The sequence below is a fragment of the Paracoccus sulfuroxidans genome, from assembly GCF_007830335.1.
GTDB lineage: Bacteria > Pseudomonadota > Alphaproteobacteria > Rhodobacterales > Rhodobacteraceae > Paracoccus > Paracoccus sulfuroxidans.
Genome location: NZ_VLKU01000003.1, coordinates 54,371 through 112,041, shown reverse-complemented (window position 1 = coordinate 112,041; position 57,671 = coordinate 54,371). Strand labels below are relative to the sequence as shown.

Here is a 57,671-nt window from a genome sequence, read left to right as displayed (position 1 = left end):
ATCTCATCCTTCGGGCCGGTGGCCTTTTCGGGGTTGTCCGACAGCTTGACCGTGGGACGCCCGTCGGCCGCCACCGCCTTGCACACCAGCGAGAAGGGCGCGAGCCCATCACCCGGCACCAGACCGCGAAAATCATTCGTCAGCAGCGTGCCCCAGCCGAAGCTGACCTTCACCCGGCCGTGGAACTGCTGGAACAGCTCGGCCATCTTGGCGACGTCCAGCCCGTCCGAGAAGATGATGAGCTTTTCGCGCGGGTCCTCGCCCCGGCTTTGCCACCAGCGGATGGCCAGCTCGGCCCCCTCGGCCGGATCGCCGGAATCGATGCGAATGCCGGTCCAGCCAGCCAGCCAGCCGGGCGCGTGTTCCAGAAAATGCGCGCTGCCATAGGTGTCCGGCAGGATGATGCGCAGATTCCCGTCATGTTCCTCGTGCCAGTCGGCCAGAACGCGGTAGGGGGCCTGGCGCAGTTCATTTTCCGAGGTCGCAAGTGCTGCATAGACCATGGGCAGCTCATGGGCATTGGTGCCGATGGCCTCAATGTCGCGGCGCATGGCGATCAGGCAGTTCGAGGTGCCGATGAAGCGATCGCCCAGCCCCTCGATCATCGCCTGCACGCACCAGTCCTGCCACAGGAAGCTGTGCCGCCGCCGGGTGCCGAAATCGGCGATGCGCAGGTCGGAGCCCAGCTTGTCCAGCTCCTGGATCTTTTCCCACAGCCGGGCCATGGCGCGGGCGTAAAGCACCTGCAGCTCGAACTTGCCCATATCCTTCAGGACGGCGCGAGAGCGCAGCTCCATGATGATCGCGAGCGCGGGAATTTCCCACAGCATGACCTCGGGCCATTTGCCTTCGAAGGTCAGCTCATACTGGCCGTCACGCTTTTCCAGATGATAGGCGGGCAGGCGCAGGTTTTCGAGGAACTCCATGAAATCCGGGCGGAACATCTGGCGCTTGCCATAGAAGGTATTGCCGCGCAGCCAGGTGCTTTCGCCGCGCGTCAGCGACAGGCCGCGCACGTAATCCAGCTGCTCGCGCAGCTCGCCCTCATCGATCAGATCGGCCAGCCGGATGCTGGTCGAGCGGTTGATCAGGCTGAAGGTGACATTGGTGTCGGGCCGGTTGCGAAACACCGACTGGCACATCAGCAGCTTGTAGAAATCGGTGTCGATCAGCGAGCGGACGATCGGGTCGATCTTCCACTTGTGGTTATAGACGCGCGTGGCGATGTCGACGGTGGGTATCATCATGTCAGGGTGACTCCTGTCTCGCGCATGTCCTGCCGCGCCTTCGCCAATGAGCCGTCAAGGTCGATGGCCCGGCAGGCCGCCTCGGCCACGGTGGCATTGAAGCCCAGACGGGCCGCATCGATGGCCGACCAGGCGACGCAGAAATCGTGGGCCAGCCCGACGAAGGTCAGATCCGTGGCGCCCCGGTCGCGCAGATAGCCTGCAAGCCCCGTCGCGGTGCGGTGGTCATTGTCGAAGAATGCGGAATAGCTGTCGATGGCCGGATTGCTGCCCTTGCGGATCACCAGATCGGCGCGGTCCGTGCGGATGCCCGGGTGAAACCCGGCCCCGTCCGAGCCGATGACGCAATGGCGCGGCCACAGCACCTGCGGGCCATAAGGCATTTCCGTGACCGAAAAAGGCTCGGCGCCCGGATGGTTGTCGGCAAAGCTGGCGTGATCCGCAGGATGCCAGTCCTGCGTCAGGACCACGGTCTGGAAACCGTCCATCATCGCATTGATCGGCGCGACGATCTCATCCCCGCCCGCGACGGCAAGACGCCCGCCCGGACAGAAGTCCAGCTGCATATCGACGACGATCAGGGCTTTGGTCATGGTCCAATCTCCGTTTGCCAAAGTCGTAGGGGTCCGGGAAACGAGCGTCAATCGGTGAAACCATCCCTTTGTCGCAGGGATCACGCCCGAATCCCCGCCCCGCATCTTGATCCGAAACGCCTGCGGCGCTATGGGCCAGCCATGCTGACCGTCGCCGCGCTTTACCATTTCACCCGCTTTCCCGACCCCCAGGCGCTGAAGGCGCCGCTGGCGCGGATCGCCTGCACCAATGGCGTGCGCGGCACGCTGCTGCTGGCACGCGAAGGCATCAACGGCACCATCGCGGGTACCCGCGCGGGCATTGACGCCGTGCTGGACCACATCCGCGCCCTGCCCGGCTGCGCCACGCTGGAGTGGAAGGAAAGCACCGCGACCGAGATGCCCTTCGGTCGCATGAAGGTCCGCCTGAAGCGCGAGATCGTCACCATGGGACAGCCGGACGTCGACCCCACCGCCTCGGTAGGGAATTACGTCACGGCCAGCGAATGGAACGCGCTGATCAGCGCCCCCGATGTCGCCGTGATCGACACCCGCAACGATTACGAGGTCCGTATCGGCACCTTCGAAGGCGCGGTCGATCCGCAGACGAAAAGCTTCCGCGATTTCCCCGCCTGGTGGCGCGAGAACGCTCATCGCTTCCACAACAAGCGCATCGCGATGTTCTGCACCGGCGGCATCCGCTGCGAGAAATCGACGAATTTCCTGCTGTCCGAAGGCGTCGATCAGGTCTTTCACCTGAAAGGCGGGATCCTGAAATACCTCGAGGAGGTGCCGCAGGACGACAGCCTCTGGCAGGGCGAATGCTTCGTCTTCGACAAGCGCGTCAGCCTTGGCCACGGGCTGAAACAGGGCGAGTATGACCTCTGCCACGCCTGTCGCCGCCCGATTTCCGCCGCCGACAAGCTGCGCCCGGAATTCGAGGAAGGCGCCTCCTGCCACCAATGCCACGGCGAATACACCGACGCCGACCGTGCGCGCTTCCGTGAACGCCAGCGGCAGGCGGACCGGGGCGAGTGCTATACGCAGGACGCCGATTGACGGCAGGGTTAACGTTCTGTTAACCAATTATTTGATTTTATTGAATTTTATTTGATACACGCCTGCGCGCGGGCTAGGCTGGGGCTAACTTCGTTCTCAGGTACAGACATGCCCAGAATCATCAATGGTACAGCGCGAAACGATCGGCTGATCGCGCCCAATCTCTTCCCTTTCACCGACACCGTACAGATGAACGGTCTTGCCGGAGACGACTATTTGGAGGGCGCGTTTCTGCACTACAACCATCTGATCGGTGGGCTTGGGCATGACACGCTGAAGGGCGGGGCCTCGGGCAACCTGCTGGACGGCGGTGACGGCAATGACCTTCTGGATGCCTGGATCGGCGACGGCTACAACACCCTGCGCGGTGGGGCCGGAAATGACCGGCTGGTCGGCGGGAGTGGCGGTAACCTGCTGGATGGCGGCCTTGGAGCCGACACGATGGTCGGCGGCGACGGGGCGGACACCTATGTCGTGAACTCGCTTCTGGATCAGATCCAGGAAAGCTTCGTGCCCTTCTTCCAGAACGTCCCGAACCCGCGCGATCTGGTGCAAAGCTCGATCAGCTGGACGCTCGGATCGAATCTGGAAGATCTGACATTGATGGGTCAGGCCGCGCTCAACGGCACCGGCAATGGTCTGTCAAACGCGATCACCGGCAATGCGGGCAACAACATCTTGTTGGGCATGGCCGGGTCGGACACTCTTTCCGGTGGTGCCGGGGCGGATAAGTTGGACGGCGGCACCGGGAACGACGTACTGGATGGCGGGCTTGGCAACGACCTGATCGACGGCGGCTCGGGCATCGACACTCTGCGCTTCACCGGCACGGCAGCGATCAAGGTGAACCTTTTCCAGACCACGGCGCAGGTCACCGGACAAGGCACCGACATCATCCGCAACGTCGAGAATGTCATCTCGGGCGCGGGCAATGACGTGCTTTATGGAAGCGCCCTGGCCAATACGCTGGACGGTGGCGCGGGGCAGGATCTGCTGTGGGGTCTGGGCGGGAATGACCGGCTGCTGGGCGGTGCCGGGAATGACACCCTGCGCGGCGGTCTGGGTAACGACACGCTGACCGGCGGTCAGGGGCAGGACCGCTTTGTCTTCGCGCTTGGCGACGGCAATGACCGGATTACCGATTTCACCGACTTGCAGGACCGCATCACCATTCAGGGCGGCCCGAAATCCTTCAATCAGCTTACGATCACTGACCTTGGCGCGGATGCACGCATCAGCTTCGGCAATGTCTCGATCACGCTTACAAATTTCGACCACAGGCTTCTTGGTGCGGACGATTTCACCTTCGCCTGAAAAACCGCCCTGCCCCGGATTTTTCCGGGGCAGGCTCCAACGTCTGATTAACGAACCTGACCCAGCTTGCCCGCTGCAATCGCGGCCATGTTCAGGATGTCGTTCACCGTCGACACGGTCGAGCAGATCTGGATCGGCTGCGGCACGCCCGTCAGGATCGGCCCGATGACCGTCGCCCCGGCCATTTCCTGCAACAGCTTGACCGAGATCGAGGCCGAGTGCCGCGCCGGAACCACCATGACGTTTGCCGGACCCGTCAGACGCGAGAACGGGAATTTCGCCGCCTGCGCCGGGTTCAGCGCCACGTCGACAGTCATTTCGCCCTCATACTCGAAATCAACGCCGCGCCGGTCCAGAACCTCGGTGGCATTGGCCATCTTCACGGCGCGTTCGCTGACCGGATAGCCGAAGTTCGAGAAGGAGAGGAAAGCCACCCGCGGCTCCAGCCCCAGCCCACGGGCGACATGCGCGCCGCGCGTGGCGATATCGGCCAGATCCTCGGCCTCGGGCCATTCATGGACCAGCGTGTCGCCCATCAGGATCACCCGGCCATTGTGCAGCACGGCGGTGATGCCGACGGCGCCGTCAGCCGGCGTCACATCATAGACGCGTCCGATCTGCGACAGGACATGCGCGTTCTTGCGCGTAGCACCGGTCACCAGCCCGTCGCCATGGCCATGCATCAGCATCAGCGATGCAAAGACATGGCGGTCGCGGTTGACCAGCTTGTTCGAATCCTCGCGGTCGAAGCCCTTGCGCTGCAGCCGGGCATAAAGCGCGTCATGATACTGGTCCAGATGTCGGGAATTGCTGGCGTTCACGATGGTCAGTTCGCGCGCGGCATCGCCCATGCCTGCGGCTTCCAGCTTCTCTTTCACGTCATTCTCGCGCCCGACGACAAGGGAGGTGCCCATGCCGCCCCGCTGCCAGGCGACGGCGGCGCGCAGCACGCGCGGGTCGTCGCCCTCGGCGAAGATCATGCGAGCCTGCGCCTGACGCGCGCGCGCGTGGATGCCTTGCAGAATGGCCGCCGTCGGGTCCATCCGCGCCTTCAGCGACTGGACATAACCCTCCATGTCGATGATCGGGCGGCGGGCAACGCCGGTCTCCATCCCCGCCTGCGCGACGGCCGGAGGAATGACGTGGATCAGGCGCGGATCGAAGGGCGTCGGGATGATGTAATCGCGGCCGAACTGCAGCTTGCGGCCATAGGCGACGGCGACCTCATCGGGCACGTCCTCGCGCGCCAGCTGGGCCAGCGCGCGGGCGCAGGCAATCTTCATCTCATCGTTGATGGCGCGGGCGTGGATGTCCAGCGCGCCCCGGAACAGATAGGGGAAGCCCAGAACGTTGTTGACCTGGTTCGGATAATCGCTGCGGCCGGTCGCAACGATGGCGTCGGGACGGACGGCATGGGCCTCTTCCGGGGTAATCTCGGGATCGGGGTTCGCCATGGCGAAGATCACCGGATTGTCGGCCATCGACTGCACCATCGCAGGCGTGACCGCCCCCTTGGCCGAGACGCCCAGGAACACATCGGCCCCCCGCATCGCATCATCCAGCGTCCGCGCCTCGGTCACGACGGCATGAGCCGATTTCCACTGGTTCATGCCCTCGGTGCGTCCCTGATAGATCACGCCCTTGGTGTCGCACATGATGCAGTTTTCCTGGCGCGCGCCCATGGCCTTGACCAGTTCCAGACAGGCGATGCCCGCCGCGCCCGCGCCGTTCAGGACGATGCGCACGTCCTCGATCTTCTTGCCCGACATCTCCAGCGCGTTGATCAGCCCTGCGGCACAGATCACGGCGGTGCCGTGCTGGTCGTCGTGGAAGACGGGGATGTCGCAGAGCTCTTTCAGGCGCTGCTCGATGATGAAGCATTCGGGCGCCTTGATGTCTTCAAGATTGATGCCGCCGAAGGTGGGCGACATCAGGTGGACGGCCTTGATGATCTCATCGGCGTCCTCGGTGTCCAGCTCGATGTCGATGGCGTTCACGTCGGCGAAGCGCTTGAAGAGCACCGCCTTGCCCTCCATCACCGGTTTCGAGGCCAGCGCGCCCAGATTGCCCAGCCCCAGGATCGAGGTGCCGTTCGACACCACGGCGACCATGTTGCCCTTGACGGTATAGTCATAGGCGGTTTCGGGGTTGGCGGCGATCGCCTCGACCGGCACGGCCACGCCCGGCGAATAGGCCAGCGACAGGTCGCGCTGCGTCGCCATGGGGGTCGAGGCGACGACATCAAACTTCCCCGGCCGCGGCTCCATGTGATAGGCCAGCGCCTCTTCACGTGTGATGCGGGATTTGCGGGGGGTGTTGTCGTCGCTCATGTCGTCCTCCTGAAGCTGGGACTGCATACCGCCGCAGACAAATTTGCTCAAATGAGAAATACCTCACCGAGCGGGAAACTTCGTGATTTGACGGGCGTCAGTGGGACTCAGCCGCTGTTTCCGGGGCTTGGCGGCGCGGTTGAAGCGCGCAGCATCAGCTCGGGCGCGATGGTCACGCATTCGGGCGCGTCGCGCCCCTCGACCAGAGTCAGGATGGTGGTGGCGGCCAGCCGCCCGATCTCGCGCTTGGGCTGGCGGATCGTGGTCAGCGCCGGGGTCAGGTGCGAGACCAGCTCGATATCATCGAAGCCCACGACCGAGACGTCGCGCGGCACGACGAAACCGTGCCGCTGCAGGTCCGAGATGAAGGCGCAGGCCATCTCATCCGAGAAGGAGATCACCCCGGTCGGTCGCCGGTCGGGCGGCAATTCGCGCCACAGCCGCCCTGCCCTGTTGCCGCTCTCCAGCGTGAAATCCCCGGCGATCATCATGTAGCCCTCGGGCCCCAGCACGCGCTCGACCCCTTGCATGCGGGTGATGTGCAGGACGTTGCGGGTCGGGCCGCCGATGCAGGCGATGCGCCGATGGCCCAGCGATTTCAGATGTTCGGCGGCCATCGCGGCACCTGCGGCATTGTCCAGAACGACGCGCGGCAGGTCGCTGCCCTCGATCCATTCGCAGGCCATGACCAGAGGCGGGCCACGGTGCAGGTCCAGCAGTTCCTGCGCGCCGACCAGCCCGTCCAGCAGGATGACGCCATCCGCGCGTGAGGGGTCCAGAAAGCGCGCGAGCGCCCGGTGCCGTCCGCTTTCCGACTGGGTGTCGGCGACCAACAGGTCATAGCCCGCGACCTCAAGCGTGCGGCCCATGCCCGCAAGGATCTTGGCGAAAAACGGGTTCGCGAGGTTCGGCACCAGCGCCACGATGGCTCCGGTCCGCTGTTTGCGCAGGTTCCGCGCGGCATGATTGAGGCGGTAGCCCGAGGTGCGGATCGCCTCCATCACCGCATCGCGCGTCGCATCGGCGACCATGCCCGGGCGCGACAGCACGCGGCTGACCGTCGCCGGAGAGACCCCGGCAAGCCGCGCGACATCGGCCAGTCGCGTGGGTCCGGCCCGTGTCGTTCCCGTGGTTCTGCGTTCATCGCTCATATGATAATGATTAAGCAGGTCGGGTCAGTCACACAAGCGTCTTGCAATCGATTACATTGCGTGCATTCTTAGTGGGCCGACTGGGGGATTAACGATGAAGACGATGCAGGGTCCTGCGCTGTTTCTGGCGCAGTTCATCTCGGACAAGGCGCCGTTCAACAACTGGAATGACATCACGAAATGGGCGGCCGGGCTGGGCTATGCCGGAGTTCAGGTGCCGACCAACGTACCCTCGATCCTGGATCTGGACCTTGCCGTTGATTCGCCCGCCTACCGGGATGAGTTTCTGGGCATCGCCCGGCAGAACGGCGTCGCGGTCACCGAGCTTTCCTGCCATCTGCAGGGCCAGCTGGTCGCCGTGCACCCCGCCTATGATGCGGCCTTCGACGCCTTTGCCCCTGCGGCCGTTCACGGCAACCCGAAAGCGCGGCAGGCATGGGCCGAGGATCAGGTCGCCAAGACCATCCGCGCCAGCGCCGCCCTTGGCCTTAGCGCGATGGCCACGTTTTCCGGCGCGCTGGCCTGGCCCTATCTTTACCCCTGGCCGCAGCGCGCGCCGGGTCTGGTCGAGACTGCCTTCGACACGCTGGCCACCCGCTGGCGGCCGCTGCTGGATCTGGCCGAGACGCATGGCGTCGACATCTGCTATGAGATCCACCCGGGCGAGGATCTGCATGACGGCGTGACCTTCGAGATGTTCCTTGACCGTGTCGGTCAGCACAATCGCGCCAATATGCTGTACGATCCGTCGCATTACCTGTTGCAGCAGCTCGACTATCTTCAGAACATCGACATCTATCACCAGCGGATCCGCATGTTCCACGTCAAGGATGCCGAATTCAATCCGACCGGCCGTCAGGGTGTTTATGGCGGCTTCCAGTCATGGGTGGATCGCGCCGGGCGCTTCCGCAGCCTCGGCGACGGGCAAGTGGACTTCCGCTCGATCTTCTCGAAACTGGCGCAGTATGATTTCGAGGGCTGGGCCGTGGTCGAATGGGAATGCGCCCTGAAACACCCCGAGGACGGGGCCCGCGAAGGCGCGGCCTTCGTTCGCGACCACATCATCCGCGTCACCCCGCATGCATTCGACGATTTCGCCGCAGGCGCCGTCAATCAGCAGGCGATCAACAAGGCGCTTGGGCTATGACACCGATCCCCCTTGGCATGGTCGGCGGCGGCGCGGGGGCCTTCATCGGCGGCATCCACCGCATCGCCGCGCGGATGGACGGGCAATTCGCGCTGGTTGCGGGGGCGTTGTCCTCGGACCCAGCCCGCGCCCGCGCCTCGGCCGAGGAACTGGGGATCGCGCGCAGCTATGTCAGTTATGAGGACATGGCCGTGGCCGAGGCCGCCCGCCCCGACGGCATCCGCGCCGTCAGCATCGTCACCCCCAATCATCTGCACGCAGGTCCGGCCATCGCATTCCTGAATGCGGGCATTCATGTCATCTGCGACAAACCGCTGGCCGCCACGCAGGAACAGGCGCAGGCCATCGCGCAGGCGGCAGAGGCCTCGGGCGCGCGGTTCTTCCTGACCCATAACTATTGCGCCCTGCCCTTGGTGCGCGAGGCGCGCGCGCTGGTGGCCGAAGGGGCCATCGGCAGGCTGCGGCTGGTGCAGGTCGAATATCTGCAGGGCTGGCTGGCCGATCCCGCCGACGGCAAGCAGGCCGAATGGCGCACCGACCCCGCCCGCGCGGGCGCCGGAGCCATTGGCGACATCGGCACCCACGCCTGGCAACTCGCGCAATTCGTGACCGGAGAGACGCCCGAGGCGCTGTCGGCCGAACTTTCCAGCATAGTGCCGGGCCGTCCCATCGATGACGATGCCCGCATTGCGCTGCGCTATGCCAGCGGCGCGCGCGGCGGCATCTGGGCCAGTCAGGTCGCGGTCGGCTGCGAAAACCGGCTGACGCTGCGGCTGTTCGGCTCGGACGGGGCGCTGGAATGGGCGCAGGAGACGCCCGAGCGCCTGATCCACACGCCCAAGAACCAGCCGCCGCGCATTTTGACGCGGGCGCAGGACCGCTCGCAATCCTTCCGCACGCCGCCGGGCCACCCCGAGGGATATCTGGAGGGATTCGCCAATCTTTACAGCGATATCGCCGCCGTCATCCGGGGCGACGACCGGCACGCTGAGCGCATTCCGGGACTGCAGGACGGGCTGTCCGGCATGGCCTTCCTGCGGGCGGCGCAGGTCTCCTCGCGCCATGACGGCCAATGGACGAAGGTGACGCCATGACCCCGGTCCTTGCCCTTGACGGCGTTACCAAAAGCTTCGGACCCATCGAGGTTCTGCACGGCATCGACCTGGCCCTTTACGCGGGCGAGGTGCACGCGCTAATCGGCGAAAACGGCGCGGGCAAATCCACCATCATGAAGACGCTGGGCGGGTTTCTGGCCCCGACCGGCGGGCAGATCCTGCTGGACGGCCAGCCCGTCACCTTCGCCAGCAGCACCGAGGCCGAGGCGGCCGGGATCATCGTGATCCATCAGGAATTCAACCTGGCGCAGGACCTTTCGGTCGCCGCCAACGTCTTTCTGGGGCGCGAACTGGGCCATTGGCGGCTGGACCACCGCGCCATGCGCGAGGCGACGGCGGCCCTGCTGGAGCGGCTGCACAGCAAGATCTCGCCCGATGCGCTGATCCGCGACCTTTCGGTGCCGGACCGCCAGATGGTCGAGATCGCCAAGGCGCTGTCGCGCGACGCCCGCGTGCTGATCATGGATGAGCCCAGTGCCGTCCTGACCCATCGCGAGGTCGGTGCGCTTTACGATCAGGTCGAGCGGCTGCGCAATGCAGGCGTGGCGCTGATGTTCTGCTCGCACCGTCTGGATGAGGTCACGCATCTGGCCGACCGCGTCACCGTGCTGCGCGACGGCTCGGTCGTGCGCAAGGCGATGCGGGGTGAGCTGACCGAGGACGGCATGGCCACCGCCATGGTGGGCCGCGAGCTGACCGATTTCTTCCCGCCCAAGGGCGATCCCGCCGATCAGCCTGCGCTGGAGGTGCGGGGGCTGAATGTTCCCGGCAAGGTCCATGACGCGAGCTTCACCCTGCGCCGGGGCGAGGTTCTGGGCATCGCGGGTCTGGTCGGCGCAGGCCGCACCGAACTGGCCGAGGGGCTGGCCGGGCTGCGCCGCGCCTCGGGCGAGATCCGGATTGACGGCAAGCCCATCTCGATCCGCACCCCGCGCGATGCGGCGCGGGCGGGGCTGGCCTATCTGACCGAGGACCGCAAGGAAGCGGGCCTTTTGCTGACGAAATCGCTGCGCGAGAACCTGACCTTGGCCGCGCTGGAGAAATTCGGCCGCATCCACATCGATCAGCGCGCCGAACAGGCGGCGCTTGACCGCGCCATTCAGGAATTCGACATCCGTGCGCCCTCGCGCGATCTGCCGGTCGGCAATCTTTCGGGCGGCAACCAGCAGAAACTTCTGCTGGCCAAGACCATGCTGACCCAGCCGCGCATCATCGTCATCGACGAGCCGACGCGCGGCATCGACGTCGGCACCAAGCAGCAGATCTATGCCTTCATCCGGACGCTGGTCGCGCAGGGGCACAGCGTCATCGTCATCTCGTCCGAACTCAGCGAGGTGATGGGGCTGGCCGACCGCGTGCTGGTCATGCGTCAGGGCCGGATCGCAGGCGAGGTCACGGGCGACGAGATCAACGAGGACAATATCGTGCGGCTGGCCATGGGCGTCGGCAGCAGCGAGACGACAGGGGCAGGTGCCGCATGAAGATCAATTTCCATACCCTCGGCCCGCTGATCGCCCTGATCGTGCTGATCGCGCTTGGGGCGATGAAAAACCCCGCGCTGCTGGCCGAGGCGAACCTCATCAACGTGCTGGCGCGCTCGGCCTTCATCGGGCTGATCGCGGTGGGGATGACCTTCGTCATCACCTCGGGCGGGCTTGACCTCTCGGTCGGCTCGATGGCGGCCTTTCTGGCGGGCATCACCATTCTGGCGATGAACACGCTGGCGCCGATCACCGGCACCAACTGGGGCACGATCCTGCTGGGCATGGGGGTCGCGCTGCTGGGCGGTCTGGCCGCCGGGCTGATCAACGGGCTTCTGGTCACCAAGGCCCGGATCGAGCCCTTCATCGTCACCCTTGGCACCATGGGCATCTATCGCTCACTGGTGACATGGATCGCCGATGGCGGCACGCTGAGCCTCGCCTCGGACATGCGCACGCTCTATCGGCCGGTCTATTACTCGGGCATTCTGGGGATCACCTGGCCGATCATCGTCTTCGCGCTGGTCGCGATCCTCGGCCAATATGCCATGCGCAACACGCGCTTTGGCCGCCATGTCGAGGCCATCGGCTCGAACGACCGGGTGGCGCATTACTCGGCCGTGGACGTGAACCGCGTCAAGCTGATGACCTATGTGCTGCTGGGCGGTCTGGTGGGGCTTGCGACCATTCTTTACGTGCCGCGCCTTGGATCGGCCTCGGGCTCGACCGGCATGCTGTGGGAGCTTGAGGCCATCGCCTCGGTCATCATCGGCGGCACGGCGCTGAAGGGCGGCACGGGCCGCGTCTGGGGCACCGTGGTGGGCGTCCTGATCCTGTCCTTCATCGATAATATCCTGAACCTGACATCCATCGTCAGCCCCTATCTGAACGGGGCGATCCAGGGTGTCATCATCGTGCTTGCTGTCGTCTTGCAGCGAGGGAATTCGGCCGCCAACGCGCGGTAACTCATGGGAGGTAATGACCGAATGATCCGCAGAAACCTGTTGAAACTGCCGCTGGTTGCGGCCCTTCTGGCGGGAACCGCCGGCCTTGCCATGGCGCAGGACGGCGAAAAGAAGGTGATCGGCGTCTCGATCCCTTCGGCCACGCATGGCTTCATGGGCGGCCTGAACTGGCACGCGCAGGAAACCATCAAGCGGCTGGGCACGACCTATCCGAACCTTGAATTCGTGCTGACCACGGCGGGCGATGCCTCCAAGCAGGTCAATGACATCGAAGACATGGTCGCCGCGCGCAACATCGACGCGCTGGTCGTGCTGCCCTTCGAATCCGAGCCGCTGACCGCCCCGGTCAAATCGGTCAAGGATGCGGGTAAGTTCGTCACCGTCGTCGACCGTGGCCTGTCGGAAGAAGGCATCGAGGACCTCTATGTCGCGGGCGACAACACCGCCTTCGGTCGTGTCGCGGGTGAATATTTCCGCAACCATCTGGAATCCGGCAAGAAGATCGTGATCCTGCGCGGCATCCCGACGACGCTGGACAATGAGCGCGTCGAGGCCTTCGAGAAGGCGCTGGACGGCTCGGGGATCGAGATCCTCGACAAGCAGCACGGCAACTGGAACCGCGACGACGCTTTCACCGTGATGCAGGACTACCTGTCGAAATACCCGGAAATCGACGCGGTCTGGGCGGCGGATGACGACATGGCTCTGGGCGTACTGGAAGCCATCTCGGCGGCGGGCCGTCAGGACAAGATGTGGGTGATCGGCGGCGCCGGGATGAAGGACATCGTCAAGCGCATCATGGAGAAGGACCCGCAACTGCCGGTGAACGTGACCTATCCGCCGGCGCTGATCTCCTCCGCGATCGAGATGACGGCGCTGCACTTCACCTCGAACGCGCCGATGACCGGCCGGTTCATCATCGGGTCCGAGCTGATCACGCCCGAGAACGCGCAGCGCTTCTACTTCCCCGACAGCCCGTTCTGATCGGCTGACAAACTCTGCGGCGCGATCACAGCGCCGCAGAGACGATCCCGTGGTGAAGCCACATGGCCAGTGCAATGACCGCCAGCGCATAGGCCAATGCGATCCCGTCATGCAGCGGGTCCCAGGCCTTGTGCCGCCGCGCCAGCCAGACCTGCACCGGATAGCAGGCAAAGAGCGACAGCGCCTGCCCCAGAAGCAGCCCCGGCAGCCCGGCAAACCAGACCCCGATCAGCACAAAGACCGCATAGATCGCGGCCCGCGTCGATTGCATGATGAAGAAGGCGCGCGAGTCCCCTGCCGCCAGCGCCGAATAGTCGTAGCTGATGGGAATGACCTGCAACAACTGGATGCAGGCAATCGCGACCAGAATGCCCCCCGCCAGCGCGTAGCGCGCGTCATACAGGAAATCGACGATCCACGGCCCGGTCAGCGCCAGAATCGTCGCGCCGAACAGCAGGACCAGCGACAGCAGGCTGCGCGCCTTCGACAGGAAGCGGAAGTTCCCGGCGCTTTCACCCGGGGGGTGGTCGCGGTACATGGGAACGAAGATGCGCCCGCCAATGGCCGCGCCCAGCACCGCCGGAACCGTCGCAAGGAACTGGCCGATGTTGTAGATCCCCAGCTGCTCCATCGTCAGCACGCGGCCCAGGATCACCCGGTCGCCCTGAAACAGCATGAAGCCGCAGATCGTGCTGAGAAATATCCACTTGCCGAAATGGATCAGCTCGCCCCGCGCGGCGGGCTCCATGCGCAGGCGGTTGACGTGACCCGGCAGGAACAGGTGATAGGTGATCAGCTGGACGATCGTGCCCAGCACATTGCCCCAAACGAGTGCCCAGACGGATTGCAGGATCAGCGCGGCGGCAATGGTGATCAGCATACCGATCAGCTGGTTGGTCAGCTCCAGAACCGTCAGCCGCCCGATCTGCATATGCCGCGCCGCGCTGTCCATGCGCGTCGGCAGAAAGCCCCCGAGGAGCAGCGACAGCGCCGTGACCGGGAACACATAGGCAAACATCGGCGCGTCATAGAACTGCGCCAGCGGCCAGGAGATCACCACCGCCGTCAGGAACAGCATCACACCGCGAATGATCTTCAGCGTCCAGGCGGTGTCCAGAAAATCCGGGTCATCGCCGCGCTTGCTTTGCATGATCGAGGTGGCAAAGCCCACGTCGCTGAACATCGTGAGCCCGATCATGAAGCTGGTGACCAGCGCCATCAGGCCGAAATCATCGGGCATCAGCAGGCGTGTCAGGATCAGGTTCGAGGCCAGCCGCAGCACCTGCCCCGTCCCGAAGTTCAGGACCGACCAGGCCCCGCTGCCCAAGGCGCGCGAGGCCACGCTGCGTTTGGCGGCCGAGGGCGCGTCACCCTCGCCCGGCGAGGACGCCTGATCGCTCATCAGCCCAGACCGTCCGTGGGTGTGCTGACGACGCCCGGTGACGGCAGACCCGGAATCTTTCCAGCCAGCCACAGCGCCCCGAAAAAGCCGAAGACCAGCAGTACCGCCATATAGATGCGACGCCGGGTGCGACGCCTGTAATCACGCTCGCTCATCCGATAGGGCAGCGAGACGATGGGCCGCGTGCCCACGGCTTTCTCGAACTGCTTGCTGCGGCGCAGGACCGGGTTCAGGAATTCAAGGATGAAGGCCGCGCCCAGTGCCAGCGCGATGCTGGCGAACATGCCGAAGGCAGCACTTTTCTTGCGGTTCGAGGAGGCGGGATATTCCGGCGCAATCGCCCGCTCCAGCAGGACGAACTGCTCGGCCTGATCGTTCTTCATCAGCAGCTGCTGGGCCTCGACCTGCGCCAGCTGGCGCGAGATTTCGGCGTAACGGTCCTGCAGGCGCTGCTGTTCGCGGGCAAGCCCGTCCAGTTCACGCCCGACCTGCGGGGCGCGGGCGCGGGCGCGCTCGATCTCGATGCGGCGGGTCTCCAGCGTCAGCTTCTGACCGGCAAGCTGCTTCAGCTGCGAATCGATCAGCTCGGTCTGGCGCAGCACCGCGACAGCGCCGGTGTTCGCGCCGCCCGCCTGCAGCAGCTGCAGATTGGCCTCAAGCCGCGCGATCTCGGGATGCTCGGGCGCCAGCGTGCGACGGGCCTGCGCCAGTTCGACCTCGGCCGAGCGGATCTGCTGCACCAGCGAGGCGGCGGGGCGCGTATCCTCGCCCGTGCTGGTGGCCTCCAGCGCCAGACGGTCGCGTTGCAGCGCCATGATATCGCGCTCAAGCGTGGTTTCGGTTTCGGCAATCTGGGTCAGCTCGGCCTGCAGATATTCCTGCGAGGCGGGCAGCGAATCCTCGTTCTGAGAGCTGAACTCGACCACCTTGCGGTCATGCGCCGCAATCGCGTCGTTCAGGCGTGTCTCCTCGGAGGTCAGATAGTTCTGCGCCTCGACAATGCGGCCCTCGCGGTTCTCGCGGTCGCGGTTGACGACGCTGTCGGCAAAATCATTGGCCAGCGCCGCCGCCGTGGCCGAGGTTTCCGCCTGCGAGGTGATGACGATAGCCGCCAGCGACATGCGCGAATCCGCCGTCACGCCGGGGGCCGAGATGCTTTCGATCCGGGTCGAGCTGCGCAGCGCCGCGATCCGCTGGCTTTCGCTCAGCTGCGGGGCATCGGCGAAGAGGCCGTGACGCTCGATCACCTGCAACAGGTTTTCCCGCACCATCAGGCGCTGCTCGATCAGCTGCACGCGCCGCGAGGCGGGCAGCGAGGCATCGCTGCTGGTGTCGGCAATCGCGGGCGTGTCGATCTGGATGACCGCCGCCGCCTCATAGACGCGGGGCGAGGACACCGCGAGATAGATCGAGATCAGGCCGCCGACCACCAGCAGGGTCAGGATCAGCGGCAGCCTCCGCCGCACCAGGGAAATAAGGTCTTCTAACGATTGAATCGGTCCCACAGCGCGCGGCCCTTAATCTTCTGACTTGTTCAGGATGACGCCCATGACGGGGGGCAGCCCGGCCAGCAAACGTTCACATTCCTGCATATGCGCCGCGGTCGTGCGGCGGCCATCGGCGACCAGCAGGATCGCATCGGCCAGCGGCAGGGCCGCCAGCGCCGTGTCATCACCCAGAAGCGGCGCGAAATCCAGAATCGCCAGCTCGGCCGGGTGGCTTTTCGTCAGGCGCTCAAGCTCCGAGACGAAACTGTAATCCTGCAGCAGTTCGGCCGCCCCCGGCTCGGGCGCGCCCGGCGCCAGAACGGCAAGGTTCTTGGTCTCGGTCAGGCGGCTGACCATCTGCTCAAGCGGCTGGCCCTTCAGCAGCGTCGCGCCGATCAGGCCGCGCCCCGGCACGCCCAGCTGGTCGGCCACGCCCGGATTGCCCAGATCCAGATCGATCAGAATCACCTGCGTCTGCGATTGCCGCGCCAGCGCCAGCGCCAGATTCACGCTGGTAAAGGTGCCCCCCGCGCCCCGCGTGATCGGCACCACCGCCAGACGACGCCAGCCCCGGTTGCGCATTTCACGCAGCATCCGGGTTCTGAGCAATGAGAATTGCTTCGCGATTTCCTTGGTGTGCTGCGCATCGGCAGCGGCGCTGGCTGCCTCGCGGCGCAAATCCCTGGCAGAGACCTGTGGTCGGGTGTCCTCGGGCGTATCGGCAGCCTTCGCCGGGGCGGTCTTACTCGCGGCCTTCAAGTTCACGGCCCTTCTCGTTCCAAACAATTAGATGCATGCGCCAGCCATCCGCGAAGCATGCCGGATGGCGTCCGTATTTGCGCCATGCTAGCTTCCGCGCCATGACGGGGACAACCAGAAATACGCCAGATCACAACAATCTGCAGCACATTGGCACCTCCGGGACCGCCGAGGTGACGGCGATTGCCATCGGCCGGAACGAGGGCGAGCGGCTGATGCGCTGCCTGCGCTCACTGCTGCCGCAGGTGCGCCGGGTGATCTATGTGGATTCGGGCTCAACCGACGGTAGCGCCGAGGCGGCGGAACGGCTGGGGGCCAAGGTCGTCTCGTTGGACATGTCGATCCCCTTCACCGCCGCGCGGGCCCGCAATGCAGGCATGGCCGAGGCGGAGGAGACCGCCTTCGTCCAGTTCGTTGATGGCGATTGCGAGGTCGAGCAGGGCTGGATCACCACCGCCCTGCAGGCGCTGCAGTCGGACCCCGCGCTGGGCATCGTCGCCGGACGACGCCGGGAACTGCATCCCGAGGCGTCGATCTATAACCTCATCTGCGACGCCGAATGGAACACGCCGGTCGGACCGGCGCGCGCGGTCGGCGGCGATATGCTGGCCCGACGCATGGCGCTGGAGGCGGTCTCGGGCTTCGACCCCTCGCTGATCGCCGGGGAAGAGCCAGAGATGTGCCTGCGCGTCGCCCGCGCCGGTTGGGGGATCGCGCGGCTGGATACGCCGATGACCATTCACGACGCGGCCATGACCCGGTTTTCGCAGTGGTGGCGCAGATCGCGCCGCGCAGGCCACGCCTTCGCCGAGGTCTCATGGCGTCACCGGCGCGGCCCCGAGCAATTCTGGAAAACCGAAACCCGCCGGTCGATCTTCTGGAGCGGGCTGTTGCTGGCCATCCTTCTGGCGGGCCTCATCGTCTCGCCGCTTTGCCTCGCCGCACTGGCGATCTTTCCGCTGCAGATCGCCCGAATCGCGTTGCGCGACCCTGAGCCGCAGCACCGTTGGGCGCGGGCGAGCTTCACCTTGCTCGGCAAACTGCCCGAAGCGGTCGGCGTGTTGGAGTTTCACCTGCGCCGGATGTCGGGCAAGCGCGCGGGGCTGATCGAGTACAAATGACCACCCCGACCGTCATCATCCCGGCCCATGATGAGGGCGAATATATCCAGGACTGCCTGCGATCCCTGCTGGCGCAGGACTACGCAGAGCCCTTGCAGGTGATCGTGGTCGCGAACGGCTGTCAGGACGACACGGTCGCAAAGGCGCGTGCCCTGACCCCGGATTTCGCGGCCCGTCATTGGGCCCTTCGGGTCGAGGATCTGCCGCAGGGCGGCAAGCCCGGCGCGCTGAACCACGCCGACCGGCTGGCCGGGGACGGCATCCGCATCTATCTCGACGCCGATGTCCGCCCATCGCCGGGGGTGATCTCTGGCCTGATCCGGGTGCTTGAACCGCCTCAGCCGCTTTACGCGGGGGCAAGGCTAGTGGTCGCCGCGTCGAAAAGCCCGGTGTCTCGCGCTTATGCGCGTTTCTGGCAGAAGCTGCCCTTTGTGGCGCAGGGCGTGACCGGGGCCGGCGTCTTCGCGGTGAATGCCGCTGGCCGCCGCCGATGGGGTGAGTTTCCGGCGATCATCTCGGATGACACCTTCGTCCGCCTGCAATTCACCGAGGCAGAGCGCATTTTGGTCAATCAGCCCTATGAGTGGCCACTGGTCGAAGGCTTCGGCACGCTGGTCCGGGTGCGGCGGCGTCAGGATCTGGGCGTGGCCGAGATCGCCCGTCTTTACCCCGAACTGCTGGCGAATCAGGGCCATGTGCGGCCGGGCAAGGGGCAGTTGCTGCGGCTGGCCACGCGCGATCCTCTGGGCTTTGCCACCTATACCGCCGTGGCGCTGGCCGTCCGGGCGCGCCGCAGCCAGCAGGGCTGGGCGCGCGGACGCTAGGGCCGCTCACCCGCCTGGAATTTCTGCACCGTTTCCCAGGCAATCTCCTGCAGAACCGGAGCCTGTTCGCGAGGAATTGCGGGATAGGGCCCGTATTTCCCCATCAGCACCCGCGACAGGCCCACCGGGCTTTCGCCGGTCAGCACCGCGTAATGCACCATGGTAACGAAATAGAATCCGCTGTCCGTCGGGTGAATATCGTCGCGGAAAAAGTCGGTGATTGAGGTCGCGCCGGGCACGCGCCCCGCCTCGATCGCCTCCTGCAGACGGATCATGCCCTGCCCGGCAGGGATGATCTGCACCGGCGCCACGCCCTCGGGGTTCGTTCGCGTCGCCTCATCCGCGATGCCCTGCCAGACCGGCAGATCGTCGCGGATCTGCTGCAACCACGGCTCGATGGACACGCCCTCGCCCTGCGGCATAGCCTGCCATGTTTCATAAAGATAGGGCTTCACCTTGGGATTGCCCTGCGCCGCCAAGTCGATCCATTTGCGCACATAGCCGTTGGTGTCGTGCCACTCCGCCGTTTCGGCCACCGGAATGCGCTCGGTCAGAACCAGCGCGTCAACCGGATGTTCGGGCAGCCAGGTACGGCCAATCACGCCCTCGGCCCCCGACGAATCCTCCCATTGCACCTGCAGCGGCGCGCCGTTGATGACCTGATATTCGACACGTCCGGGCAGCACGGCGTCGACCATTTCGGGCAAGGTCGGGCTGACCAGACTATGCCCGATAAAAAACGCCGACACGCCGTCAGCCAGAAATTGTGCGATTCCGATCAATATACAACTCCAAATTGTATTTGAAGACATTTGGAGCATATCGAACACGCATTCGATAAATCAATGCCTTCGGTTCACCACTGCGGCTCAAATCCAAAACACAATCATTGCGTGCACATCTTGTGATTGCGCGCTAATGCGACCCCGATGTTACGCGACGTTAGCTTGCCAAAACAACTCGAGATAAACGTTGCAAGGTACTGATATTACTGTAACCTGTACTTTTCGTCAGCAGGGCGTTTCGATCTAGTTTTATATAAATGCCAAGCTATACTGCATCTCGTACCGATTATTACGGGTTTATGATATGCGGCACTCTACAGACATCTCGGTCGATAATGCCTCGGCAGAAGCCGTGCTGCAAACGAGGGGAAACCCCTCCACGACTCAACCGACGGGGGTTCGCTCAATCTACGCGCGCTTCGCTAAACGACCGCTCGATATTCTTGCGGTCATTCTGGTATTGCCCATCGTTCTGCCGGTGGTTCTGATCCTGGCGTTCTTCGTGATGCGCCAGGGCGGAAAGCCCTTCTATTCGCAGATGCGCGTCGGCCGTTCGGGCCGCAACTTCCGTCTGTGGAAGCTGCGCACGATGGTGCACGACGCCGACAAGCGGCTGGAGGAATACCTGGCGACCGATCCGGCCGCGCGTGCCGAGTGGGACTCGACCCAGAAGCTGAAGAAGGATCCCCGGATCACCTCCTTCGGTCACTTCCTGCGCAAGACCTCGCTCGACGAGCTGCCGCAGCTTTGGAACGTGTTCTCGGGTGACATGAGCATCGTGGGCCCGCGCCCGATGATGGTCGAGCAAGCGCAACTCTACCCCGGTGCAGACTATTATCATCTGCGCCCCGGCGTGACGGGCCTGTGGCAAATCTCGGACCGCAACGACAGCACCTTCGCTGCACGTGCCACCTACGACGCCGAATATGCGCGCGACCTCAGCTTCACGGGTGACGCTTCGATCATCGCCCGCACGGTCGGGGTGGTCCTGCGCTGCACCGGCTACTGAACCGGTCGGTCAGCTATCTTTCAAAATTTCTTCATGCTGCGTCATGCAGATGAACCGGCGCCATGCAACAAAAAGCGTGGCGCCGGTGCCAGTTACGGAATACAGCAACAATGCACTCAAGAACGACAGGTCGAACACCAACGTGCCGAGCACAGCGCTCATAAGCGCGATCACGACGCCGATTGTCAGGATGCCGGTCAGTTTCTTACTCCAACAATGATCTGCTTCAAATTTTATACTGGCCAATAGTTTACGAATCGCCAACAGAACTTTAGTGACACTTGTTCCCGTCACGAGATATTTGCTCATATTGCACAGGTTCTGAGCGTAAAACAGCCTAATCAGGCATGATCATACCACATGCCGAAAATGACCCTCGGTTAAAGGACTCGTCAGCTGTGCGAATCGGTTACCTGATCAACACTTACCCGCGCCCCTCGCACAGTTTTATCCGCCGAGAGATTGCCGCCCTGGAACGGAACGGGGTTTTCGTCCACCGTTTCGCGATGCGCGGCCAGGCCGAGGCGCTGACCGACCCTGCCGATCTTGCCGAACATGCCGCGACCGAACGCATTCTTGAGGCCGGAGCGCCGCAGCTTCTGGGCTCAGTGCTGAAACAAGCCGCTGCCAACCCCAGGGCCTTCATTTCCGCACTCAGGCAGGCCAGAACGCGAGCTTCCGCAGGGGAAAGCAGCCTTCTGCGGCAGCTGATCTATCTGGCTGAGGGGGCCCGCGTCGCCGCCCGCGCCCACGCCTTGCGGCTGGACCATATCCACGCCCATTTTGGCACGAATTCGACCCGGGTGGCGGCCTATGCCCAGCTGTTCGGAGGGCCGGGTTTCAGCTTTACCGTCCACGGTCCGGAGGAATTTGACGATCCCGGAGGTCTTGATCTGGGTGGCAAAATCGCAGCCTCGCGTTTTTGCGTGGCAATCAGCAGTTTTGGACGGTCGCAATTATATCGTTGGGCCGATCCTTCCGATTGGACAAAAATCAAAGTTGTCCATTGCGGAATTGATATGTCCAATTGGACTGCAATAAAATCCATGCCAATCAAAGATCAGACTCATCTGGTCGCGGTTGGTCGTTTTGCTGAACAAAAGGGCTTTGGCCTGTTGATTGGCGCATTTGCCGAGGCGTGGAAGCAAAACCCTGCATTGCGGCTTTGTCTGGTCGGGGACGGAGATTTGCGCCCGCAGATCGAGGCCCGCATCGCCGCCGAAGGCATGCAGAAGGCCGTCACGCTCCTGGGCTGGCAGGACGAATCCGGCGTCCGGGCGGCGATGGATTCTGCACATGCACTGGTTGTGCCCAGCTTTGCCGAGGGTCTGCCGGTCGTGATCATGGAGGCGATGGCCTCAACCCGCCCCTGCATCGCCACCTATATCGCCGGAATTCCCGAGCTACTGCGACCGGGCGTTGACGGCTGGGTCGTGCCAGCCGGTGACAGCGCCGCTTTGGCCTCCGCCATGCTGGAGGTCGCCGCGACCGATGCCGAGACCCTGCAGCGCATGGGCCTTGGCGCGCGTGAGCGGGTGATGGCGCGCCATGACATCGACGATTCGGCGCGGCAGTTGATGGCGCTTTTCAGCCAGCACATAGGCTGATCGATAGGTAGTGGCCGCTGCATTCGGCCCAGCGACCTGACAGGATGCGCCCGCCCGGCAGGCGCGCGCGAAAGCGGTCACCCGAGAGCACCATCGCCGCATCGCTGAAATCCAGCATTTCCTGAGTCAGCGGATATTGCGCCTTGAACGCGGCCTCTTTCGCGCTGAAGATCAGCAGCGGCGGCACCTCTGCCCCGCGCCCTCGGGCTGGGGCGACCATCTGCTGAAGATCCGTCGGGGCGCACGCCTGATCCGTCAGCTCAATATCCACGCCGGGGTGAGCTCCGCCAACCGGCGCAGCAATCGCAATGCAGAAGCCGTTGCTGTGGGACAGGCTGGCACGGATGCCCGCTGGCAGCCGCGGTCGCCGGTCGGGCAGAACCGTGATGGGCGTCTCCGGTGAAAGCAGATGCCCGGCCTCGGCGATGGCCCGGCGCAGGACCGCACGACCCAATGCGAACTCATGGGCGCGTTTCGGAACCGCCCTCGCGATCTCGACCCGCTCGGCAGGCAGAAGCGGTGGTGCAATGGCCGAGATCGGCAGCACCGCGCAGCCAAATCCCGGCGGAAGCAGGCGCTGCGCGGTCTGGCGCAGCGCCTCGGTTTCAGTTTCGCTCAACTCTTCCCACGCAACTGCGCGCGCAATGCGCGACGCCGGGCCATGGGGTCGTCCACCTCGGGCGCAACAGCGGCGGGCGGCGGTGTCACGGCCGCAGCCGGCGCCGGGGTTACCACGGGGGGCGGCGCGACCGGCTTCGGCGGGTCGACAACCGGGGCCGAAGCAGCGGGCGCGAGGCTGGCCACATGCCGCTGGAAATCCGCCAGAACCGGGAAACGGAAGATATCCGTGACGCCCAGACGCGGCAGCGCCAGCCTGTCCCGCATCGTGCGATGCAACTGGATCGCCAGCAGCGAATGCCCACCAAGCGCGAAGAAATTGTCGCGCGGGCCAATTTGCGCCACGCCCAGCGTTTCCGCCCAAAGCTCGGCCACCGCATGCGACAGATCCACGGTCGGCACCTCCGCAGCAGCGGGGGTGGCCGCCGGGGCGACACTGGGCGGCGCAATCGTCGGCGCTACCGCCACTTTGACCGATCCCGGCACGGGCAGATGCTTGCGGTCGATCTTGCGATTCGGCGTCAGCGGCATCTGCTCAAGCCGGACGATCCGGCCCGGCACCATATGCGCGGGCAGATGACCGATCAGGCTGTCGCGCAGCTGCGCCTCATCCAGTGCTGCATCGCCGGTGACATAGGCGACCAGACGCTTGTCGCCCGGCACATCCTCGCGGACGATGGCCACGGCCTCGCGCACGCCCGGCTCTGCGGCCAGAGCGGCCTCGATCTCTCCCAATTCGATGCGGAAACCGCGCAGCTTGATCTGGTGATCGGCGCGGCCGATGTAATCGAGCCCGCCATGTTCGCGCCAGCGCGCCAGATCGCCCGTGCGGTACATGCGCGCGCCCCAGGGCGCCGCCCGGTCCGGGGCCACGAAGGGATCGGGACGGAAGGCCGCGTCGGTCAGATCGGGCCGCTGCCAATAGCCGCGCGTCACGCCATGGCCGCCGATCCAAAGCTCGCCCTGCGCGCCGGGCGGCAGAACCGCGCCATCGGCGTCCAGCACATAGACCTGCGTATTGGCGATCGGGCGGCCCAGCGTGACGTCTCCGCCCGCGCTAAGATCGGCCACGGTCGACCAGATCGTCGTTTCGGTCGGGCCGTACATGTTCAGCACCTTGGCGCGAGTCGCCGCGCGGATATCAGCCAGAAGCGAGGGCGGCAGCGCCTCGCCCCCGACCATGACGCATTTCAGACCCCACATGGCCCGCGCGACCTCGGGGTCCGAGACCAGAATGCGCGCCATGCTAGGCGTGCATTGCAGATGCGTGACCTTCCAGCGCCGGATCTGCGCCGCCAGCGAATAGTCGCCCGCATCAGGCATGTCGTCGCCCGGATTGACCGCCGCACGCAGCCGCGCCAGCATCGGGAAACCGGCGGCGACCTGTGCGGGCGCAATGCCATAGTCAATCAGGCAGGCCACCTCGCCCACGCCGATCTTCTTCAGCTGCTCGATCCGCTCGACCCCATCCTCGAACGAGCCGAACAGGCCCGAATCCTCGAAATAGCGCAGGAAAGCGAATTCGAGGATGCCGTCCATCTCTTCCTCGGTCAGGCTGCCAAGGTCGATGGCCATGGGGTTCGTCATACCCTCGGGGCGGCGGAAGGCGGGGAAATCCCAGGCGTATTGCTTGACCAGCGCGGCGGCGCTGCGCAGGTAGTTCTTCATCGGCTCGCGCGCGATCTCGCGGGCCGTCTCGCGATCCTCGGCCAGACAGGTGTGCAGCATCAGCGAGACGATGAAATCGGCCGGATCATGGCCCGCCTCACGCAGCGCGGCGTGGTAATCCTTAATCCGCTCGGCCACGGTCTCGATGCTTTGGCCCAGAAGATGGGTCAGGACGTTCATGCCCTGCCGCCCCGCCTCGACCCAGGTTTCGGGGTTTCCGGCAATGGTCAGCCACATCGGAAGCTTCGGCTGAACCGGGCGCGGCTGCGTGGTGACGATATGGCTGCTGCCGTCGGCCCGGGGGAAGGCCACGCCTTCGCCTTGCCACAGACGACGGATCTGGTCGATCGCCTCGATCATCGCGGTCTTGTTTTTGGGCGGCGTGTTTTCAGGGCGCAGCACGAAATCATCCGGCTGCCAGCCCGAGGCGATGGCGAGCCCCGCCCGACCTGCGGTCAGGTTGTCGATGACCGCCCATTCCTCGGCCACGCGGGCCGGATGGTGCAGAGGCACGACGCAGCTGCCCGCGCGAACGCCGATGTTGCGGGTCACCGCCGCCACCGCAGCACCGGTCACGGAAGGGTTCGGATAGGGGCCACCAAAGGCGTGGAAATGCCGTTCAGGCGTCCAGACGGCGACGAAGCCGTTTTCATCGGCAAAGCGCGCGCCATCCAGCAAAAGCTGGTATTTCTGTGGCCCGGGCCCGTCGTCATTGCCCCAATAGAACAGGCTGAACTGCATCTGCCCCTGCGTCGCAGGCAGGGTCTGCCCGCCGCCCGAGACCGCCAGCCGCGATTCCTCACCCGCGATCACCAGCCGCAGCCCGCGTGCCAGCGTCCAGAAAATCTCCAGCACCGAGATGTCGAACGACAGGCTCGTGACCGCCAGCCAGGCGTCGCCCGGCGCATGCGGAATGACCGCATCCATTCCGGCAAAGAAGTTCGCGACGTTGCGATGCTCGATCATCACGCCTTTCGGGCGCCCGGTCGAACCCGAGGTATAGATCAGATAGGCCAGATTCTCCGGCTTTACCGCGACTTGCGGCGCAACTGTCCCGGCCGGTGCCTCGGTCAGGATCTCGACCACCTGTGCCTGATGCGGGGGCAGATCGCCCGCCATCCCGACCTGCGCCAGCACGACCTTCGCGCCGCTGTCCTCGACATAAAGGGCGATGCGGTCGGCGGGATAGTCGGGGTCCAAGGGCACATAGGCTCCGCCCGCCTTCCAGATCGCCAGCGCGCCGATCACCAACTCGGGCGAGCGGCGGGCGAAAAGGCCAACCGGCTGATCCGGGCCGACACCCAACGTCACCAGACGCGCGGCGAGCGCCGAGGAGGCCGCGTCCAGCTGCGCGCGTGTCATCTGCCGATCCTCGAAGATCAGCGCCACCGCGTCAGGATCCTGTGTCGCCATGCGCGAGATGAGGTCATGGATGCAGGCCAGCTCGACCGGCACCGAAGTGTCGTTGCGGCCATGCAGAAGCGCGTCACGCTCGGCCTGATCAACCAGCGAGACATCACGCAGCGGCGTCGCTGCAGGCAGCGCCAGCCCCGCGTCGAGCGCCCGGGCAACCCGCTGCGCCTGCGCGTCCGAGATGCGCGCCGGGTCATAATCGACCGCCGCCCCGCCGTCAGTCAGCGAGACGGTCAGCGCGGCAGAGCCGACCGGCGCCGTCGTGGCCAGATTGATCGCCAGTTCCGGCAGGGCAGCCCCCCGCAATTCGGGCGCGCGGTGCAGCAGGTCCAGCATGAAGGGGCCGCGCGATTTTGCCTCGGCAATCGCGGCTTCCAATGTCTCGCCCAGCCACTTCAGGTCCGGGGACGCTGCCGTATCGACGTGCAAGGGCAGCCAGTCCGCCACGAGGCCCGGCAGCGCCGCGCCCTGCCCCAGCGACAGCGCAAGATCGAAGCTCGATTGTCCAAGAATGCGCCCAAAGATCGCCGCCACCAGCGCGATCCGCTCGGCCCCGGCGCCGGGCATCAGCGCGATATGCTTGCGCTCTGGCCCTGCCTCGCCGCCCAGAACAGCGGGGGACATCGCGGCCAGACGCTTGCGCCAATGGCCGTCCTGCGCGGCAGCGGCCACGGTCGCCACATCCAGTTCCGCCATGCGGGCCGCGTCGGGCAGCGGCAGGACCGTGCCGACCGCCGGGGCGGTGCCGCGCACCTTCAGCCGCAGCGCGCCATTTGCCGCCGCAATCGTGACGCTGTCGCCAGTGGCCGCCAGCACCGTGCCGGGCGCCGCCTCAGCAGGCTCGACCGCCTCAAGCGACAGCACCGGCAGCACCCCGTCGGCCAACAAAATCTTGGCCTCATTCAACGGGTTCCAGTAGCCGCCGTGATCCAGACCGCGCACCAGCGCGGCCAGTTGCGCGGCAGGGCGGGCAAAATCCAGAACGCCGCCGCCCTCGGGTCGCTTGTCGCGCGGCAGATAGTTGCGCAGCGACAGATCCTGCGACTGGCGCTGTGGCCCCCCCGCCTCCAGCATCGAGACCACATCGCCAAAGCTTTCCGCCGCCCGCGCAAAACAGCGGGCGTTCAGCGTCAGCGCCGTGTCATCGGGACGCAGGTCGAACAGGCGCTGCGCCAGAATATCGCCCTCATCGATGCCGCCTTCGATCATGTGCCAGGTCACGCCATGCTGGGGCAGATCGCCGATGATCGCCCAGACCGGCGCGTTCAGCCCGGCCATGCGCGGCAAGGGGCCGTCATGGAAATTGATCGCGCCATTGCGCCCGCGCGCCAGCATCGCCTTCGACAGGATCGACAGGTTCGCCACGCTGAACAGCCAGTCGGCCGAGGGTGCCCCGGCCTCCATCGGCTGGTCCTGATCCTCGACCCGCAGGCCCGCGCCGCGCGCCCAGGCCTGCAGATCGGCGTTGCGCGTCACGATTGCCACGACCTCATGCCCACGCGACAGCAGCGCCTCGGCGGCGTGGCGCAGAAGAAGTTCGTTTCCGACCAGAATTGCCGAAAATCGCGTCATGGCTTTCCCTTCTCAACATGGACTGGTCGCGGCTGGCGTCGAAGCGCATGCCTGAACAGATAGGATAGATGGCCGGGCGGATTATCCCAAGCTCGCCGCTGCAGCAGGCAGCGCAGCCTAAACAGCGCCGATCCGCCCAGATGCGCGGTCGTCGCCCAAAGCGCGCCCAGACGGCCGTGGTGCTTCTCGAAATAGCGGCGGCGGGAATCGTACCAATAGTCGGGCGCGCGCTTCCAGGTCTTCATCCCGGTGCTGGCCGAGCCGATATGCGCAACCTCGCTTTCGACGACGTAATGCGTCTGCCAGCCCTTGTCGGCGGCCCGGCGGCAAAGGTCGGTTTCCTCGAAATAAAGGAAGAACCCCTCATCAAAGAGGCCCACCTGATCCAGCACCTCGCGGCGGATCATCATGGAGGCGCCCGCCGACCATTCAACCTGCGCCGAGACTTCGGGCTGCGGCATCGCGACGATACGACGACGGAACAGCCGAGAGACCGGCCCGCTGCGGCTGGTCACCTCGAACTCGCTGGCGGCAGTGGGGAAGCGGAAAGCGGTGGCATGAGGCTCACCGTCGACGCCCCGGATGCGCGAACAGGCGATGCCCGCCTGCGGATGACGCCCCAGATAATCGACCAGCGCCCGGATCGAGCCGGGCTGCGGAATGGCGTCCGAATTCAGCAGATAGACCAGATCGGCACGGCGGCCATCGGGCGCGCCCGCGCGGATGCCGACGTTGTTGCCCGCCCCGAAACCACCGTTCCAGCCCGATTGCACCACCGCCACGCGACCGCTTTGCAGCCAGCCGCGTGCGCTCGCCTCGGCAGTCATCCGCTCGAACGAGCCATCGCCCGAGCCATTGTCGACGATGGTCACCCCGCCGTCGATGCCTTCCATTTCCTGCAGCGCAGCCGTCGCGGCCTCCAGCGACATTTCGGCCGTGCGCCAGTTCAGCACGATGCAATTCAGCACCGGACCATGAGAGTTCATTGCATCCATGCCTTATTCCGCCGCCTCGGCCCGGCTTGTCGCCTTCTGATCGGCCTCGTTCAAAATGCCCTTCAGCACGGTCGCCATGCGCCGCACATTCGGTTCCAGCACCATCGAGTCATGGTCGCCCGGCACCTCGATCACCTGCAGGCGCGGCATCCAATCGCTCCAGCCGTTGTCTTCCAGCACATAGATCCGGGTCGTCGTCACCCAACGCCCGTTCGAGACCTTCCAGCGCCGGTCGATCGGCGGGCGGAACATCGCGACGGGGCCATCCCAGACCGCCAGCTCGACCTTGGGCAGCGCATCGAGGAACGCCGCCTCGATGGCGCGGTCGTGGAAGGTGCCGCTGTCGGCCTCGACCTCGGGGGCGTTGGCCTTGTTGCGCTTGGCCATTTCGTAATGGATGCGGTCGCTGACCCAGCGGCGCACGAAGCCGAACCCGCCTTCGCGCAGCTCGCCCAGACGGATGATCAGCCGGTCCTTGCGGGTCAGCGGCTGCGGCAGCGGCAGGGGCGTGTCCAGCATCACCAGCATCGCCACCTCTTCGCCCGCGTCGCGCAGCTGCCGCGCCATCTCCAGCGCGATCAGACCGCCGCCCGAGAAGCCGCCGATCAGGTAAGGCCCTTCGGGCTGCACCTCGCGCAGCTCGACCAGATAGTCGCGCGCGGCCTCGGCAAAGCTTTCATGCGGCTTGTCATCGCCCAGAAGGCCGCGCGCCTGCAATCCGTAGAACCGTCGGTCCGAGCCCAGACGCTGCCCCAGCTGGCGCAGGTTCATGACGTTGCCGAACATGCCCGCGACCATGAAGAAGGGCGTGCCCTCGCCCCGGCCGCCCATGTCGACGACAAAGCGGCGGCGCACCGGCAGGGCGCTGACATTGCCCTCCTGCGGGGTCGCTCCGGCGACATCGCGCGGGCCGGTCTCGGCCTCGATCAGCGCGGCCAATTGGGCGATGGTCGGCGCCTCGAACAGGGTCGAAATCGGCATGTCGGGGCCGAATTTCTTGCGCAACTGCCCGAACATCCGCACCGCGATCAGCGAGTGCCCGCCAAGGTCAAAGAAGCTGTCGGCGGCCCCGACGGTGGCGATGCCCAGAAGCTCGGACCAGATCTGGGCCAGTTCCGCCTCGGTCCCCGGACGCGGGGCCACGAAATCGGAATCCAGATCGGGACGCTCGAACCCGCCTTCGGCCGGGGCGGCCTCTTCGACCACGCCTGCCTCGGCCATCAGGGTCGGCAGGTCCAGCGACGACACGAACACCTGCGAGAGGCCCGTCGAGATCGCGCGCGACAGCATGGACGGGCCAAGCGCCGCCGGGATGCCCTGGCTGATGTTGTGATGCAGCCGACGCTCGGCAGGCGACAGCGTGCGGGCCGGTTGCGGCCGTTTCGCAGGCCGGGCCGAGATCGCCGCCTGCAGCTTGCGCAGCGCAAAGCCCCGGATTTCGACGCAGACGGTGCCGTCCGGCAGCGCCAGCGTGATGTCGAACTGCGCCATGCCCGAGGCATCGCTGTTGTCGCCCGCGTTGCGGATATGGCTCAGCACCTGCGGCCCCAGCGGGCGATAGAGCCGGATCGAGCGATAGCCCATCGGCACCCACAGATTGTCGGGCGTCCAGCCCCGGATCAGCCCCATCGCCCAGCCGGTCGCAATGTCCAGAAGCGCGGGATGAAGCAGCCACCCCTGCGCGGTTTCATCGGCAAACTCGGGCGGCAGCGACAGCTCGGCCACGCCTTCACCCTCATCCAGACGCCAGCGGCGCAGCACCTTCCAGCGCGGGCCGAAATTCATCTGCCGTTCCTGGGCCGAGGCCAGCGCCTCGCCCATGCCGTCGCCGGTCCAGTTGCCAAGGCGCAGGCTGACGGGCGCGGGCGCGACCTCGGCCAAAGGCGCGATCAGCGCGGTCACATTCGGGTCCGCCCCGGTGTCATCCAGCACCTGCACCCGCAGCGCATCGCTGGCCGGAGAGAGGCGCGTCGTGACCAGTGAGGGCACGTCGTCCGAGACCAGAACGGGCCGCTGGAACTCCAGATCGCGGATGATCAGCGGCAGCGACAGCCCGGCCTCCAACCCGGCCTCGGCCATCAGCTCGATCCAGCCGGTGCCGGGCATCAGCGCCTGACCCGCCGCCGTGCGGTGGCCGCCGATGATCCAGTCCTGCACGCTCAGCGTGCTGCGGAACTCACGCCCGCCGGGCAGGATCATGCTTTGCTGCAGCAGCGGCCGGTCGACCGTGCCACCCGTGACCGCCCCGCCTGCATCCAGCCCGGCCGCGCGGGCGGCCATGCCGGCATCGGCCCAGACGCCCCAGTTGACCGCGACGACCCGACCCAGCGAGGGCGGAGCCGCGCGCGCCACGGCGTTCAGATATTCGTTGGCCGCGACGTAATCGACCTGCCCCATCGAGGCGATCACCGAACTGGTCGAGGCGAACAGCACCGTCAGCTTCGGCGGATGGTCCCCCGCCGCCGCCATCAGGGCCTGCGTGCCCAGAAGCTTCGGGGCCAGAACCTCCCATGCCTCATCATCGGTCTTGCTGGCGATCAGCCCGTCCTGCACCAGACCCGCCGCATGCAGCACCACATCGACCGCGCCAAAGACGCGGCGCGCTTCGGCAAAGGCCGCGGCCATATCCTCGGGCGAGGTCACATCGGCGCGCACGGCGATGGCCTTCGCGCCCATGCCCTCAAGCTGGGACAGTGCCGCGACCACATGTGGCGCGTCGATGCGCCCGCGCGTCGTCAGCACCAGCTTGACGCCCTTGGGTGCCAGATCGCGGGAAATGGTCTGGCCGATACCGCCGAACCCGCCGGTGATCAGGCAGACGGCCCCGTCCGGGATCGCCGCCATGCCATCATCGGCGAGCCGCACCCGTTCAAGCCCCAGGGCAAAGCGCCGCCCCTCGCGCCAGGCGATCAGGGCCGCGCCGTCCTGCGGCGCGACGACCTCTTGCAGCAACTCATCGGCCAGCCGGTCCAGCGCCGCGTCGTGACGACGTCCGCGCCCCTCGGGCAGGCGGATGTCGACCAGCCGGGCGGCGACATTCGGCATCTCGTGCGGCAGCACGCGGATCGGACCTGCCGCCACCGCCTTTTCGGGCGCAGGGGCAGGCTCGCCCGTCACGCTCAGCGCATCGTTGCAGAAGGCCAACAGAGACAGCCGCGCATCTGGCATCTCGGCGCCGATCGCCTGCGCCAGATGCAGCGGGCCGAAGAAGCCACGCTCCAGCTGGCTGGTCAGCAGGTTCGAGCCCGCGCGGAAGCTGCCGCCGCTGGTCACAGACCACAGATGCAGGATGCGGGCGGGCGTCATCTGCTGCTCGGCCAGCGCCGCCAGCAGCATCTCATACCCTTCACGGTCGGATTCGGTCGGCAGAATGAAGGCACCATTGCCCTGATCGGAATAGCTGTCGCCGACGCGCACCATCGCGACGCGCTGCCCCTGCCCGCGCAGGCGCGCGGCCAGACGGTCGCCAAGGCCCAGATCATCGGCAAAGATCAGCCAGTTCTGCGCCCCGCCCGCGAGCGGCAGCCCGTCCGCGCCAATCTCGACTGCGGGGGCGGACAGACGCCATGCCGGACGCCAGCCCCAATCCTCTGGCGCGTCGATGCGGACCAGTTCGGTCGTCTGCTCGGCGGCCACGACATTCGTTGCCCGTTCGATGAAATAGCGTTTGCGCTGGAAGGCATAGCCCGGCAGCGACAGCCGCTTGCGCCGCGCGCCGCCCCAGATCTGCGGCCAGTCGATCTGCCCGCCGGTCGCCCAGAACCGACCCAGAGCGGCCATGAAATAGGCGTCATCCGGCGTGGCATGATCGCGGTGGCGCAGGCTGGAGATAACCTGATGCGCCGCGACCGAGGCATTCGCCTTGGCCATGGCCTGCATTGCGCGACCCGGCCCGACCTCAAGGAAGACCCGCCCCGGCACCTGCGCCAGATGCGCGATGCCATCGGCAAAATGCACCGTGCCCCGCAGATGCGAGACCCAGTACTCCGGGCTGACCGCCTGCTCAGCCGTCAGCGGCAGGCCCGTGCGGTTCGAGATGATCGGGACCTGCGGCGGGTTCAGCGGAATGCTGGCCAGATAGGCGCGGAATTCGTCCAGCACCCCGTCCAGCAGGCGCGAATGTGCCGCGATGGAAATGGCGATACGCTGGCATTCGATCTCGCGCGCCTGCATGGCGGCGGCAAAGCGGTCCAGCGCCGCATCCGGCCCCGAGACGACTGACATCGACGGCCCGTTCACGGCGGCAAGATCCAGCCCATGGGCCTCAAGCTCGGCCTGGAACTCATGCGGTTCCAGCGGCACGCTGAGCATGCCGCCCGCAGGCACGCGGTCCATCAGTAACCCGCGCAGGCGGACAAGGCCGATGCAATCCTCGAAGGACATGACGCCCGCAATACAGGCGGCGGTGTTTTCGCCCATCGAATGACCGATCAGCGCCGTCGGCTGCACGCCCCAGCTGATCCACAGCTGCGCCAGCGCGTATTCGGTGATCATCAGCAGCGGCAACTGCAGCGAGGGCTGCAGCAGGCGGCGGTCCGCCTCGGCCTCGGCCCCGGGTTCCGGCAGCCACAGCGCCTGCAGGTCGACGCCATGCGCGGCGGCCATGTGGTCAAGGCCACGGTCCATCCATTCGCGGAAGACGGGCTCGGTCTCGTAAAGGCCGCGTGCCATTCCGGCATATTGCGCGCCCCCGCCGGGCAGCATGAAGACCGCCTCGGCCGGGTCGCCGACGGGCTGATGGTCAAAGACCAGCAGCGGGTCGGGCTCGGCCAGCAGGCGCGCGGCCTCGGCCACATCATGGGCGACCAGAATGCGGCGGCGGTCGAACTGCCTGCGCCCCTGCGTCAGGGTGAAGGACAGATCGGCCAGGTTCACCCCGGGGTTCGCCTGCAGCCATGCGGACAGCGCCGCGCTGTTGGCGTCCAGCGCCGCCTTGTTGCGCCCCGAGACGGCGAGGATCTGGAAAGGCCAGTCCGACTCGTCATCCGCAGCTGGGGCCGGAGGCTCTTCCAGCACCACATGCGCATTCGTGCCGCCCACGCCCAGCGAGTTGACGCCCGCGCGCCGCACGCCCGGCAGCGGCCAGTCGCCCAGCCGGTCGTTCACGCGGAACGGGCCGCCGTCAAAGTCGATGGCCGGGTTCGGCGCCTCATAGCCAAGGCTCGGGGGGATCTTGCCGTGATGCAGCGCCAGCGAGGCCTTGATCAGCCCGGCGCTGCCCGCCGCCGTATCCAGATGCCCGATGTTCGATTTGACCGAGCCGATGTGGCATGGCCCCTGCCGCGAGCCGTCGCTGACCCGCGCAAAGGCCTGATTGAGCGCCGCGACCTCGATGGGATCGCCCAGAGCGGTACCGGTGCCGTGGCATTCGATATAGCCGATGCTGTCGGATTCGACGCCCGACATCACCAGCGCCTCGGCCACAGCCAGCGCCTGACCCTCGACGCTGGGGGCCAGATAGCCTGCCTTCGCCGCGCCGTCGTTGTTGATCGCGCTGCCCTTGATCACCGCCCAGATGTGGTCGCCATCGGCCAGCGCATCCTTCAGCCTGCGCAGCACCACGACCGCCGCGCCGCTGCCGAAGACCGTCCCCTGCGAGCGGTGGTCGAAGGCCCGGCAATGGCCATCGGGCGACAGGATCTCATTTTCCTTGTAGAGATAGCCCACGCCATGCGGCATCTCGATGGTGACGCCGCCCGCCAGCGCCATGTCGCTTTCGCCCGAGTTGAGCGACTGGCAGGCCAGATGGATCGCCACCAGCGAGGTTGAACAGGCCGTCTGCACGTTGATCGAGGGGCCCGTCAGGTCAAAGACATGGCTGACCCGCGTCGACAGGAAATCCTTGTCATTGCCGGTGTGGCGCAGCAGGAAATGCCCGACCCCGTCGACCAGATCGCGGTTCGAGCAGACGTTCCAATAGAAATAGCTGCCCATGCCGCAACCGGCCCAGACGCCGATATTGCCGGGGAAACTGCCCGGAACATGGGCCGCATCCTCAAGCGCGTGCCAGCAGGTTTCCAGAAACTTGCGGTGCTGCGGGTCCATGATCGCCGCCTCTTTCGGCGACAGCCCGAAGAACTCGGCATCGAATTCGTCATATTGCTGCAGGATGGCCGCAGCAGGCACATAGTTCGGATCGGCCAGCCGAGAGCGCGGCTCACCCCGCGCGATCAGATCATCCTGCGGAACAGGACGGATCGATTCGATCCCACGGCACAGGTTGTCCCAGAAATCCCCCACGCTCTGCGCACCCGGGATCTGGGCTGCCATGCCAACGATGGCGATATCCGTGTCCTGAACCATACTGTACCTCAGAGCTTTTCCAGCCCCACCCAATCATACGGAAATAAAATAAGTAATCGTTGATCCGAATACAAAATACGGCCGCTGGGAACCAACTATAAAACCGTCTGAATGCCTGACTTTTTAGGCAGCATGGGGGTGGGTTGCACCACGTTGCCCTGAACTGCGACACCATAGCGCAACCGGTGCGCGTTCCCCAGCACCGATCCGGCCATCAGCCAGGTCAAGGGCGTCAGCGTCGCATTGGGAATCAGATCAAGCATATTCAGCGCCAGGATCAGCGTAACACACCCCAGCGCCATTGCCTCGGAATGATCGATCCGGTTCTTGCGGCGCGGCAGCGACCGGAACATCGCAAGGATCGGCAGCAGAAGCAGCAGGAACTGCCCGACATAGCCCACGACGCCGCGCAGCCCGATCCACAAGACCCATTGCCCGTCGGGGATCGAGGCAAGGCGTCCGTTATGCGGGTCTAGAAACAGCGGCCTGCCCCAGCCACCCCAGCCGAACAGCGGCCGCTCCATGGCGCGCTCCAGCAGGATGTCCTCGTTCATCAGGCGAAACTCCAGCGAGCGGCCCCGCTCAGGCGAGGCGGACATGGCGAGGTCGACGATCTCCTGCAGGGGCATCCAGGAGGCCGAGCGCATGATCGGATAAGAAAAGACCATCACCCCCAGCACGGTCGCGAAAGTCACCATCAGCCTTGGGCGCGCCAGCATTACCAGCGGCACCGCCATCGCCGCCGCCATCAGGGCTCCGGCGGATTTGCAGATGAACAGCACCGGCGCAAGGTACAGCGCGATCAGCACATTGCGGCGCTGGGGGTCGATCTTCGCAATCGTCACCGCCGAGATGAAGGCCGACATGGTCAGGAACGCGACCCACAGTGGATGCTGCAGGAAGACGATGGGCCGGAAGCCGCCATACCGCATGGTCTGGATGAAATCATGCTGAAAGAAGCCATAGACCCAGACGTTCATCTGCGGGCTCAGCCGCACCTCGATCACCATGAGGACCGAATAGACCAGAATCCCGGCGACCAGCGCGCGCATCAGCAAAAGCGCGCCCTTCGCATCCCACAAGAGGCGGTAACCGAGGATGAAGGGGATCAGCCCGCAAAACGCAAGGATCCCGTCGCCAATCCCCTCGCTCAGCGACAGGGCTGGGCGATAGTTGATGCCGTCGACGATGGGGTCGGGGTTGGTCATCGCGGTGAAGACCGGGGCGATGACGTTCACCGCCAGCAGCGCGAGTACTAGAAACCCCATGGGCGGCGGCTGCGGATAGGGATCGCGTTCGCGCGTAAGGAACAGCATGGCCAGCGCCGCCATGGCCGGGATCTCGGTCTTACCAAGGCCGGGAATCGCCGGAAGGTCGATCATCACCAGCTGCGGCAGCACCAGATAGCCCGCGAGGATCGACCAGACCATCGCGCGCGGCTTGTCCAGACGCGAGAACAGGACCATCACGACGATGGGCCAGATCAGCAGCATCACTGTGGCCAGAACGGGCATCTACTTGGATCCTTGACCAGACTGGCCGAACTTCGTTGCATTCCCAACCCGCGCGGCACATCTTGCGCGCAGATGATATGAACGGGGGCCATCATGCAATTCACGTTCCCGGACGGCAATGCCGTCAGGGTAAATTGTAGCGATTCCAGCGCCGTTCTGTCTGCCGCCCGCCAGCGGCTGCGCCAAGGGCATAGTTTCGCGCTGGCGACGATCAATGTCGACCACCTGCAGCGGCTGGGCGAGGACCCCGCCTTCCGCCGCGCCTATGCCGCGCATGATCTGGTCTGCGCCGATGGCAACCCCATCGTCTGGCTGTCGAAACTGGCCGGAAAGCCCGTCGGGCTGGCTCCGGGTTCGGATCTGGTCCTGCCCTTGGCCCAGCTTGCCGCCAGCGAGGGCGCGCCGGTCGCGCTGATCGGCGGCAATGTGGCCGCGTTGCAGAAATCCGCCCGTGCCATGCAGGACCGGGTGCCGGGGCTGGAGGTCGCGCTGATCCATGCCCCCGGCTTTCCCTTCGACCCGATGGGCGAGGAAGGGGCCGAGGTCATCGACCGGCTGCGCGCCTCGGGCGCAAGGCTGTGCTTTCTGGCTCTGGGCGCGCCCCGGCAAGAGATCTTTGCAATCCGCGCGCGCGATGCGCTGCCGGGCATGGGCTTTGCCTCGATTGGCGCAGGGCTCGACTTCCTGTCGGGCCAGCAGACGCGGGCCCCCAGCCTTGTGCGCAAGGTCAAGATGGAATGGATGTGGCGCATGCTTTCGAACCCGCGCCGTCTTGCGACGCGCTATGCCAAGGGTTTTGCGATCCTGCCGGGACATGCGCTGGCCGCGATCAAGCAGCGCCGCGACGGCTGAGGCCGGAGGATGATGGCGCGAGAATGCGCCATCTGCGATCACGAAGCGTAAAGCGGGCGCGAATTGCAGCGGTGACGCCATGCCATCTTGCGCGCCTTCGCCCCGGAGATGATCGGACGCGCGGCCTCGAACGGATGATCGCGCAGCTCGGGGAAAAGCGCGAAGATCTCATCCCGCGCGGCAGGCCCCACCGATTTCAGCGCCTCGGCCCCGGTATAGAGGGATTCGCTTTCCGCCCCGTTCGAGCAAAGGATCTCATGCCCGTCGAACAGCAGGTGGAAATATTCGACCTCATCCGTGTCGATCTGCTCGACCCCGTCCAGCTCCAGCAGATGCTTGACCGCAACCAGCACCTCATCGCTGCCGAACATCCGATGCGTGATGGATGAGCGGACCAGCATCCGATGCTGGGGCGAGACCATCAGGTCGCTATGCGGCACACCCTTGCCCAAGGCCCCCGTACGAATGCGGATCGGGCGCAGCTTCGGGGCCAGCGTCAGGTCAATCCGGTCCAGCTTGCGCCGCCCGATCCAGCGGATCGGCTGCAGCCCATGGTCATGCGTCCAGACCAGATCGCCGACCGCCAGATCCTCGACCCGCTTCTCACCCTCATGGGTGCGCAAAAGCGTGCCCTGACAGAAGCAGGGAATGCCCATCTGGTTCAGGACTTGCGGCGTCAGATCGGCGGCCTTGATGTTGTGAAGTGTCAGCGTCTCGCCATTCGGGAAGGTCAGGACCGCGCTTTCGACACCGTTGAGCGTCACGGAGGAGACCACGACGTCCTGCAGATTGACCGGATTGCCGTCGGCATCATGCAGATCGCTGACGTCCAGACGGTCCATCGCCGCCGGACGGCCTTCGGGGTCAAGCTGGCCGTTGCCCAGCGAGAAGCCCCTGACCAGATCGCTCCCGAAATCGTCGCGCAGGATCAGCAGATCCGATTCCTGATCGACCGGGCTGACCGGCTGAAAGATGTCATAGGACAGCGCAATGAAATCATTGCCGGCACCACCCTCGATGGTGTCGGCCCCCTCGCCCGCCTCGATCAGGTCATCGGCGTCGCTGCCGGTGATCGAGTCATTGCCCCAGTTCGTGCTGACCTTGATGCCCTTGCCGCCGTCGGTGACCGCACCGGATGCATTGATGGTGTCATGCCCGCCGCCGGTGCGGATGCTCTCGAATTCGTGGAACTCCAGCGAGCTGGTCCCGGCAAAATCATAGCCCATGCCGCCTTCGACATCGGTGAAGACAAGCCGCACGCCGTTGCCGTTCTGGTCTATGTGCCAGGCGTTGAGCGTATCCTCCTCATAGGGGTTCGCGCTTTCGCCGCCCCAATAGGTGTCGTGGCCGGTGGGGATATTAGGATCGCCCAGACCCCAGCGGATGCCATCGGCCCCGTCGCCGCCATAGACCAGATCGTCGCCGATGCTGCTTTGGATCAGATCATCGCCGCCGCCGCCATAGACGGTGTCATTGCCCGCGCCACCATCGAGCACATCGGCCAGTTCGCTGCCATGGATGTAATCGTCGCCCTCACCCGCGAGGATGGTCAGGCCGTGAACGGGGGTTCCGTCATGCGCGGGCACGCCCTGAGCGCCGCTGGCGTCGATATGGTCGTTGCCTGCGCTGCCCTCGAAACGCTCGATTCCGTCGAAGGTCAGCGTGTTGCCATAGGCGTCGGTCGCGGTGCCATCCTCGGAGTTTGTGAAATGGACGTCGAAGCCATGCGTGCCGTGAAGGCTCAGCGTGTCGCCTCCGTCGCGGTTGCCGTAACGGTTTTCGTCGTAATTCTCGCCGGTCGAGCCACCATGATAGATGTCGTGGTCGCCTGTGGCCCCCGGGTTCTCGCCCCAGTGCAGCAGGTCCGAGCCGTCGCCGCCATCAACCGTATCGCTGCCCGCGCCACCGTCGAGGATGTCGTTCCCCGCGCCGCCGGTGATCAGGTCGTCGCCCGCCCCACCGGTCAGGCTGTCATTGCCGGACGTTCCAGGTAAAATTGCCATATTTAAAACTCACCAGATACCGCTGCCTCGCGGGGGTCCGGGATCGGGCCGACTCGGGTCAACTTGGCTCAGATTAAACGCCTGCCTGCGACAGGACGACACATATTCTTTTCGGCAGTTCCTCAGCGCTTTTCGTCTTCCAGAGGCAACCATGACGTCGCGGCACCGGCAACGCGGACCAGATCGCCCGCCTGCGGGATCTGGGCACCGGGCGCGTTGAAGCGGTCAATGACGATGGGCTGGCCTTCGACCTCGGCGCGGATGCGCTGGACGGCACCCAGAAACTCGACGCCGGTGACGGTGGCGGGGATGCCGCTTTGCGACAGTTGCAGCCCTTCCGGGCGCGTGCCGAGCTGGATTGAGCCCGCAGCCACAGGGCGCTGCAGATCAACCTCGGCCCCAGCGATGCGCACCAGCCCGCGCGCCGGGTCCAGCACCTCGGCCGTCAACCGGTTCAGCGTGCCCACAAAGCTGGCGACGAAGGGGGTGGCGGGGCTGTTATAGACCTCATGCGGGGCACCGATCTGATCGGCCACGCCGCGATGCATGACCACCACCCGGTCCGAGATCGACAGCGCCTCTTCCTGATCATGGGTCACGAAAATCGTGGTGATGCCCAGCTGGCGCTGAATCTCGCGGATCTGGTTGCGCAGGCTGACGCGGATCTTGGCATCCAGCGCCGACAGCGGCTCATCCAGCAGCAGCACGCGCGGACGCGGAGCCAGCGCGCGAGCCAGCGCGACCCGCTGCTGCTGGCCGCCAGACAGTTGCCACGGATAACGGCTGCCCAGATCCGGCAGGCCGATCAGGTCCAGCATCTCTTGCACCCGCGCGGCGCGTTCGGCGCGCGGCGTGCCCGCGACCTTCAGGCCGAAGCCCACATTGTCGGCGACGGTCAGGTTCGGAAACAGCGCATAGGACTGGAAGACCATGCCAATCTGGCGCTGGTTCGGGCGCAGCCGGGTCACGTCCTGCCCGCCGATGCGCACGCTGCCCGAGGTCGGCGTCTCGAACCCCGCAACCATGCGCAGCACCGTGGTCTTGCCGCAGCCCGACGGCCCCAGGAACGAGATGAACTCGCCCTTTTCGACCTTCATGTCGAAGTCTTGGACGACCTTGGTCGGGCCGAAGGATTTCTCAAGATGGTTGAGGTCCAGAAAGCTCATTTCGCGGTCCTTCGCACGCCGAACAGGCGGGAAATCAGTTGCATGATGCCCATGCAGCCCCAGGTCACCGCGAAGGCGATGACGGCCAGGGCGGCGGGCTCATAGGCGCGGTTCGCGCCCAGAAGCTGCATATAGGGGCCGAAGGCGGGGCGGTTCAGAAGCGCGGCCATGGTGAATTCGCCGATCACAATGGCGAAGGACAAAAACGCCCCCGACATCACCGCGCCCAGCACATTCGGCAGGATCAGGCGGCCGATGATGCGCACCCAGCCCGCGCCCAGCGACTGCGCCGCCTCGGTCAGCGAGCGTACGTCCAGCGTCGACAGTCCGGTGTCCACGGCGCGGTACATATAGGGCAGCGCCAGCGTCGCATAGCCGAACAGCAGAAGCAGGTTCGTCCCCGAGGCCGTGCCGGTCAGCGGCAGGATCGAGGAGGTATTGTAAAGCCGGATATAGCCGAAGACGACGACGATGGCCGGAATGACCAAGGGCAGCAGCGTGATGAACTCGATCACCGGGCGCAGCCGGGGCAGGCGCAGACGCACCCAATAGGCAGTCGGCACGACGATCAGCACGCCCAGCACGATGGTCGCCAGCGCCATGATCACCGAATAGCTGAAGGTCTGGCGGAAGGCCGCGTCATTCAGGACCGAGCGATAGGCGTCCAGCGTATACTCGCCCCGCCGCATCCGCAGCGAGAACTCGATGGTGCCGATCAGCGGCAGCAGGAAGTAAAGGCCGCCAAAGATGATGGCGGCCCAGGACCAGAAGCGTTTCATCGCATCCACCTTTCGGCGCGGGTGCGCATGATGACATAGGCAAGGTTCGCAAGCCCGGTCACCACGATCATCGCGAAGGCCATGGCATAGCCCAGATGCGGGTCCTGCAGCACGTCGCCTCGGATCTGCGCAAACAGCATGATGGGCACGATCGACAGCGACGATCCGGTCAACGCATAGGCCGTGGCGACCGCGCCGAAGCTGTTGGCAAACAGCAGCGCAAACGTGCCCAGCAGCGACGGGAACAGGATCGGCAGCGCCACCATGCGCCAGTACTGGCTGGTCGAGGCGCCCAGCACCTCGGCCGCCTCGCGCCATTCGCGCTTCAGGCCCTCAAGCGCGGGGGTGATGATCAGGATCATCAGCGGGATCTGGAAGAACAGATAGGTCAGCGTCAGGCCCCAGAAGGACAAGAGGTTGAAGCCCATCGCATAGATGTTGATGCCGAACCATTGCTTCAGCAGCATCGTGACCAGCCCGACCCGGCCCAGCGTGGCGATGAAGGCGAAGGCCAGCGGCACGCCAGCAAAGTTCGACGCGACGCCCGAAAAGGTCATCAGCGGTGCTTTCAGCCAGCCCGGCACGCCGCCGAAGACGACCGCCGCCGCCATGGCAAAGCCGATCAGGCAGCCCAGCAACGCCGAGGCCAGCGAAATCTTGATCGAGATGGCGAAGCTGTCGATGATCCGGGGCGAGGCGAGGCCCTGAATATTGGCCAGCGTGAAGCCTCCGTCCGGGGTGCGGAACGCGCCCACGACAATGTTCATCGTGGGCAGCACCAGAAACAGCAGCGCGAAGGCGAAAAAGGGCAGAATGCCCAGCCAGTTCCAGCCGATCTGTTTCATACCGTCCCTATTCCCTGAAAATGGCCCCGCCTGCGGGCAGGGCCATGGTCTTGATCTTGCTTATTCCTTGACGGCCGCGCCGACAACGGAATCCCAACCTTCGGTGATGACCTTCTTGTTGGCCTCTTGCTGTTCCAGCGTCGGGAAGATGGCCTTTTCATAGGCATCCGCCGGGGGCAGGGCGTTCAGCAGCTCCTGCGGAACCTTGCCGTTCTTGACCAGATCGTTGAAGCGGATCGGGTGGCAATAGCCCTTCAGCCAGCCCAGCTGACCTTCGTCCGAATAAAGGTACTCCATCCACAGCTTGGCGGCGTTCGGATGCGGTGCATAGGCCGAGATGCCCTGCACATAGACGCCCGCGACCACGCCGTCGGTCGGGATCACGACCTCGACCGGGGGGTTGCCGTTCAGGCTGTCGCGCCAGCTAAGCAGGTTATAGTCCCAGGCGGTGACGATCGGCGTCGCGCCCTGCGCGATGGTGGCCGATTTGCCGATGACAGGAACGAAGTTCCCGGCCTTGTTGACCTCGGCCATCAGCTCCATGCCCTTCTGGCCCGAGCTTTCACCGGCCTCGCCGCCATTGGCCAGACCCGCCGCCATGACCGAGATGATCGCCTGCGCCGAGGCGCGCGGGTCACCGGCCAGCGCGAAGGCGTTGGCGTATTCGGGCTTGGTCAGGTCTTTCCAACTGGTCGGCACGGTGTCGACCAGATCGGTGTTCACACCAAAGGCCATCACACCGTAATAGTCGCCGTACCAGTGGCCTTCGGCATCCTTGGCATCATCCGGGATCGTGTCCCAGGTCGAGACCTTGTAGGGCTGCAGCAGGCCCTCGGCCTGTGCCTGCGGGCCGAAGGACAGGCCCACGTCGATGACGTCGGGTGCCTGCGGGCCCTTGTTGTCCTTGTTGGCGCGGATCGCCTCAAGCTCATCGGCCGAGCCCGCGTCGGGGTTCAGTTCGTTGACCTTGATTTCGGGGTATTTTGCCTTGAAGCCGGCGATCACATCGCCATAGCCGCACCAGTCATGCGGCAGCGCGATCGTGGTCAGCATGCCTTCCGCCTTCGCCGCCTCTTCCAGGGCCGCAAGGTCGAATTCCTGTGCCGACGCCGCACCCGAGGCAGCCAGCGCCACCAGCGCCGCGAGGCCCGCAGCAGTCGATTGGATGGTCATAGGTCAACTCCATACTTTCAGTCTGCCCGGTCGCCGGGACAGAGCTGCCACCTAACGGCGACGGGTAACAGTGTTGCGACATAGTGGCCTGCAACGCAAAGGTTTTCTGGCCCGCGACGCCACGGCAGATGCCTGTATTTCTGGACAGGATCTTACCCGGTCAGGGTCAGCCCGACATGCATCGGATGCCCCCTGACGCAGTTGTCGGCCCCACCCTTCTGCCCCGGTTTCACCGGGCAAAGCGGACCCGGCGCGCGCCCAGGTTCACCTTGCGCGCCTTCCCCTGCGGGCCGCCTTCCCCTAGAAGAAACCCCGACACCAGCAGATCAGGCCGGACATGAGCGACCAACCCACCCCGATGATGGCCCAGTTCCTTGCGATCCGCGAGGCCAACCCCGGCGCGCTGCTGTTCTATCGCATGGGCGATTTCTACGAGATGTTCTTCGAGGATGCGATTGCCGCCGCAGCTGCCCTCGACATCGCCCTGACCAAACGCGGCACCCATCTGGGAGAGCCGATCCCCATGTGCGGCGTGCCGGTCCATGCCGCCGAAAGCTATCTGCTGACGCTGATCCGCAAGGGCTTCCGCGTGGCCATCGCCGAGCAGATGGAGGACCCGGCCGAGGCGAAGAAGCGCGGCTCGAAATCCGTGGTCGCACGCGATGTGGTGCGGCTGGTCACCCCCGGCACGCTGACCGAGGAATCGCTGCTGGAAGCGCGGCGGCACAACTTTCTGGCCAGTTTCGCGCAGGTCCGCGACGATGCGGCGCTGGCTTGGGTCGATATCTCGACCGGGCAGTTCCGCGTCACCACCTGCCCGCTGTCGCGCCTTGGCCCGGAACTGGCCCGCCACGCCCCGCGCGAGCTGCTGGTGGCCGAGGGCACGCGGCTTGAGGAACTGGCCGCCGACACCGGCACCGCACTGACCGAACTGCCCGGCGGCAGCTTTGACAGCACCGCCGCGATCCGCCGCCTGTCGTCGCTGTTCGGGGTGGAATCGCTCGACGGGTTCGGCAGCTTTTCCCGCGCCGAGCTGTCGGCCATGGGCGCCATCGCCGACTATCTGGAGCTGACGCAGAAGGGCAAGCTGCCCCTGATCCGCCCGCCCGTGCGCGAGGCCGCGGGCGGCGCGATGCAGATCGACGCCGCGACCCGGCGCAATCTGGAACTGACGCAGGCGCTGTCGGGCGGCCGCGAAGGCTCGCTTCTGGCGGCGATCGACCGCACCGTCACGGCGGCGGGGGCGCGGCTTCTGGACCGGCGCATCAGCGCGCCCTCGCGCGATCTGGACGAGATCCACGAACGCCACGCCGCCGTCGCGCATCTGGCGGGCGATCCCCGGCTGACCGCGCAGTTGCGCGACGCCCTGTCGCGCGCGCCCGACATGGACCGCGCGCTGTCCCGGCTGGCGCTGGACCGGGGCGGGCCGCGCGATCTGGCGGCGATCCGCGCGGGCCTGACGCAGGCGGCCAGCATCGCGGCCATGCTTGGCGACGATGACATCCGAATTCTGGCGCAGGCCGCGAAGGACCTGACCGGCCATGACGAGTTGATCGACCTGTTGGACGAGGCACTGGTGGCCGAGCCGCCGCTTCTGACCCGCGACGGCGGTTTCACCGCCTCCGACTATGACCCCGATCTGGACGAGACGCGGCGGCTGCGCGACGAGGGGCGCGGCGTGATCGCCAGCATGCAGGCCGAATATATCTCGGAAACCGGGGTCACCAGCCTGAAGATCAAGCACAACAATGTGCTGGGCTATTTCATCGAAACCACGACCACCCATGCCGAACGCATGCTGGCCGCGCCGCTGAACGAACGCTTCATCCACCGCCAGACCACCGCGAACCAGATCCGCTTCACCACGGTCGAACTCTCGGAGCTGGAAACCCGCATCCTGAACGCCCGCGACCGCGCGCTGGAGATCGAGCGCGAGATTTTCGCCCGGCTGGTCCGCGCCGTCCTAGACCGCGCAGGCCCCGTCGGACAGGCCGCCCGCGCGCTGGCCGAGATCGATTTGCAGGCAGCCTTTGCCGATCTGGCCAATGGCGAGGGCTGGACCCGCCCCGAGGTGGACGCGAGCCGCGCCTTCCAGATCGACGGCGGCCGTCACCCGGTGGTCGAGCGTGCGCTGAAGCGCAAGGGTGAGGCCTTTGTGGCCAATGACTGCGACCTGACGGCGGGTGACACGCCTGCGATCTGGCTGCTGACCGGCCCCAATATGGCCGGTAAATCGACCTTCCTGCGGCAGAACGCGCTGATCGCCATTCTGGCGCAGGCCGGGGCTTTCGTGCCCGCCACGCGCGCCCATATCGGCCTTGTCAGCCAGCTTTTCAGCCGCGTGGGCGCCGCCGACGATCTGGCGCGCGGCCGCTCGACCTTCATGGTCGAGATGGTCGAGACCGCCGCCATCCTCAATCAGGCCGACGATCATGCGCTGGTCATTCTGGATGAGATCGGACGCGGCACCGCGACCTGGGACGGGCTCAGCATCGCCTGGGCGGTGATGGAGCATCTGCACGCCACCAACCGCTGCCGCGCCCTTTTCGCGACGCATTACCACGAGATGACCTCGCTTTCGGCCCGTCTCGACGGGGTCGAGAACGCGACGGTCGCCGTGCGCGAATGGGAAGGCGAGGTGATCTTCCTGCACGAGGTCCGCAAAGGTGCCGCCGACCGCAGCTATGGTGTGCAGGTGGCGCGGCTGGCGGGCCTGCCTGCCTCGGTCGTCGAGCGCGCGAAAGAGATCCTGCACACGCTGGAAAGCGGCGAACGTGAGGCGCGCCCGCAGATGCTGCTGGACGATCTGCCGCTGTTCCGCGCCGCCCCGCCTCCGCCCATGGCTGCCGCAGCGCCCCCGGCCAGCGCCGCCGAGGCGCGCCTGCGCGAGATCAATCCCGACAGTCTGACCCCGCGCGAGGCGCTGGATCTGCTGTATCAGCTCAAGGAATTGCAGGGCTAGGGAACAGGCAGCCCCGCGCATCGAAGGCGTAAAGCACGACATCCGGGTTCTTCATCCTGATCCGAGACGAGAAGGCGACGCGCAGACGATCACCCCCGATGGGCTGGGCCGCCCAGCCCCGGCTGATCGCCGCGCGGGTGATCTGCTCGGCGGTCACGCAGGCTGCCTGCCCCGCCTCGCGCAGCAGCAGAACCTCTTGCCGGGCATGCGCGGCCTCGGTCTGTGCGGCTGTCGCCGTAAAGCGCGCATCAAGCCAAAGGGCCATCAGCCCCAACCCGCCCAGAAGGATCAACAGCGCCAGCAGAAGCTTCCTTGCCCTGGGCCGCGCGGGCATCATTCAGATCGGCATCTTGATGAAGCTTTCGCGCAGCGCCTCGGACCAGGCGACGCTCATTTCGCGAAACTTCGGGTCATCCTCGGGGATGCGGCGGTTGAAGCTGATCTGCAGCGCGTCCTTTTCGATCACCGCCAGATCCAGCGGCATGCCGACCGACAGGTTCGAGCGCAGCGTGGAATCCATCGACAGAAGCGCGGCCTTCTGCGCGTCCAGCAGGTCGGTTTCCGGGCGCACGACGCGGTCAAGGATCGGCTTGCCGTATTTATGCTCACCGATCTGCAGGAAGGGCGTGTCCTCGGTCGCTTCGATGAAATTGCCCTCGGGATAGATCAGGAACAGCCGCATCTGGCCGCCCTTGCGCTGACCGGCGACGATCAGGCTGGCGCTGGCCTGCTGGTTCAGGTCGCGGCATTGCTCGACGATCTCGCGCCGGGTCCGGCTGAGCGTTTCGCCGATGATCGTCGCCACCTGCAGCATCGAGCCCGCCAGCATGATCGAGGTGCTGGGATCGGCGTCGGGGCTGGCAATCGCCTCATGCAGGCGGGCCAGCGTCGTCTGCGTCAGCGACAGGCTGCCTGCGGTCATGATGGCGATGATGCGGTCGCCGGGCTTCTCGAAGAAGAACATCTTGCGATAGACCGCGATGTTATCCAGCCCGGCATTCGTCCGCGTATCGGACAGAAGCACCAGTCCGGCGTCCAGTTTCAGGCCCACGCAATAGGTCATTTTGTCTTCCGCAAGAACAGCGGCTGGAATTTAAGCGCGGCCGGGCGGCGGCGCAACACGGCAATCGCGCCCGGCAGGACTATTGTTCGACCTCTTGCACCGAAACCCGGACCTCAAGGCTTTCGGCGCTGGTCCCGAAGGCCATGCCCCGGACGGGTGCGGCGTCATGGGCATCAAAGCCCGAACCCAGCCGGACATACCGATCATCCGGGCAGCAGCGGTTGGCCGCATCAAAGCCCACCCAGCCCAGAACGCCGGTATGCACCTCGGCCCAGGCATGGGCGGCGTCATGCGGCTCTCCGTCGATGTTGGAATGCAGATAGCCCGAGACATAGCGCGCCGGCAGCCCGTGGGCGCGCGCGCAGGCGATCATCGCATGGGCATGGTCCTGACAGACGCCCTCACCCAATGCCAGCGCCTCGGCGGCGGTGGTGAAGACCTCGGTCACACCGACGCGATAGCGGATCGCCTCGCCCACGGCGGCGGCCAGCGCATGGGCAAGGGCCAGCCCGTCCTCGCCCGAGGCCGTGGCTGCAAGCCCGCGCAGATCGCCATCCAGCGCGGTCGCCGGGGTCGCGCGCAGATAGACCAGCGGGTTCACGGTTTCCCGATGCCCGCGCAGCACGCCTGCGGTGTCGCGCGTCTCGACCTGCCCGTCGATGGACACCACAATCTCATCGACCGGGCCGCGCACGGTCCAGGCCTCGATCCAGTCACCCGCCCCGTCGCGAAAGGCCGAGCCGCGAATGCCGCCGCTGACGTTGATGTTCCAGTCGGACGCCCGCTGACCTTCGAAGATCGAAGGGGTCAGGCGCAGGCTTTGCACCAGCGCCGTCAGGGGCGTGTCATAGCGATAGCGCGTCTCGTGGACGATGTGCAGCTTCATGCTTCCATCCTTCCGCTGAGGTAGTCGTCATAGACCGCGTTCGAGATCGAGCCGATTTCACCGATGAACCAGCTGAGAAACTCGTGCAGGCCCTCGTCGAAGATCGCCTCGATGTCGCGCTCCAGCAGCGCCTGCAGCACGTCCTGCGCCTTGGCGCGGGCGTTGTCCGGCACGCCGGGGCCATAGCGGTTCGCCAGCCCTTCAAGGTGATGCATCGCCTCGGTCAGGCTGGTGCGCATCGAACGCGGGCTTTCCAGATTGAGGATCAGGAAATCGGCCACTTTGCTGGCGGTAATGTCGCCACCATAGGCCCAGTGAAAGGCGCGATGGGCCGAGAGCGCGCGCAGGATCACTTGCCATTGATAGGTGTCCAGACCCGAGCCCACGAACTCGACCCGGGGCAGCAGCACGAAATACTTGACGTCCAGCATGCGCGCCGTGGCGTCTGCGCGCTCCAGCGCATAGCCAAGGTTCATGAAATGCCAGCCGTCATTGCGCAACTGAGTCGAGGCAATCGCCCCGCGCACGGTCGCCGCGTGATGCATGGTGAAGTCGGTCAGCATGGCGGTGTCGAGGCTGCCGCGCGGCCGCCGCTCCAGCACGCGGAACTCCTGATAGGCGGTGTTGAGCGCATCCCAGGCCTGACTGGTCAGCGCCGTGCGCACGATCCGCCCACCTTCGCGCGCCTTTTCAAGGCAGGTCGCCACCGAGGACGGGTTGTCGCGGTCAAAGAACATATAGGTTTCAAGGCTGTCCTGCGTCGCCTCGCCATAGCGTTCGGCGAAGGCCTGCGCGTTGCCTGCCGCCTGCAGCAGGGCCTGCCATTCGTTGCGATAACCTTCGGGCGTGTTGGGCATCAGGGTGATGCGCGCGCCCACATCCATCAGGCGGGCGGCGGTTTCGGCGCGTTCCAGATGACGACCCATCCAGAACAGATGCGAGGCGGTGCGGCTGAGCATATTGGCCCCCTTATTCCGACAAGACCCAGGTGTCCTTGACCCCGCCGCCCTGCGACGAGTTCACCACCAGCGAGCCTTCGCGCAGCGCAACCCGCGTCAGCCCGCCGGGCACCAGCTCAACCCTTTCACCGCAAAGGCAGAACGGCCGCAGATCGACATGGCGGGGTGCCACCCCTTCCTCGACAAAGGTCGGGCAGGTCGACAGCGCCAGCGTCGGCTGGGCGATGTAATTGCCGGGATTGGCCTCGATGCGCTTGCGGAACTCGGCGATCTCCTCGGCGGTCGATTTCGGCCCGATCAGCATGCCATAGCCGCCCGAGCCATGGACCTCTTTCACCACCAGCTCGTCCAGATGCGACAGGACGTATTTGTAATCGTCCTCTTTCCACAGCGACCAGGTCTGGACGTTCTTCAGGATCGGCTCTTCGCCCAGATAGAAGCGGATCATCTCGGGGACATAGGTATAGACCGCCTTGTCATCGGCGACGCCCGCGCCGGGGGCCGAGGCGATGCTGACCCCGCCCGCGCGATAGACATCCATCAGGCCCGGCACGCCCAGCATCGAATCGCGGCGGAAACACAGCGGATCAAGGAAGCTGTCATCGACGCGGCGATAGATGACATCGACCCGTTTCGGCCCCTCGGTCGTGCGCATGTAGACATATTCGCCGTCGACAAACAGGTCGCTGCCCTCGACCAGTTCAATGCCCATCTGGTTGGCCAGAAAGCTGTGCTCGTAATAGGCGCTGTTGAAATGCCCGGGCGTCAGGATAACCACCGTCGGATCGCCATCGCATTTGCGCGGCGCGACCGAGGCGAGCGTCTGGCGCAGCAGTTCGGGATAGGCGTCGACCGGCTCGATCTTGTTCGAGCGGAAGAGGGCCGGGAACATGCGCATCATGATCTCGCGATTTTCCAGCATATAGCTGACGCCCGAGGGGGTGCGGCAGTTGTCCTCCAGCACATAGAATTCGTCGCGCCCGGTGCGCACAAGGTCGATGCCAACGATATGGCTATAGACCCCGCGCGGCGGCACGACGCCCACGACGGCCTTTTCAAAAGCGTCATTCTGATAGACCAGCCGTTCGGGAATGCGGCGGGCGCGGATGATCTCTCCCCGGCCATAGACGTCGCGCAGGAAGGCGTTCAGCGCACGCGCGCGCTGCTTGACGCCGCGCTCCAGCCTGCGCCATTCGCTTTGCATGAAGACGCGGGGCATCATGTCGAAGGGGATCAGCCGGTCCGGGTCGCCGCCCTCACCATAGACGGCGAAGGTGATGCCGATGCGGCGAAAGATCGACTCGGCCTCGGCCTGCTTCATCTGTCGCAGGTCGCTGGGCATGGTGCCCATCCAATCAAACAGCATCGAATAGGGTTCGCGGACGTCGCTGCCCTCGATCATCTCGTTATAATACATTCCAGACCCCCTTACCGACCTGCCCTCATCATTTCAGGCCGGAAGAACCTGTCCATATCGCGGCCAGAGGTTCATCGCAGTTTCCGGCGGCCTGCCCGGTTTCCGGGCAGTTGCCTGATTTTCATGCTGACAGTCTTTGGTCGAAATGCAAGTCGGCGCTAAGGGACGCGCCGCCCTTACAGAAGCAGGATGTCGTCGCGCAAAGCCTCGATATTATGGACCCCGGCCAGCAGCAGCGAATTGCCGTTGCCGAAGTTGATCGAGAGCCCCGCCGAAGTATCGCGGAACATGTCGAGCACCGCCTGCACCGAATTTGCCGTGCCCTGCCAGACCGCACGGTGGAAGGCGATGGTGTCGATGTTATTGGTGAAATCCTGCACGACATCCTGCCCACGCGAGAAGACGAAGACGTCCTGACCGCCTCCGCCCACCAGCGTGTCATTGCCGTTCCAGCCGTTCAGCGTATTGGCATACTGGTTTCCGACGATGCGGTTCGCCAGCGCGTTGCCATCGCCATGCCGGGCGTTCGGACCATTCAGCCGCAATTCCTCGATATTGGCCGCCAGCACATGGTTGGTCGAGGCGATGATGATATCACGCCCCTGCCCTGCCGCCTCATGCACCACATCCTGACCGTCGACATGATAGACATCATTGCCCGGCCCGCCCCAAAGCTGGTCACGCCCTGCACCGCCCACCAGCGTGTCATGGCCCGCGCCGCCAGAGACCGTGTCATTTCCACCGCCTGCCATCAGCAGGTTGTTGGCCACATTGCCCTCGATCCGGTCGCTGCCCCAGCCCGCGCGGACGGATTCGATGATCGTGCCATAAGCGATCGAGATATTCCCGCGCAGCCCATAGGCGCTGGAGGTCGTCCCCTGCATCAGCGAAATCTGCTGGCCCGTCCCGTCCGAGTGCAGATCCAGAAGATCGCGACCGCCATGATCGACGATGGTGAAGGTGACGTCATTGCGCGTGGACGGATTGCGCAGCAGCCCGGCGATCATGCCGTAGTTGCCAGCCAGATTTGTCGTCTCGCCATAGGTCGTATCGCCCATGCGCAGCCCGGTGATGCCGTAAAGCTTCTGGATCGCCAGAATATCGGCGATCATCGGCGTCATCACATAGGCAAAACTGGCGGTAATGAAGGTGTTATCGCTCTGGCTGAAATAGGACATCACGCTGGATTGCCAGTTATCGTTGGCATAGTGATTGTCATAGCCATAGGTCGCGTTGCCGTTGTAATTCCCGGCATGGCCCAGACCCAGAGCATGGCCGATCTCATGGATATAGGTCTGGAACGCATAGTTTGCATAGCCGGTCGAATCCTGAATCCAGTCGGTCGCGACATTGACGAACGAGTCATAGATTACATTGCCGCCGACCGAAGAGGTCGAATATGCCCCACTGTCGGAATCATCAAAACGGATCGCCACATTGCTGCCCGAACCATTGGTGTTGAACCGGAGGCCCGAGACCTGCTCCCATGCAGAAAGCGCCATCGTCGCAAGCTGGCGGCCACGCGCGGTCAGCCCCGACAGGTCGACATTCAGCACATCGCCCGGATCGGCGTCAAAGGCCCGCCAGTCGCGGCCGGTCGAGTTCCAATAGCCATTGGTCAGCTGGTTCGCGATCTGGGCGGGCGTAAAGATCGGGGTATCGGGGGCACCGCCGCGCGTGACCGACATCGAATAGGTTCCCTGCGAGCTTCCGAAGGCCCCGGCCTCAAGGTAATACATCCCCGCCTGCCCGATATTGATCGTCATCTTTGAGTTCAGGCCCGGACCGCTGTCGTCGTCCATCGAGACCAGATCGCCGCGGGAATCGTGAAACCGCAGGACGGGATCAGAGAGCGGGCGGCCACCCTGCCCGTTCAGCGTCAGCGTATAGGTGCCCGCAGGCAGCCAGACCTTGACCCAGTCGCGATCGCCGCCATAGCCGATCCGGCCGGAAAAACTGTCGCCCACCGCCATCTGATAGCCGGTCCAGGTGCCGCCGGGCGCATCGGCGATCTCGGTCCGGATCGCGGCCTCGGCACTCTCGCGCCGCTCAAACAGGTTCTGGGTCATGACGTCATCCTCATTCACGTAGTTTTCCCGCCTAGAAGGGGGCAATCATCAACAATCGCGCGGCGAACCGGTCGAGCGCAGCCTCGGGAATATCGTCACGATCCATGACAGACAACTCCAGTTCGGGCGAGGACTTCTGCCGGCCATCCGCATCGACCAGCAGACGCGCGAACAGGATGTTGCTGGCAGGCATTCGGACCTGCAACCGCAGACGCGTCGCGGTGTCCGGCGCGAGCGCATGCCCTTCCTGGGACAGTCTGGCGGTCAAAAGCGCGCAAAGACGCTGCGTCACCCCACCGCCACCTTCGGGACATTCCAGCGCCACGGCCGGGCGGGAGGCGCCGTCAGCCATGGCGGGTACCGGCAGAACCAGCCCTGCCATCATGAAAGCGACCGAAAGCCGAACCCGTCCCCATTCCGTCACCTTGTTACCACCCACCAACCCGAAACTTTCCGTCCTTGCATCCTCAGCCTAACCCAAGCCAACCGCAATTATGCGTAGAAGTGGCATCAATTTTTCGTACTTCCGCTTACCGCTTGGTAAAGATTTCAGGCTAGCAAGAGGTCTGAACGCATCAGGACGGACCCTGTGATGAAACTTTCCATGCAGACCCGGGACGACAGGCTGCACATCTCGGTCGATGAACCTCGGCTGGACGCCGCCGTCGCCACGGCGTTCAAGGACAAGGTGCGCGAGGTGCTGTCCCAGACCGAACAGCCCGTGACGCTGGATCTGGGTCAGGTGCTCTTCATGGACAGCTCGGGTCTCGGGGCGGTCATCGCCATCTTCAAGACGCTGCCTAAGACGCGGGAGCTGGAAATCTGCGGCATCACCCCGAATGTCGAGCGGGTGTTCCGCCTGACGCGCATGGATGCCGTGCTGCCCCTGCGCCTGCCCGTGCAGCCGACGGATCTGACCGTACCGGGGGACCGCCCATGATGTCCTGCAGCGCCGCGATCCGGCAGATGCCGCAACCGCCGCATCTCTCCAGCCGCAAGCCGATCTTTTACCGGCTGTTCCGGGCCGATCCGGTGGCCGTCCGCTCGGCCCTGATGGCGCTGCGCGAATTGCTGGCCCGCTCGGCCGATGAGGATGCGGTCAACCGGCTGGAGCTGGCACTGGCTGAGGTTCTCAACAACATCTGCCAGCACGGCGCGGGCGAACCCGCCGCGCGCCCGACCGGCAGCCGCCAACTGGCGCCAATGGTGCATCTGTGCGTCGCGCGCCATGTGGGCGGCATCGCCTGCGCGATCACCGATGACGGCATCCCGCTGCCGATTGCGCTTCTGCCGCCTGCTAACTGCCCCGCGCGGGTGCAGGATAAGGACATGGCCGAGGATGTGGAGCTGTTGCCCGAGGGCGGCTTCGGCTGGCACCTGATCCGGGACCTGACCTATTCCCTGTGCTATTTCCGCGAGGGGCGGCGCAATCTTCTGGCCTTCACCGTGCCCTTGGGCGACGCCTACCGGATCAATTGCTTGCCCGGTCAGTTCAGCCCGAATTGCAGGGGATAGCGGCCGTCATCGAACTCGCCGAACATCTCCATCACCTCGGGGTGATCCAAAGGCTCGCCCGAGAAATCGGGGATCAAGTTCTGCTCTGACACATAGGCGACATAATAGGTCGCTTCAGTCTCGGCATAGAGATGGTAGAAGGGCTGATTGCGCGACGGGCGGGCGTCTTCGGGGATCGACTGATACCATTCCTCGGTGTTCGAGAATTCGGGGTCCACGTCAAACACCACGCCGCGAAACGGATGTTCGCGATGTTTGACGACCTGACCCAGGCCGTATTTGGCGTGTTTGAACGAAACTGTCATTCGATCCTTCCCGTATCAGCGGGCTGAATACCCCTCTGCGACCCTCATGTCCACCAATCTGGCATGGGTTGCGACCAGCGTCGCAGGAACGACACGTAACACCCGGGAAGGTCATGGCGTTGTTGCGCAAAGATCGCAGGAATCGCCAGCGGCAGCGCGCTTTCGGCCCTGCCAGCACCCGTGACCGGGCCGAATCGCCTGCCCTATTGCGGCACGTAGACGGTCGAGATCGACATCTTGGCCGAGCCTTCGGTGACCTCATTGGCATGCGCCAGATAGATCAGCACGTGGTTCTTTTCGTCATAGATCCGCTTCACCCGCAGCGATTTGAAAAACAGCGACCGCGATTCCCGGAACACGTCCTCACCCCCGGGGCCGCGCGCGATGTCGCCGATGACGATGGGCCCGGTCTGGCTGCATTCGATGGCCGAGTTCGAGGGATCCTCGAACCAGTTCCCCTGCCGCAGCCGGTCGATGACCGAGCGGTCGAAATAGGCCAGATGACAGGTCACGCCCTGCACCTCTGGGTCGGGGATCGCCTCGATCAGGATGTCGTTGCCGACCCAGTCGACGCCGACCTTGCCGACCTCATCCGCCAGCGCGGGCATGGCGCTGAGCAGCAGAATGGGAAGCCAGGATTTCATCGCGATGCTCCTTTGCCTGTCTGCTGGTGACTGTGCCGCAAGTCGGGACGGTCGCCAAGGGCGTCAGGCGAGGGTGACCTGACGCTCGGCGCGGATCTCGGTGCCGCTGTCATCGACCCAAAGCAGGCGCAGCAGGCCCGAGGCCTGCGCCTTGAAGGTGAATTCCAGATAGGGGTTCTGTGCGATGCCGATTTCCGGCAGCCAGGTCAGCAGCAAGGCGTCATCCAGCCGCGCCTCGAAGCGCGTCATCATCTGGCGCGGCATGATCTGACCCGCCGCATCCAGCCGGAAGCCGCTTTCCATCACATGCGCGACCTGTGTGCGCACGCGCACGATTTCGCCCTGCTGCGGGGTTTCGTTGCTCATCCAGATGCGCGGAGGTGTCGTGGTCATGGCTGTTCCTTACATCCCGCAGCCGCCGGCGGTGACGGTGATGTCCTGTCGCGCCATCAGGATGCGGCCATCGCTCATCCGGGCCATGACACGGACGGGCATGGTCTGGATCAGGCGCAGGCGGATGCCGATTTCGGCGCTGCCGATGTCGGGGGTGAAGCTGAAGCGACAGGCCAGGGGCTGGGGGTTCAGCTCGGCGATGACGATCATTTCCTCGCACCAGACCGCCTCCGAGAGCGGCTCGGTCACCTTGGCGCGCAGCGGAACGGCGGCGGGGTTGTCGCCCAAAACCGGCAGGTCAAGCCCGATCCCGCTGGCGACGGGCGCGGTGCCGCCTGCGAATTCCGCAGCGATGCGATCAGCCTCAGCGGTGTCGGGCTGGGGTTTCGCGGTCGTGTCCTGCGCAACCGCCGCCCAGGGCAGCAGCGCGGCAGAGGCCGCCGCACCCAGCAGCACCCCGCGCCGCGACAGCACCAGCCCCGCGAAAGGATCAAGCCAGGAAGTCATTGAATTTACCCTCGATCCAGACAAAATCCTCGGCCAGCAAGTCAGGCGTGCGGACGTCGATGTCGATCTGGGTTTGATGGACCTTGCCGTCCTGCGCAAGCGCATAGGTGAACTGCACGGCAATCGCCTCGCGCGGGTCGCCATTGACCAGCATGTAGCACAGGTTGTCGGGCAGTTCCGGCACCACCTCCTGCCCCGAGACGCGCTGCGCCAGATTGCGCGCGACGATATGGGCGATGGCATTCGCGACATGGCCGCTTTTCGGATAATGCCCGAACTGGTCCGAGATCATCCCCATGGAATCCCCGACGATGAAGACGTTTTCATCGCTGTTGGCGGTATACATGCGCGCGTCCATATCGGCCCAGCCGGTCGGGCGGCCTTCGGCATCCTTGCCGATCAGATCGGCCCACCAGACCATATCGGCCGCCTGATGCGGCGGCATCAGGACCGCGTCGTCAAAGTCGAAATCGCCCGCCTCGGTCATGATCCGCTTGTTGTAGGGATCGACCTCCTTGATTTTCGCATTCGGGACATGGGTGATGATGTCGGGGTAAAGCTCTTCGAAGGCGGCGCGATAGCCCTCGCCGATGGGGCCGATCTTGGGCTTCGGATCCAGAATGATGATCTTGGCCGGAATCTTGTTCGTCTTGAAATGCCAGGCCATGACGCAGGCGCGCTCATAGGGTGAGGGCGGGCAGCGATGCGGCGGCGGCGGCAGGGTCATGACGATGGTGCCGCCCTTGAATTCCTGCATCTTGCGCTTCAGCGCCACATGTTCGGCATTCGGGATATAGGCCGAAGGGAAGTGCTGGCGCGTGTATTCCGCGCTGGCCTGATCTTCGCCGAACCAGGCGTCATAGGCGTTCCGGATGCCGCCCGACAGGATCAGATAGTCATAGTCGATGCCGCCCTGCGAGGTGCGGACCAGCTTCTTGTCACGCTCGAACCCGGTGACCTCGGCGTTGAGCAGGCGATAGCCATAGGCGCGGGCGGGGGCCAGCATGTCATGCAGCAGGAAATCCGTGTCGACCACGTCGATCAGCCATTTGTTCGACATCGGGCAGGACCAGAAGACCGGATTGCGCTCGATCAGGATCACATCGGCGTCGGGGATCTGTTCCTTCACATGGCGCGCGGCGGTCATGCCGCCCCAGCCACCACCGCAGATGACCACGCGCGGCCCCTTGCCCTGACGCGGCATGATCCGCGTCTCGCCGGTGACCAGCCCGGGCGCCGCCAGAAGCTGCGCGCCCGGCAGAAGAAGCCCTGCCGCGACGGGGGCGGAAATCAGCAAGTTGCGCCGGGTGATCATGTCAGCTTCTCCACAAATGTCGCATCGGTTTCATGCCTGTCGGGCCCGGTCATGCGCTGCCCCAGATGTCACGGCAGATCGAGGCATACCAGCCCTCGCCATAGCGGGCCTCGGCCTCGCGGAATGAGGCGGGCGCATCCAGCGGGCTGACCCCGCCCGAGTCGGGAACCTCGACGATGGCATCCCCTTCCGCGCGATAGACCCCGGCGACCGAGATGCCATAGCCCGGCCCGATCAGGCTGTAGCAGGTGTTGGCATAGGACGCCTCGGGGATGGGCGCGCCCGCCAGTTCCGCCAGAATGACCGCGACCGCCACCTTGGCCTGCGTATTGGCCGCAAAACCCGATTTCGGCATCGGGCTTGCGATGGTGGCATC

At 65.2% G+C, this 57,671-nt stretch carries 47 protein-coding genes (2 of these 47 running past the window's edge); 15 read left to right on the top strand and 32 right to left on the bottom strand.

Features of this window, described 5'->3' with window-relative positions; genetic code table 11:
* A protein-coding gene (pncB, locus tag IQ24_RS05430; RefSeq protein WP_199756492.1) for a nicotinate phosphoribosyltransferase crosses the window boundary here: on the bottom strand, positions 1 to 1,247 show its 5' portion. The gene continues 61 nt to the left of window position 1, outside the view; 1,247 of the gene's 1,308 nt are visible here — the first part of the coding sequence; its start codon is at positions 1,245 to 1,247; the stop codon falls past the left edge of the window.
* Entirely contained in the window at positions 1,244 to 1,840 is a 597-nt protein-coding gene (pncA, locus tag IQ24_RS05425; RefSeq protein ID WP_145396795.1) for a bifunctional nicotinamidase/pyrazinamidase, read from the bottom strand. The genes pncB and pncA overlap by 4 nt, the downstream gene beginning before the upstream one ends.
* Before the next feature lie 141 nt (positions 1,841 to 1,981).
* On the opposite strand from pncA, the gene trhO reads away from it, so the two are divergent.
* Positions 1,982 to 2,878: an oxygen-dependent tRNA uridine(34) hydroxylase TrhO gene (trhO, locus tag IQ24_RS05420; RefSeq protein ID WP_145396794.1), complete on the top strand. Its 897-nt coding sequence runs from the start codon at positions 1,982 to 1,984 to the stop codon at positions 2,876 to 2,878.
* Between the two features lie 108 nt (positions 2,879 to 2,986).
* On the top strand, positions 2,987 to 4,192 hold the full coding sequence (locus IQ24_RS05415; protein ID WP_145396793.1) for a calcium-binding protein: 1,206 nt from the start codon (positions 2,987 to 2,989) through the stop codon (positions 4,190 to 4,192).
* Between the two features lie 47 nt (positions 4,193 to 4,239).
* On the opposite strand, the gene IQ24_RS05410 is transcribed toward IQ24_RS05415, so the two are convergent.
* Together IQ24_RS05410 and IQ24_RS05405 are read right to left on the bottom strand one after the other, a co-directional pair.
* Entirely contained in the window at positions 4,240 to 6,522 is a 2,283-nt protein-coding gene (locus IQ24_RS05410; RefSeq protein ID WP_145396792.1) for an NADP-dependent malic enzyme, read from the bottom strand.
* A 107-nt stretch (positions 6,523 to 6,629) separates the two neighbouring features.
* Positions 6,630 to 7,673 (bottom strand): LacI family DNA-binding transcriptional regulator, encoded by a 1,044-nt coding sequence (locus IQ24_RS05405; protein ID WP_145396791.1) that lies wholly within the window; start codon positions 7,671 to 7,673, stop codon positions 6,630 to 6,632.
* A 94-nt stretch (positions 7,674 to 7,767) separates the two neighbouring features.
* Between IQ24_RS05405 and IQ24_RS05400 the strand changes: the two genes are divergently transcribed.
* The 5 genes from IQ24_RS05400 to IQ24_RS05380 are packed head-to-tail and all read left to right on the top strand — an operon-like array spanning position 7,768 to position 13,365.
* Positions 7,768 to 8,820: a sugar phosphate isomerase/epimerase family protein gene (locus IQ24_RS05400; protein ID WP_145396790.1), complete on the top strand. Its 1,053-nt coding sequence runs from the start codon at positions 7,768 to 7,770 to the stop codon at positions 8,818 to 8,820.
* Complete coding sequence (locus IQ24_RS05395; RefSeq protein ID WP_145396789.1) at positions 8,817 to 9,914, top strand: Gfo/Idh/MocA family protein; 1,098 nt, start codon at positions 8,817 to 8,819, stop codon at positions 9,912 to 9,914. Before IQ24_RS05400 ends, IQ24_RS05395 begins: the two co-directional genes overlap by 4 nt.
* A complete protein-coding gene (locus IQ24_RS05390) occupies positions 9,893 to 11,416 on the top strand; it encodes a sugar ABC transporter ATP-binding protein (RefSeq protein ID WP_422386262.1) in 1,524 nt (507 codons plus the stop codon). Before IQ24_RS05395 ends, IQ24_RS05390 begins: the two co-directional genes overlap by 22 nt.
* A complete protein-coding gene (locus IQ24_RS05385; RefSeq protein ID WP_145396787.1) occupies positions 11,413 to 12,381 on the top strand; it encodes an ABC transporter permease in 969 nt (322 codons plus the stop codon). Before IQ24_RS05390 ends, IQ24_RS05385 begins: the two co-directional genes overlap by 4 nt.
* Before the next feature lie 21 nt (positions 12,382 to 12,402).
* A complete protein-coding gene (locus IQ24_RS05380; protein WP_145396786.1) occupies positions 12,403 to 13,365 on the top strand; it encodes an ABC transporter substrate-binding protein in 963 nt (320 codons plus the stop codon).
* Positions 13,366 to 13,390: 25 nt separating this feature from the next.
* Here the strand turns inward: IQ24_RS05380 and IQ24_RS05375 are convergent, their stop codons facing one another.
* From IQ24_RS05375 to IQ24_RS05365, 3 genes are read right to left on the bottom strand one after another with little or no spacing between them, the layout of a single operon-like run.
* A complete protein-coding gene (locus IQ24_RS05375) occupies positions 13,391 to 14,767 on the bottom strand; it encodes an oligosaccharide flippase family protein (protein ID WP_145396785.1) in 1,377 nt (458 codons plus the stop codon).
* Entirely contained in the window at positions 14,767 to 16,233 is a 1,467-nt protein-coding gene (locus IQ24_RS05370; RefSeq protein ID WP_242007931.1) for a GumC family protein, read from the bottom strand. The genes IQ24_RS05375 and IQ24_RS05370 overlap by 1 nt, the downstream gene beginning before the upstream one ends.
* Before the next feature lie 51 nt (positions 16,234 to 16,284).
* Positions 16,285 to 17,019 carry a P-loop NTPase family protein gene (locus IQ24_RS05365; protein WP_145396784.1) on the bottom strand — a complete coding sequence of 245 codons (735 nt, stop codon included), beginning with the start codon at positions 17,017 to 17,019 and terminating at the stop codon, positions 16,285 to 16,287.
* A gap of 95 nt (positions 17,020 to 17,114) precedes the next feature.
* On the opposite strand from IQ24_RS05365, the gene IQ24_RS05360 reads away from it, so the two are divergent.
* Positions 17,115 to 18,134, top strand: a complete 1,020-nt coding sequence (locus IQ24_RS05360; protein WP_145396783.1) for a glycosyltransferase family 2 protein — start codon at positions 17,115 to 17,117, stop codon at positions 18,132 to 18,134.
* Complete coding sequence (locus tag IQ24_RS05355; RefSeq protein ID WP_145396782.1) at positions 18,131 to 18,958, top strand: glycosyltransferase family 2 protein; 828 nt, start codon at positions 18,131 to 18,133, stop codon at positions 18,956 to 18,958. Before IQ24_RS05360 ends, IQ24_RS05355 begins: the two co-directional genes overlap by 4 nt.
* Here the strand turns inward: IQ24_RS05355 and IQ24_RS05350 are convergent.
* Positions 18,955 to 19,707: a hypothetical protein gene (locus IQ24_RS05350; RefSeq protein WP_242007929.1), complete on the bottom strand. Its 753-nt coding sequence runs from the start codon at positions 19,705 to 19,707 to the stop codon at positions 18,955 to 18,957. The two genes, IQ24_RS05355 and IQ24_RS05350, sit on opposite strands and share 4 nt — an antisense overlap.
* A 340-nt stretch (positions 19,708 to 20,047) precedes the next feature.
* Here IQ24_RS05350 and IQ24_RS05345 point away from each other — a divergent pair, with 340 nt between their 5' ends.
* Positions 20,048 to 20,752 carry a sugar transferase gene (locus IQ24_RS05345; RefSeq protein WP_145396780.1) on the top strand — a complete coding sequence of 235 codons (705 nt, stop codon included), beginning with the start codon at positions 20,048 to 20,050 and terminating at the stop codon, positions 20,750 to 20,752.
* A gap of 9 nt (positions 20,753 to 20,761) precedes the next feature.
* Here IQ24_RS05345 and IQ24_RS05340 read toward each other — a convergent pair whose 3' ends face one another.
* Positions 20,762 to 21,061 carry a hypothetical protein gene (locus tag IQ24_RS05340; RefSeq protein WP_145396779.1) on the bottom strand — a complete coding sequence of 100 codons (300 nt, stop codon included), beginning with the start codon at positions 21,059 to 21,061 and terminating at the stop codon, positions 20,762 to 20,764.
* An 89-nt stretch (positions 21,062 to 21,150) separates the two neighbouring features.
* Between IQ24_RS05340 and IQ24_RS05335 the strand changes: the two genes are divergently transcribed.
* The gene (locus IQ24_RS05335) at positions 21,151 to 22,359 is read left to right on the top strand and encodes a glycosyltransferase family 4 protein (protein WP_145396778.1); all 1,209 of its coding nucleotides are present in this window, start codon (positions 21,151 to 21,153) and stop codon (positions 22,357 to 22,359) included.
* Here the strand turns inward: IQ24_RS05335 and IQ24_RS05330 are convergent.
* From IQ24_RS05330 to IQ24_RS05310, 5 genes are all read right to left on the bottom strand, one after another.
* Complete coding sequence (locus IQ24_RS05330) at positions 22,340 to 22,978, bottom strand: 4'-phosphopantetheinyl transferase family protein (protein ID WP_145396777.1); 639 nt, start codon at positions 22,976 to 22,978, stop codon at positions 22,340 to 22,342. The two genes, IQ24_RS05335 and IQ24_RS05330, sit on opposite strands and share 20 nt — an antisense overlap.
* On the bottom strand, positions 22,975 to 27,630 hold the full coding sequence (locus IQ24_RS05325) for a MupA/Atu3671 family FMN-dependent luciferase-like monooxygenase (RefSeq protein WP_145396776.1): 4,656 nt from the start codon (positions 27,628 to 27,630) through the stop codon (positions 22,975 to 22,977). Before IQ24_RS05325 ends, IQ24_RS05330 begins: the two co-directional genes overlap by 4 nt.
* The gene (locus tag IQ24_RS05320; RefSeq protein WP_242007928.1) at positions 27,627 to 28,625 is read right to left on the bottom strand and encodes a glycosyltransferase family 2 protein; all 999 of its coding nucleotides are present in this window, start codon (positions 28,623 to 28,625) and stop codon (positions 27,627 to 27,629) included. The genes IQ24_RS05325 and IQ24_RS05320 overlap by 4 nt, the downstream gene beginning before the upstream one ends.
* Positions 28,626 to 28,628: 3 nt before the next feature.
* Entirely contained in the window at positions 28,629 to 34,928 is a 6,300-nt protein-coding gene (locus tag IQ24_RS05315; RefSeq protein ID WP_145396775.1) for a type I polyketide synthase, read from the bottom strand.
* 95 nt (positions 34,929 to 35,023) lie between these two features.
* Positions 35,024 to 36,442, bottom strand: a complete 1,419-nt coding sequence (locus IQ24_RS05310) for a hypothetical protein (RefSeq protein WP_145396774.1) — start codon at positions 36,440 to 36,442, stop codon at positions 35,024 to 35,026.
* Between the two features lie 93 nt (positions 36,443 to 36,535).
* Here IQ24_RS05310 and IQ24_RS05305 point away from each other — a divergent pair, with 93 nt between their 5' ends.
* Positions 36,536 to 37,294, top strand: coding sequence for a WecB/TagA/CpsF family glycosyltransferase (locus IQ24_RS05305; RefSeq protein WP_145396773.1), 759 nt, complete (start codon positions 36,536 to 36,538; stop codon positions 37,292 to 37,294).
* Positions 37,295 to 37,332: 38 nt separating this feature from the next.
* Here the strand turns inward: IQ24_RS05305 and IQ24_RS05300 are convergent, their stop codons facing one another.
* The 5 genes from IQ24_RS05300 to IQ24_RS05280 all read right to left on the bottom strand — a co-directional run bounded on the left by IQ24_RS05300 (position 37,333) and on the right by IQ24_RS05280 (position 43,260).
* The gene (locus tag IQ24_RS05300; protein WP_145396772.1) at positions 37,333 to 39,297 is read right to left on the bottom strand and encodes a Hint domain-containing protein; all 1,965 of its coding nucleotides are present in this window, start codon (positions 39,295 to 39,297) and stop codon (positions 37,333 to 37,335) included.
* A gap of 122 nt (positions 39,298 to 39,419) precedes the next feature.
* Entirely contained in the window at positions 39,420 to 40,463 is a 1,044-nt protein-coding gene (locus tag IQ24_RS05295; RefSeq protein WP_145396771.1) for an ABC transporter ATP-binding protein, read from the bottom strand.
* The gene (locus tag IQ24_RS05290; RefSeq protein WP_145396770.1) at positions 40,460 to 41,242 is read right to left on the bottom strand and encodes an ABC transporter permease; all 783 of its coding nucleotides are present in this window, start codon (positions 41,240 to 41,242) and stop codon (positions 40,460 to 40,462) included. Before IQ24_RS05290 ends, IQ24_RS05295 begins: the two co-directional genes overlap by 4 nt.
* Positions 41,239 to 42,087, bottom strand: coding sequence for an ABC transporter permease (locus IQ24_RS05285; RefSeq protein WP_145396769.1), 849 nt, complete (start codon positions 42,085 to 42,087; stop codon positions 41,239 to 41,241). The genes IQ24_RS05290 and IQ24_RS05285 overlap by 4 nt, the downstream gene beginning before the upstream one ends.
* 60 nt (positions 42,088 to 42,147) lie before the next feature.
* Entirely contained in the window at positions 42,148 to 43,260 is a 1,113-nt protein-coding gene (locus IQ24_RS05280) for an ABC transporter substrate-binding protein (RefSeq protein ID WP_145396768.1), read from the bottom strand.
* Between the two features lie 337 nt (positions 43,261 to 43,597).
* On the opposite strand from IQ24_RS05280, the gene mutS reads away from it, so the two are divergent.
* A complete protein-coding gene (gene mutS / locus IQ24_RS05275) occupies positions 43,598 to 46,222 on the top strand; it encodes a DNA mismatch repair protein MutS (protein ID WP_145396767.1) in 2,625 nt (874 codons plus the stop codon).
* On the opposite strand, the gene IQ24_RS05270 is transcribed toward mutS, so the two are convergent.
* The 7 genes from IQ24_RS05270 to IQ24_RS05240 form a co-directional block, all read right to left on the bottom strand.
* Positions 46,203 to 46,559, bottom strand: coding sequence for a hypothetical protein (locus IQ24_RS05270; RefSeq protein ID WP_145396766.1), 357 nt, complete (start codon positions 46,557 to 46,559; stop codon positions 46,203 to 46,205). The two genes, mutS and IQ24_RS05270, sit on opposite strands and share 20 nt — an antisense overlap.
* Positions 46,560 to 47,285, bottom strand: coding sequence for a proteasome-type protease (locus IQ24_RS05265; protein ID WP_145396765.1), 726 nt, complete (start codon positions 47,283 to 47,285; stop codon positions 46,560 to 46,562).
* 79 nt (positions 47,286 to 47,364) lie between these two features.
* Positions 47,365 to 48,171: a transglutaminase family protein gene (locus IQ24_RS05260; protein ID WP_145396764.1), complete on the bottom strand. Its 807-nt coding sequence runs from the start codon at positions 48,169 to 48,171 to the stop codon at positions 47,365 to 47,367.
* Complete coding sequence (locus IQ24_RS05255; RefSeq protein WP_145396763.1) at positions 48,168 to 49,130, bottom strand: alpha-E domain-containing protein; 963 nt, start codon at positions 49,128 to 49,130, stop codon at positions 48,168 to 48,170. Before IQ24_RS05255 ends, IQ24_RS05260 begins: the two co-directional genes overlap by 4 nt.
* A 10-nt stretch (positions 49,131 to 49,140) precedes the next feature.
* The gene (locus IQ24_RS05250) at positions 49,141 to 50,547 is read right to left on the bottom strand and encodes a circularly permuted type 2 ATP-grasp protein (RefSeq protein ID WP_145396762.1); all 1,407 of its coding nucleotides are present in this window, start codon (positions 50,545 to 50,547) and stop codon (positions 49,141 to 49,143) included.
* Positions 50,548 to 50,723: 176 nt separating this feature from the next.
* On the bottom strand, positions 50,724 to 52,616 hold the full coding sequence (locus tag IQ24_RS05245; RefSeq protein ID WP_145396761.1) for a M10 family metallopeptidase: 1,893 nt from the start codon (positions 52,614 to 52,616) through the stop codon (positions 50,724 to 50,726).
* A 31-nt stretch (positions 52,617 to 52,647) separates the two neighbouring features.
* Positions 52,648 to 52,968 (bottom strand): hypothetical protein, encoded by a 321-nt coding sequence (locus IQ24_RS05240; protein ID WP_145396760.1) that lies wholly within the window; start codon positions 52,966 to 52,968, stop codon positions 52,648 to 52,650.
* Between the two features lie 240 nt (positions 52,969 to 53,208).
* Here IQ24_RS05240 and IQ24_RS05235 point away from each other — a divergent pair, with 240 nt between their 5' ends.
* Both IQ24_RS05235 and IQ24_RS05230 read left to right on the top strand, forming a co-directional pair.
* Positions 53,209 to 53,556 carry an STAS domain-containing protein gene (locus IQ24_RS05235; RefSeq protein ID WP_145396759.1) on the top strand — a complete coding sequence of 116 codons (348 nt, stop codon included), beginning with the start codon at positions 53,209 to 53,211 and terminating at the stop codon, positions 53,554 to 53,556.
* Entirely contained in the window at positions 53,556 to 54,131 is a 576-nt protein-coding gene (locus IQ24_RS05230; RefSeq protein WP_145396758.1) for an ATP-binding protein, read from the top strand. The genes IQ24_RS05235 and IQ24_RS05230 overlap by 1 nt, the downstream gene beginning before the upstream one ends.
* On the opposite strand, the gene hspQ is transcribed toward IQ24_RS05230, so the two are convergent.
* From hspQ to IQ24_RS05200, 6 genes are all read right to left on the bottom strand, one after another.
* Complete coding sequence (gene hspQ / locus IQ24_RS05225) at positions 54,104 to 54,436, bottom strand: heat shock protein HspQ (protein WP_145396757.1); 333 nt, start codon at positions 54,434 to 54,436, stop codon at positions 54,104 to 54,106. The genes IQ24_RS05230 and hspQ overlap by 28 nt on opposite strands.
* Before the next feature lie 203 nt (positions 54,437 to 54,639).
* Positions 54,640 to 55,080, bottom strand: coding sequence for a CreA family protein (locus tag IQ24_RS05220; RefSeq protein WP_145396756.1), 441 nt, complete (start codon positions 55,078 to 55,080; stop codon positions 54,640 to 54,642).
* 63 nt (positions 55,081 to 55,143) lie between these two features.
* A complete protein-coding gene (locus IQ24_RS05215; RefSeq protein ID WP_145396755.1) occupies positions 55,144 to 55,473 on the bottom strand; it encodes a thiosulfate oxidation carrier complex protein SoxZ in 330 nt (109 codons plus the stop codon).
* A gap of 9 nt (positions 55,474 to 55,482) precedes the next feature.
* Entirely contained in the window at positions 55,483 to 55,980 is a 498-nt protein-coding gene (locus IQ24_RS05210; RefSeq protein ID WP_145396754.1) for a thiosulfate oxidation carrier protein SoxY, read from the bottom strand.
* Entirely contained in the window at positions 55,964 to 57,295 is a 1,332-nt protein-coding gene (locus tag IQ24_RS05205; protein WP_199756491.1) for an FAD-dependent oxidoreductase, read from the bottom strand. Before IQ24_RS05205 ends, IQ24_RS05210 begins: the two co-directional genes overlap by 17 nt.
* 49 nt (positions 57,296 to 57,344) lie before the next feature.
* Positions 57,345 to 57,671, bottom strand: the end of a protein-coding gene (locus IQ24_RS05200; protein WP_242007926.1) for an NAD(P)/FAD-dependent oxidoreductase. The gene runs 882 nt beyond the window's last position; 327 of the gene's 1,209 nt are visible here — the last part of the coding sequence; the start codon falls outside the window, past its right edge; it ends in the stop codon at positions 57,345 to 57,347.

What these genes read in the sequence shown, in the direction of transcription:
- mutS (WP_145396767.1), top strand. Translation starts at nt 43,598, where the DNA reads ATGAGCGACCAACCCACCCCGATGATGGCCCAGTTCCTTGCGATCCGC.
- pncA (WP_145396795.1), bottom strand. Translation starts at nt 1,840, where the DNA reads ATGACCAAAGCCCTGATCGTCGTCGATATGCAGCTGGACTTCTGTCCG.
- IQ24_RS05380 (WP_145396786.1), top strand. Translation starts at nt 12,403, where the DNA reads ATGATCCGCAGAAACCTGTTGAAACTGCCGCTGGTTGCGGCCCTTCTG.
- IQ24_RS05260 (WP_145396764.1), bottom strand. Translation starts at nt 48,171, where the DNA reads ATGAAGCTGCACATCGTCCACGAGACGCGCTATCGCTATGACACGCCC.
- IQ24_RS05270 (WP_145396766.1), bottom strand. Translation starts at nt 46,559, where the DNA reads ATGATGCCCGCGCGGCCCAGGGCAAGGAAGCTTCTGCTGGCGCTGTTG.
- IQ24_RS05240 (WP_145396760.1), bottom strand. Translation starts at nt 52,968, where the DNA reads ATGGCTGACGGCGCCTCCCGCCCGGCCGTGGCGCTGGAATGTCCCGAA.
- IQ24_RS05375 (WP_145396785.1), bottom strand. Translation starts at nt 14,767, where the DNA reads ATGAGCGATCAGGCGTCCTCGCCGGGCGAGGGTGACGCGCCCTCGGCC.
- IQ24_RS05265 (WP_145396765.1), bottom strand. Translation starts at nt 47,285, where the DNA reads ATGACCTATTGCGTGGGCCTGAAACTGGACGCCGGACTGGTGCTTCTG.
- IQ24_RS05385 (WP_145396787.1), top strand. Translation starts at nt 11,413, where the DNA reads ATGAAGATCAATTTCCATACCCTCGGCCCGCTGATCGCCCTGATCGTG.
- IQ24_RS05410 (WP_145396792.1), bottom strand. Translation starts at nt 6,522, where the DNA reads ATGAGCGACGACAACACCCCCCGCAAATCCCGCATCACACGTGAAGAG.
- IQ24_RS05315 (WP_145396775.1), bottom strand. Translation starts at nt 34,928, where the DNA reads ATGGTTCAGGACACGGATATCGCCATCGTTGGCATGGCAGCCCAGATC.
- IQ24_RS05220 (WP_145396756.1), bottom strand. Translation starts at nt 55,080, where the DNA reads ATGAAATCCTGGCTTCCCATTCTGCTGCTCAGCGCCATGCCCGCGCTG.
- IQ24_RS05340 (WP_145396779.1), bottom strand. Translation starts at nt 21,061, where the DNA reads ATGAGCAAATATCTCGTGACGGGAACAAGTGTCACTAAAGTTCTGTTG.
- IQ24_RS05285 (WP_145396769.1), bottom strand. Translation starts at nt 42,087, where the DNA reads ATGAAACAGATCGGCTGGAACTGGCTGGGCATTCTGCCCTTTTTCGCC.
- hspQ (WP_145396757.1), bottom strand. Translation starts at nt 54,436, where the DNA reads ATGACAGTTTCGTTCAAACACGCCAAATACGGCCTGGGTCAGGTCGTC.
- IQ24_RS05360 (WP_145396783.1), top strand. Translation starts at nt 17,115, where the DNA reads ATGACGGGGACAACCAGAAATACGCCAGATCACAACAATCTGCAGCAC.
- IQ24_RS05295 (WP_145396771.1), bottom strand. Translation starts at nt 40,463, where the DNA reads ATGAGCTTTCTGGACCTCAACCATCTTGAGAAATCCTTCGGCCCGACC.
- IQ24_RS05250 (WP_145396762.1), bottom strand. Translation starts at nt 50,547, where the DNA reads ATGTATTATAACGAGATGATCGAGGGCAGCGACGTCCGCGAACCCTAT.
- IQ24_RS05390 (WP_422386262.1), top strand. Translation starts at nt 9,893, where the DNA reads ATGGACGAAGGTGACGCCATGACCCCGGTCCTTGCCCTTGACGGCGTT.
- IQ24_RS05300 (WP_145396772.1), bottom strand. Translation starts at nt 39,297, where the DNA reads ATGGCAATTTTACCTGGAACGTCCGGCAATGACAGCCTGACCGGTGGG.
- IQ24_RS05235 (WP_145396759.1), top strand. Translation starts at nt 53,209, where the DNA reads ATGAAACTTTCCATGCAGACCCGGGACGACAGGCTGCACATCTCGGTC.
- IQ24_RS05345 (WP_145396780.1), top strand. Translation starts at nt 20,048, where the DNA reads ATGCGGCACTCTACAGACATCTCGGTCGATAATGCCTCGGCAGAAGCC.
- IQ24_RS05355 (WP_145396782.1), top strand. Translation starts at nt 18,131, where the DNA reads ATGACCACCCCGACCGTCATCATCCCGGCCCATGATGAGGGCGAATAT.
- IQ24_RS05230 (WP_145396758.1), top strand. Translation starts at nt 53,556, where the DNA reads ATGTCCTGCAGCGCCGCGATCCGGCAGATGCCGCAACCGCCGCATCTC.
- IQ24_RS05290 (WP_145396770.1), bottom strand. Translation starts at nt 41,242, where the DNA reads ATGAAACGCTTCTGGTCCTGGGCCGCCATCATCTTTGGCGGCCTTTAC.
- IQ24_RS05245 (WP_145396761.1), bottom strand. Translation starts at nt 52,616, where the DNA reads ATGACCCAGAACCTGTTTGAGCGGCGCGAGAGTGCCGAGGCCGCGATC.
- IQ24_RS05205 (WP_199756491.1), bottom strand. Translation starts at nt 57,295, where the DNA reads ATGATCACCCGGCGCAACTTGCTGATTTCCGCCCCCGTCGCGGCAGGG.
- IQ24_RS05415 (WP_145396793.1), top strand. Translation starts at nt 2,987, where the DNA reads ATGCCCAGAATCATCAATGGTACAGCGCGAAACGATCGGCTGATCGCG.
- trhO (WP_145396794.1), top strand. Translation starts at nt 1,982, where the DNA reads ATGCTGACCGTCGCCGCGCTTTACCATTTCACCCGCTTTCCCGACCCC.
- IQ24_RS05400 (WP_145396790.1), top strand. Translation starts at nt 7,768, where the DNA reads ATGAAGACGATGCAGGGTCCTGCGCTGTTTCTGGCGCAGTTCATCTCG.
- IQ24_RS05255 (WP_145396763.1), bottom strand. Translation starts at nt 49,130, where the DNA reads ATGCTCAGCCGCACCGCCTCGCATCTGTTCTGGATGGGTCGTCATCTG.
- IQ24_RS05325 (WP_145396776.1), bottom strand. Translation starts at nt 27,630, where the DNA reads ATGACGCGATTTTCGGCAATTCTGGTCGGAAACGAACTTCTTCTGCGC.
- IQ24_RS05280 (WP_145396768.1), bottom strand. Translation starts at nt 43,260, where the DNA reads ATGACCATCCAATCGACTGCTGCGGGCCTCGCGGCGCTGGTGGCGCTG.
- IQ24_RS05215 (WP_145396755.1), bottom strand. Translation starts at nt 55,473, where the DNA reads ATGACCACGACACCTCCGCGCATCTGGATGAGCAACGAAACCCCGCAG.
- IQ24_RS05210 (WP_145396754.1), bottom strand. Translation starts at nt 55,980, where the DNA reads ATGACTTCCTGGCTTGATCCTTTCGCGGGGCTGGTGCTGTCGCGGCGC.
- IQ24_RS05320 (WP_242007928.1), bottom strand. Translation starts at nt 28,625, where the DNA reads ATGGATGCAATGAACTCTCATGGTCCGGTGCTGAATTGCATCGTGCTG.
- IQ24_RS05310 (WP_145396774.1), bottom strand. Translation starts at nt 36,442, where the DNA reads ATGCCCGTTCTGGCCACAGTGATGCTGCTGATCTGGCCCATCGTCGTG.
- IQ24_RS05405 (WP_145396791.1), bottom strand. Translation starts at nt 7,673, where the DNA reads ATGAGCGATGAACGCAGAACCACGGGAACGACACGGGCCGGACCCACG.
- IQ24_RS05305 (WP_145396773.1), top strand. Translation starts at nt 36,536, where the DNA reads ATGCAATTCACGTTCCCGGACGGCAATGCCGTCAGGGTAAATTGTAGC.
- IQ24_RS05395 (WP_145396789.1), top strand. Translation starts at nt 8,817, where the DNA reads ATGACACCGATCCCCCTTGGCATGGTCGGCGGCGGCGCGGGGGCCTTC.